The 47,092-nt window shown below is 65.1% G+C and carries 43 protein-coding genes; 27 read left to right on the plus strand and 16 right to left on the minus strand.

Features of this window, described 5'->3' with window-relative positions; genetic code table 11:
• Window positions 1-223: 223 nt before the first annotated feature.
• The 4 genes from ACIPY3_RS21740 to acs all read right to left on the minus strand — a co-directional run bounded on the left by ACIPY3_RS21740 (window position 224) and on the right by acs (window position 5,444).
• Complete coding sequence (locus ACIPY3_RS21740; RefSeq protein ID WP_400337430.1) at window positions 224-1,576, minus strand: FtsX-like permease family protein; 1,353 nt, start codon at window positions 1,574-1,576, stop codon at window positions 224-226.
• Between the two features lie 7 nt (window positions 1,577-1,583).
• A complete protein-coding gene (locus ACIPY3_RS21745) occupies window positions 1,584-2,327 on the minus strand; it encodes an ABC transporter ATP-binding protein (protein WP_400337360.1) in 744 nt (247 codons plus the stop codon).
• A gap of 142 nt (window positions 2,328-2,469) precedes the next feature.
• Window positions 2,470-3,267 (minus strand): DeoR/GlpR family DNA-binding transcription regulator, encoded by a 798-nt coding sequence (locus ACIPY3_RS21750; protein WP_400337361.1) that lies wholly within the window; start codon window positions 3,265-3,267, stop codon window positions 2,470-2,472.
• A gap of 143 nt (window positions 3,268-3,410) precedes the next feature.
• A complete protein-coding gene (gene acs / locus ACIPY3_RS21755) occupies window positions 3,411-5,444 on the minus strand; it encodes an acetate--CoA ligase (RefSeq protein WP_400337432.1) in 2,034 nt (677 codons plus the stop codon).
• A 471-nt stretch (window positions 5,445-5,915) separates the two neighbouring features.
• On the opposite strand from acs, the gene ACIPY3_RS21760 reads away from it, so the two are divergent.
• Genes ACIPY3_RS21760 through ACIPY3_RS21770 form a run of 3 tightly spaced genes read left to right on the plus strand, consistent with a single transcriptional unit; the run spans window position 5,916 to window position 8,945 of the window.
• Window positions 5,916-7,466: a hypothetical protein gene (locus ACIPY3_RS21760; RefSeq protein WP_400337363.1), complete on the plus strand. Its 1,551-nt coding sequence runs from the start codon at window positions 5,916-5,918 to the stop codon at window positions 7,464-7,466.
• 11 nt (window positions 7,467-7,477) lie between these two features.
• On the plus strand, window positions 7,478-8,281 hold the full coding sequence (nth, locus tag ACIPY3_RS21765; protein ID WP_400337365.1) for an endonuclease III: 804 nt from the start codon (window positions 7,478-7,480) through the stop codon (window positions 8,279-8,281).
• Window positions 8,268-8,945, plus strand: a complete 678-nt coding sequence (locus ACIPY3_RS21770) for an NUDIX hydrolase (protein ID WP_400337367.1) — start codon at window positions 8,268-8,270, stop codon at window positions 8,943-8,945. Before nth ends, ACIPY3_RS21770 begins: the two co-directional genes overlap by 14 nt.
• A gap of 29 nt (window positions 8,946-8,974) precedes the next feature.
• Here the strand turns inward: ACIPY3_RS21770 and ACIPY3_RS21775 are convergent, their stop codons facing one another.
• The 3 genes from ACIPY3_RS21775 to ACIPY3_RS21785 all read right to left on the minus strand — a co-directional run bounded on the left by ACIPY3_RS21775 (window position 8,975) and on the right by ACIPY3_RS21785 (window position 11,961).
• Window positions 8,975-9,175 carry a YegP family protein gene (locus tag ACIPY3_RS21775; protein ID WP_397325648.1) on the minus strand — a complete coding sequence of 67 codons (201 nt, stop codon included), beginning with the start codon at window positions 9,173-9,175 and terminating at the stop codon, window positions 8,975-8,977.
• A gap of 138 nt (window positions 9,176-9,313) precedes the next feature.
• Window positions 9,314-10,237, minus strand: coding sequence for a CHAD domain-containing protein (locus tag ACIPY3_RS21780; protein ID WP_400337369.1), 924 nt, complete (start codon window positions 10,235-10,237; stop codon window positions 9,314-9,316).
• 44 nt (window positions 10,238-10,281) lie between these two features.
• Window positions 10,282-11,961: a bifunctional 3'-5' exonuclease/DNA polymerase gene (locus ACIPY3_RS21785; protein WP_400337371.1), complete on the minus strand. Its 1,680-nt coding sequence runs from the start codon at window positions 11,959-11,961 to the stop codon at window positions 10,282-10,284.
• A gap of 123 nt (window positions 11,962-12,084) precedes the next feature.
• Between ACIPY3_RS21785 and ssd the strand changes: the two genes are divergently transcribed.
• From ssd to ACIPY3_RS21820, 7 genes are all read left to right on the plus strand, one after another.
• Window positions 12,085-13,188 carry a septum site-determining protein Ssd gene (gene ssd, locus ACIPY3_RS21790; protein WP_400337372.1) on the plus strand — a complete coding sequence of 368 codons (1,104 nt, stop codon included), beginning with the start codon at window positions 12,085-12,087 and terminating at the stop codon, window positions 13,186-13,188.
• Window positions 13,185-14,381 carry a TadA family conjugal transfer-associated ATPase gene (locus ACIPY3_RS21795; RefSeq protein WP_400337374.1) on the plus strand — a complete coding sequence of 399 codons (1,197 nt, stop codon included), beginning with the start codon at window positions 13,185-13,187 and terminating at the stop codon, window positions 14,379-14,381. The genes ssd and ACIPY3_RS21795 overlap by 4 nt, the downstream gene beginning before the upstream one ends.
• Window positions 14,378-15,169 carry a type II secretion system F family protein gene (locus ACIPY3_RS21800; RefSeq protein ID WP_400337376.1) on the plus strand — a complete coding sequence of 264 codons (792 nt, stop codon included), beginning with the start codon at window positions 14,378-14,380 and terminating at the stop codon, window positions 15,167-15,169. The genes ACIPY3_RS21795 and ACIPY3_RS21800 overlap by 4 nt, the downstream gene beginning before the upstream one ends.
• A complete protein-coding gene (locus ACIPY3_RS21805) occupies window positions 15,169-15,771 on the plus strand; it encodes a type II secretion system F family protein (RefSeq protein WP_400337378.1) in 603 nt (200 codons plus the stop codon). Before ACIPY3_RS21800 ends, ACIPY3_RS21805 begins: the two co-directional genes overlap by 1 nt.
• 139 nt (window positions 15,772-15,910) lie before the next feature.
• Window positions 15,911-16,345: a DUF4244 domain-containing protein gene (locus ACIPY3_RS21810; RefSeq protein ID WP_400337380.1), complete on the plus strand. Its 435-nt coding sequence runs from the start codon at window positions 15,911-15,913 to the stop codon at window positions 16,343-16,345.
• A gap of 89 nt (window positions 16,346-16,434) precedes the next feature.
• Entirely contained in the window at window positions 16,435-16,818 is a 384-nt protein-coding gene (locus ACIPY3_RS21815) for a TadE family type IV pilus minor pilin (protein ID WP_400337382.1), read from the plus strand.
• Window positions 16,811-17,182 carry an Rv3654c family TadE-like protein gene (locus ACIPY3_RS21820; RefSeq protein ID WP_400337384.1) on the plus strand — a complete coding sequence of 124 codons (372 nt, stop codon included), beginning with the start codon at window positions 16,811-16,813 and terminating at the stop codon, window positions 17,180-17,182. Before ACIPY3_RS21815 ends, ACIPY3_RS21820 begins: the two co-directional genes overlap by 8 nt.
• A 16-nt stretch (window positions 17,183-17,198) precedes the next feature.
• On the opposite strand, the gene ACIPY3_RS21825 is transcribed toward ACIPY3_RS21820, so the two are convergent.
• Together ACIPY3_RS21825 and ACIPY3_RS21830 are read right to left on the minus strand one after the other, a co-directional pair.
• Window positions 17,199-19,523 (minus strand): DEAD/DEAH box helicase, encoded by a 2,325-nt coding sequence (locus tag ACIPY3_RS21825; protein ID WP_400337434.1) that lies wholly within the window; start codon window positions 19,521-19,523, stop codon window positions 17,199-17,201.
• A 104-nt stretch (window positions 19,524-19,627) separates the two neighbouring features.
• A complete protein-coding gene (locus ACIPY3_RS21830) occupies window positions 19,628-20,323 on the minus strand; it encodes a GNAT family N-acetyltransferase (protein WP_397325638.1) in 696 nt (231 codons plus the stop codon).
• Window positions 20,324-20,439: 116 nt separating this feature from the next.
• On the opposite strand from ACIPY3_RS21830, the gene ACIPY3_RS21835 reads away from it, so the two are divergent.
• The gene (locus ACIPY3_RS21835; protein ID WP_400337387.1) at window positions 20,440-21,336 is read left to right on the plus strand and encodes a rhodanese-related sulfurtransferase; all 897 of its coding nucleotides are present in this window, start codon (window positions 20,440-20,442) and stop codon (window positions 21,334-21,336) included.
• 9 nt (window positions 21,337-21,345) lie between these two features.
• On the opposite strand, the gene ACIPY3_RS21840 is transcribed toward ACIPY3_RS21835, so the two are convergent.
• Together ACIPY3_RS21840 and ACIPY3_RS21845 are read right to left on the minus strand one after the other, a co-directional pair.
• Entirely contained in the window at window positions 21,346-21,879 is a 534-nt protein-coding gene (locus tag ACIPY3_RS21840; RefSeq protein WP_400337389.1) for a hypothetical protein, read from the minus strand.
• 52 nt (window positions 21,880-21,931) lie between these two features.
• Complete coding sequence (locus ACIPY3_RS21845; protein ID WP_400337391.1) at window positions 21,932-22,375, minus strand: hypothetical protein; 444 nt, start codon at window positions 22,373-22,375, stop codon at window positions 21,932-21,934.
• Window positions 22,376-22,467: 92 nt separating this feature from the next.
• Between ACIPY3_RS21845 and ACIPY3_RS21850 the strand changes: the two genes are divergently transcribed.
• The 7 genes from ACIPY3_RS21850 to proC all read left to right on the plus strand — a co-directional run bounded on the left by ACIPY3_RS21850 (window position 22,468) and on the right by proC (window position 31,435).
• Window positions 22,468-24,156 carry a methyltransferase gene (locus ACIPY3_RS21850; RefSeq protein ID WP_400337393.1) on the plus strand — a complete coding sequence of 563 codons (1,689 nt, stop codon included), beginning with the start codon at window positions 22,468-22,470 and terminating at the stop codon, window positions 24,154-24,156.
• The gene (locus ACIPY3_RS21855; RefSeq protein WP_400337395.1) at window positions 24,153-24,863 is read left to right on the plus strand and encodes an ArsR/SmtB family transcription factor; all 711 of its coding nucleotides are present in this window, start codon (window positions 24,153-24,155) and stop codon (window positions 24,861-24,863) included. Before ACIPY3_RS21850 ends, ACIPY3_RS21855 begins: the two co-directional genes overlap by 4 nt.
• 112 nt (window positions 24,864-24,975) lie before the next feature.
• Window positions 24,976-27,699 (plus strand): type I DNA topoisomerase, encoded by a 2,724-nt coding sequence (gene topA, locus ACIPY3_RS21860; protein ID WP_400337397.1) that lies wholly within the window; start codon window positions 24,976-24,978, stop codon window positions 27,697-27,699.
• Between the two features lie 70 nt (window positions 27,700-27,769).
• Window positions 27,770-28,222 (plus strand): SseB family protein, encoded by a 453-nt coding sequence (locus tag ACIPY3_RS21865; RefSeq protein ID WP_400337399.1) that lies wholly within the window; start codon window positions 27,770-27,772, stop codon window positions 28,220-28,222.
• Window positions 28,223-28,293: 71 nt separating this feature from the next.
• Window positions 28,294-29,400 carry a Ppx/GppA phosphatase family protein gene (locus ACIPY3_RS21870; protein ID WP_400337401.1) on the plus strand — a complete coding sequence of 369 codons (1,107 nt, stop codon included), beginning with the start codon at window positions 28,294-28,296 and terminating at the stop codon, window positions 29,398-29,400.
• Window position 29,401: 1 nt separating this feature from the next.
• Window positions 29,402-30,235, plus strand: a complete 834-nt coding sequence (locus ACIPY3_RS21875) for a sugar phosphate isomerase/epimerase family protein (RefSeq protein WP_400337403.1) — start codon at window positions 29,402-29,404, stop codon at window positions 30,233-30,235.
• Window positions 30,236-30,604: 369 nt separating this feature from the next.
• Window positions 30,605-31,435, plus strand: a complete 831-nt coding sequence (proC, locus tag ACIPY3_RS21880) for a pyrroline-5-carboxylate reductase (protein WP_400337404.1) — start codon at window positions 30,605-30,607, stop codon at window positions 31,433-31,435.
• A 17-nt stretch (window positions 31,436-31,452) separates the two neighbouring features.
• Here proC and ACIPY3_RS21885 read toward each other — a convergent pair whose 3' ends face one another.
• Both ACIPY3_RS21885 and ACIPY3_RS21890 read right to left on the minus strand, forming a co-directional pair.
• The gene (locus ACIPY3_RS21885; protein WP_387439446.1) at window positions 31,453-32,139 is read right to left on the minus strand and encodes a potassium channel family protein; all 687 of its coding nucleotides are present in this window, start codon (window positions 32,137-32,139) and stop codon (window positions 31,453-31,455) included.
• Entirely contained in the window at window positions 32,132-33,565 is a 1,434-nt protein-coding gene (locus tag ACIPY3_RS21890; RefSeq protein ID WP_400337406.1) for a TrkH family potassium uptake protein, read from the minus strand. Before ACIPY3_RS21890 ends, ACIPY3_RS21885 begins: the two co-directional genes overlap by 8 nt.
• 102 nt (window positions 33,566-33,667) lie before the next feature.
• On the opposite strand from ACIPY3_RS21890, the gene ACIPY3_RS21895 reads away from it, so the two are divergent.
• Window positions 33,668-34,894 (plus strand): acetoin utilization protein AcuC, encoded by a 1,227-nt coding sequence (locus tag ACIPY3_RS21895; protein ID WP_400337408.1) that lies wholly within the window; start codon window positions 33,668-33,670, stop codon window positions 34,892-34,894.
• Window positions 34,895-34,909: 15 nt separating this feature from the next.
• Here the strand turns inward: ACIPY3_RS21895 and ACIPY3_RS21900 are convergent, their stop codons facing one another.
• Window positions 34,910-35,386, minus strand: a complete 477-nt coding sequence (locus ACIPY3_RS21900; RefSeq protein ID WP_400337410.1) for a hypothetical protein — start codon at window positions 35,384-35,386, stop codon at window positions 34,910-34,912.
• Between the two features lie 158 nt (window positions 35,387-35,544).
• Between ACIPY3_RS21900 and ACIPY3_RS21905 the strand changes: the two genes are divergently transcribed.
• Both ACIPY3_RS21905 and gdhA read left to right on the plus strand, forming a co-directional pair.
• Window positions 35,545-36,072: an ArsR/SmtB family transcription factor gene (locus tag ACIPY3_RS21905; protein ID WP_400337412.1), complete on the plus strand. Its 528-nt coding sequence runs from the start codon at window positions 35,545-35,547 to the stop codon at window positions 36,070-36,072.
• Between the two features lie 203 nt (window positions 36,073-36,275).
• Window positions 36,276-37,613, plus strand: coding sequence for an NADP-specific glutamate dehydrogenase (gene gdhA / locus ACIPY3_RS21910; RefSeq protein WP_400337414.1), 1,338 nt, complete (start codon window positions 36,276-36,278; stop codon window positions 37,611-37,613).
• 74 nt (window positions 37,614-37,687) lie between these two features.
• Here gdhA and ACIPY3_RS21915 read toward each other — a convergent pair whose 3' ends face one another.
• Window positions 37,688-39,019 carry an alpha-hydroxy-acid oxidizing protein gene (locus ACIPY3_RS21915; RefSeq protein ID WP_400337416.1) on the minus strand — a complete coding sequence of 444 codons (1,332 nt, stop codon included), beginning with the start codon at window positions 39,017-39,019 and terminating at the stop codon, window positions 37,688-37,690.
• Between the two features lie 76 nt (window positions 39,020-39,095).
• Between ACIPY3_RS21915 and ACIPY3_RS21920 the strand changes: the two genes are divergently transcribed.
• Window positions 39,096-39,794, plus strand: a complete 699-nt coding sequence (locus ACIPY3_RS21920) for a FadR/GntR family transcriptional regulator (RefSeq protein ID WP_400337418.1) — start codon at window positions 39,096-39,098, stop codon at window positions 39,792-39,794.
• A 71-nt stretch (window positions 39,795-39,865) separates the two neighbouring features.
• On the opposite strand, the gene ACIPY3_RS21925 is transcribed toward ACIPY3_RS21920, so the two are convergent.
• Window positions 39,866-40,894 carry a LacI family DNA-binding transcriptional regulator gene (locus tag ACIPY3_RS21925; protein WP_400337420.1) on the minus strand — a complete coding sequence of 343 codons (1,029 nt, stop codon included), beginning with the start codon at window positions 40,892-40,894 and terminating at the stop codon, window positions 39,866-39,868.
• 180 nt (window positions 40,895-41,074) lie between these two features.
• Here ACIPY3_RS21925 and ACIPY3_RS21930 point away from each other — a divergent pair, with 180 nt between their 5' ends.
• Genes ACIPY3_RS21930 through ACIPY3_RS21950 form a run of 5 tightly spaced genes read left to right on the plus strand, consistent with a single transcriptional unit; the run spans window position 41,075 to window position 46,958 of the window.
• Window positions 41,075-42,484 (plus strand): Gfo/Idh/MocA family protein, encoded by a 1,410-nt coding sequence (locus ACIPY3_RS21930; protein WP_400337422.1) that lies wholly within the window; start codon window positions 41,075-41,077, stop codon window positions 42,482-42,484.
• Between the two features lie 26 nt (window positions 42,485-42,510).
• On the plus strand, window positions 42,511-43,497 hold the full coding sequence (locus ACIPY3_RS21935; RefSeq protein ID WP_400337424.1) for an NAD-dependent epimerase/dehydratase family protein: 987 nt from the start codon (window positions 42,511-42,513) through the stop codon (window positions 43,495-43,497).
• A complete protein-coding gene (locus ACIPY3_RS21940) occupies window positions 43,494-44,399 on the plus strand; it encodes a 5-dehydro-4-deoxyglucarate dehydratase (protein ID WP_400337426.1) in 906 nt (301 codons plus the stop codon). The genes ACIPY3_RS21935 and ACIPY3_RS21940 overlap by 4 nt, the downstream gene beginning before the upstream one ends.
• On the plus strand, window positions 44,399-45,526 hold the full coding sequence (locus tag ACIPY3_RS21945; protein ID WP_400337427.1) for a mandelate racemase/muconate lactonizing enzyme family protein: 1,128 nt from the start codon (window positions 44,399-44,401) through the stop codon (window positions 45,524-45,526). Before ACIPY3_RS21940 ends, ACIPY3_RS21945 begins: the two co-directional genes overlap by 1 nt.
• Window positions 45,507-46,958 (plus strand): aldehyde dehydrogenase (NADP(+)), encoded by a 1,452-nt coding sequence (locus ACIPY3_RS21950; RefSeq protein WP_400337428.1) that lies wholly within the window; start codon window positions 45,507-45,509, stop codon window positions 46,956-46,958. Before ACIPY3_RS21945 ends, ACIPY3_RS21950 begins: the two co-directional genes overlap by 20 nt.
• Window positions 46,959-47,092: the final 134 nt, after the last annotated feature.

Below are 47,092 nucleotides of genomic sequence, written 5' to 3' on the forward strand. Positions count from 1 at the left end.
AAAGCACACACCAACTACCAAACCCGCGCCCGGCAACCCCTGGCCGCCTAACCAAAACAAACAACGAACCTGTCTCAGAAACTTGACGACCGCAGGCGGCCGGGAAGAGGCCACAGGTGAGAGAGCGATTGGAAAAAGGGGTGGTTTGGTGAGAGAGCGATTGGAAAAAGGGGTGGTTTGGTGAGAGAGCGTTCCCCGGGGAGGGGGGTTTGGTGAGAGAGCGTCAGGAGTCCGTGTTCGCGTAGCGTTCCGGGCGGGCGAGGACCTGGCTGATCTGGGCCGTGCCCGCGGCGACAGCCAGGCGGACCAGCAGGAACCCGGCAGCGAACACCGCACCAATGGTCAGGAACACCACAGGCTGCGTCAACAGCACCATCCCGGTCAAAGGAAGCACCAACGCCGCCGCAGCAGCAGCGGAAATCCCGGCAACCAGGAACAAGGGCGACATCACTGCCCTGACCCGCGCAGCGACCATGAGTTTCCGGGGCATTCCCACGCGGTCCAAGGCAACGAGCGTTGACGCCCGGTCCAGTACTGCGGCTGCCTGGTTCACACCGGCCGAGCACGCAACCATGAGGAACGAACCCAGCAGTGTGATCATGATTCCGGTGTTGATATCGCGTACCAGCAGCGCGGTTTCATCACCCGCACTTCCACCCATCGTGTCCGCTACCGCCATGCCCACTCCCACGAATACACCGACAAAACTGGTCATCGCGACGCCCCCAACTTGCCGCCACGACTCCTTCGGGCTTTCCAGGACGGTCCGGGCGGCCAACAGTTGCTCCGGTCGGCGAGCTCGTTTCAGTTGGGCGGATGCCCGTAAGCGCAGGACCCAGGGCCCCATCAGGTTCAGTGCCAGCAACGCCAGACCAAAGCAGCCACCCATCACCGCAATGATCACGATGAAAGCGCCAAAGCTGCTGAGCATCCCCATCGCCACGACCCCGACGACCACCACCAAAGCCGCCACCAGGCCGCGGACCCAGTGCGCGCCGTCGGCCGTTTGCCTGGTCCGGACGCCAAGCGGCGTTACCACCACCTTCCTCAGTCCCAAGGCGGCACTGACCGCCGCGAGGAGGCAGACGGCGGCGATGCACATCAGAATCGCGGGTAGCGGCAACCAGGCGTAGGAGCCGATGGCATGTCCACGGAACTGGATCAGCCCAAGGAACGGCGCCATGCACGCGTAGAGCCCCGCACCCGCCACGGCGCCGATTGCCGCTAGGACCGTGGACTCGATGACGGTCATCCACACGACGGTTGCGCTGTTGGCGCCCAGCAGGCGCAGGGAGGCCAAGCGGTCATCACGACGGCGGGCGGCGAGTCGGGCTGCCGAGGCGCCGAGCGTCAGCAACGGAACTATCAGGAGGACCATCGCGACGACGGCCAACGCTTGGTAGGTGCCGGCGATCGAGTCATTCCAGGACCAGAAAACCTGCGAACCGCCGGCCACTGTGAGCAGCAACGCGGTGACCGTACCGAAAGCCAGGACGGGAAGCCCTGCGTCGCGAAGGCCCGACTCCCGCAAGCCTCCGCTGCTGCGGGCTACGTAGGGAGTCAGCCGGATGGCCATGCCGAGGCTAGACATTGAAAGCTCCCTTGAAGTTGATGGGAGCCGCAGCAGGAGAGGGTGCCACTGGCCCGGCGCTGTCCGCTACGATCCTGCCGTCGCGAAGCTCAACGATCCTGCCACAGCGGGCAGCCACGTTGGGGTCGTGGGTGACCACCAGCAGCGTCCTTCCGTTGGCGGCCACCGATCGCAGCAAGACCTCGAGGACCTCGCCGGAGGTGGCCGAATCCAGGGCGCCGGTCGGTTCGTCGGCGAAGACCACCCGGGCGCCCGTTACCTGTGCCCGGGCGATCGCCACCCGTTGGACCTGCCCTCCCGAGAGCTCGCCGAGGCGCCGCTGTTCCATGCCGGCCAGTCCCAAAGCCCCAAGCCATTCGGCAGCGCGTGCTTCGGAAGTCCTACGGTCCGTTCCATTGAGCATGAGAGCCAGCGCAACGTTCTCCACGGCTGTCAATTCCGGCAGCAGCATGCCCTGCTGGAACACGAAACCGAATTCCTCGCGGCGCAGTTTCGACAACGCGCCGTCGCTGAGGGAATCCAAGCGCAGCGGCGCCGACGGGGTCTGCAAGGTGACCGAACCGGCGTCGGGCCTCAAAATCCCGGCGAGGCAGTGCAGAAGGGTGGTCTTGCCGGAACCCGACGGACCGATGATGGCAATGGATTCGCCTGCCTGCGCCGTGAAGTCGACGTGATCCAGGGCAATGCTGCCGGGGTAATGCTTGGTGAGTTGCTGGGCGTGGAGGATGGCGTTCATACATCCAGCATCCCCAAAGCGCGGGGGCGCAGGCGTCAACCCGGTGGCTGAACTACGCGGGATGCCCTCCACCCGCGGTATGAGACCCAACTGTGTCGCAGTTGTGCGCGTTTTGACCGCTCAAAACGCGCACAATTGCGACCTAGTTGGGTTCGGCAGACGCGATCCGCAACTTCGCCACGTTGTCCTCCAGCAAACGCCGGGCGTCGTCACCCAACAACGAATCCGTAATGAGTTCGTCCGCCTCATCCAAGCCAGCGATCGAGGCGATGCCCACTACGCCCCACTTGCTGTGATCGGCAAGGACCACGGTGCTGCGGGCCGAGGCCATGAAAGCCCGGTTGGTTTCGGCTTCCAGCAGGTTGGGGGTGGTGAATCCCGCGTGGGCATCCATGCCGTGGACGCCGAGGAACAGGGCATCCAGGTGCAGTTGCTTGAGCGATGACGTGGCGATCGGACCCACCAAGGCGTCCGATGGCGTGCGCTCGCCGCCGATCAGGATCACGGTGGAGCCAAAACGTCCCGGTCCCGAGGACGAGCCGTGATGGAACAGATCCGCAATGCGCACGGAGTTGGTCACTACGGTAATCCGAGGCCCATGCACCAGCTCCTGCGCAAGCGCCCACGTGGTGGTTCCGGCGCTCAGCCCAATCGCCATGCCTTCCTGGACCAGCGAGGCAGCCTCAACGGCAATGGCGTGCTTCTCCACGGTCAGCTGGGTGGACTTGAGCTCGAACCCGGGCTCGTGGGTGCTGGCATCTCCGGGTAGCTTGGCACCGCCGTGGATGCGCTCAACACGGCCGATTTCCTCCAGTGCCTCGATGTCCCGCCGCACGGTCATGGGGGAGACCCCCAGCAATTGGGCGAGGTCCGAGACGCGCACCACGCGCTCACGCTGGACGGCGTCGATGATGGCGGAATGGCGTGCTGCCTGGAGCATCAGGACCTTTCTGGGGAGCCTCGTCTGGTAGGTCTGGCTACAGTCTAGGGCGCGCGGGCGTCCGGCAACGGAATAAACGACGACGGCGTCGCTCACCACCGGGGGTGGGCGACGCCGTCGGGCGCTGCGTGGAAGTCGGGACGCTACTTACGGAGCGATTCGGCGATCTGGGTCATGATCGAGGGGTCGGCCAGGGTGGTGGCGTCGCCGGTGTCGCGGCCTTCTGCGATGTCCTTCAGGAGGCGGCGGACGATCTTGCCGGAGCGGGTTTTGGGCAGTTCCGGGACGATCAGGAGTTGCTTCGGTTTGGCGATCGGGCCGATTTCCTTGCCGACGTGGTTGCGCAGTTCCAGGACGGTTTCGTCGCCGTTGTTCACTGCGTCCCCGCGGAGGATGACGAACGCGACCACGGCCTGGCCGGTGGTTTCGTCCGCGGCGCCGACCACGGCTGCCTCGGCCACGGACGGGTGGGAGACCAGGGCGGATTCGATTTCGGTGGTGGAGAGGCGGTGGCCGGAGACGTTCATGACGTCATCCACCCGGCCCAGGAGCCAGACGTCGCCGTCTTCGTCTTTCTTGGCGCCGTCGCCGGCGAAGTACATGCCCTCGAACCGGGACCAGTAGGTGTCCTTGAACCGTTCCGGGTCGCCCCAGATACCGCGGAGCATGGAGGGCCACGGTTCGCGGACCACGAGGTAGCCGCCTTCGCTGTTGGCCACGGAGGCGCCGTTTTCGTCCACGACGTCCACGGCGATGCCGGGCAGGGGGACCTGTGCGGAGCCGGGCTTGGTGGCCGTGACTCCGGGCAGGGGCGCGATCATCTGCGCGCCGGTTTCGGTCTGCCACCACGTGTCAACGATCGGGGCGGGGTTGGCTTTGGTGCCGCCGTTGCCGCCGATCACTTCGCGGTACCACATCCACGCTTCGGGGTTGATGGGTTCGCCCACGGAGCCCAGGACGCGGATGGAGGAGAGATCGTACTTGCCGGGGATGTCCCGTCCCCACTTCATGAAGGTCCGGATGGCGGTGGGGGCGGTGTAGAGGATGGAGACTTTGTACTTCTCCACGATTTCCCACCAGCGGCCCTGGTGCGGGGAGTCCGGGGTGCCCTCGTACATGACCTGGGTGGCGCCGTTGATCAGTGGTGCGTAGGTGACGTAGGAGTGGCCGGTGACCCAGCCGACGTCGGCGGTGCACCAGTACACGTCGGTGTCCGGGTGGAGGTCGAACACTGCCTTGTGGGTGTAGGCGGCCTGGGTGAGGTACCCGCCGGTGGTGTGCAGGATGCCCTTGGGCTTACCCGTGGTGCCGGAGGTGTACAGGATGAACAAAGGGTGCTCGGAATCATGCCCGACGGCGGTGTGCTCGGTCCCAGCGGCGCCCACGGTCTCGTCCCACCACAGGTCCCGGCCGTCGACCCAGTTGACGTCCTCGCAGTTGCGCTTGACCACCACGACGTTTTCGACGGTGTGTCCTTCTTTGGAGAGCGCTTCGTCCACGGCGGGCTTGAGCGGGGAGGGCTTACCGCGGCGGTAGGTGCCGTCGGCGGTGACGACGAGCTTGGCTTCGGCATCCTCGATGCGGGACCGCAATGCGTCCGCGGAGAACCCGCCGAACACCACCGAGTGCACGGCGCCGATCCGGGCGCACGCCAGTAGCGTGATGACGGCTTCGGGGATCATGGGCAGGTACACGGCCACGCGGTCGCCCTTGGCCACGCCGAGCGCTTCGAACGCGTTGGCTGCCTTCTTCACTTCTTCGGTGAGTTCGGCGTAGGTATACGTGCGGGTGTCTCCGGGTTCGCCCTCGAAGTAGATCGCAACCCGGTCCCCGAGCCCGTTCTCCACGTGCCGGTCCAACGCGTTGTACGCGGCGTTGACCTCGCCGCCCACGAACCACTTGGCAAACGGCGGGTTGGACCAATCCAACGCCTCCGTGAAGTCCTTGTCCCAACTCAGCAACTCACGCGCCTGCTTCGCCCAAAACGCGGGACGGTCCGCGTCGGCCAAGGCGTACTCGTCAGCCGCTACCACTGCATCCGCCGCGAACTCAGCCGACGGCGCAAACTTCCGGTTCTCATGAAGAAGGTTTTCAATGGCCTCGACATGGGGTGCCTGTCCGCTTCCAGCAGTCGTCGCTGCAGCGGTGGCCGTGGATCCGTTGGTGTCCTGGGACATGGTGAACCTCATCATTCATCGATCTTTGCTGCGCAGACACGGCCTCAAGGTCCGCGCCCGGGCCGGGGTCCGGCGTCGTGCTTGGGTCCCGCGAGCCGCGCCGCAGTGCTGTCCGCCCCCAACACTATCGCTTTGGGAGGTCCTACGTGTGCGTGGTCACAAACCCGCCAGTAAGCGGTACAGATTCGGCGCCGAACGGCGCCTCTGCTGCCGGGGAACCGCTTACATGACGACGACGGCGGTAGGTGCTTTCGTCGTCGGGCGTCACAGTCTCCCTTGACTGTCTGTAAGGCACCTTGGAGTTAGCTGAGGGCGAAGCCGAACGGCCGGTTTCAGCTAGAAGACTGTCTGTGGGGTGGCATAGGCTGAATAAGTCTTGGGGACGCCCAGAGGCGTGTCAGGTTGTGCCGCCAGATGCTGCGGATGACCGGTCCGGACTGTCCAAGACGACGCCGCACGAAGGAGATAGAGATGAACCAGCTGAGACCAGGCCCAAACGAATCGCAGACTGCGGGACCGGACACCAAGGCTGGAACTGCCACCCCATCAGGCAGCCAGGATGCTCCCGGCGCAGCCGCCAAGTACGACGCCGTCGTGGGTCCTTTTACTGTTCGCGACCTCACCGTTTTCGGTTCCGTGCTTTTGATGTTCGTTGCTTCCCTGCTGCCGATGTTCGGCGGGATCTTCAACCTCTGGAACATCGGGAGTCTCTTCTTCCTTTTGCTGGGGATCATCCTCCCGGCCGTCGTCGTGGCGCTGTTCGTCGCCCGACGCTTGCGGCCGGACATCAAGGTCCGTGCCGGATCCTTGTCCATTGACCAGTTCGCATCCGTGACAGCTGCCTTCGCCACTACGCTGTTCTTCCTTACTGTCGCTATGTCCTTTAACGGCAGTGCGTTGTTGGGATTGATCGGATCCCTCGGACTCCTTGCCGCAACGGTTTTGGGGCCGCACCTGCCATTCCTGTCGGCAGACTTCAAGGGCCGCGCCGACGTTCCAGCCCATCTCGTGGCCCGCCCCGCTGCCGTGCCCACCCGCAAGCCGTCGGCTCCCAAGGAACCGAAGCCGGCCAAGGAAGGAAAGTCTTCCCCCGGATTCTCCATTCCCGGATTGCGTGGTTCCACGCCGAAGCAGTCAGGTGAGGCTTCCGGCGTCGTACATTCGGCGGACTCGCGTGGGCAGGCGTCAGCCCCCGCTTCTTACGGCGTCACTGCTCCGTACAACGGTCAGATGCCTTATAACGGTCAGGCGCCGCACGGTGTCGGTACGCCGGTGACCCCTGGCGCGGCCGCTGCGGGTGCCGCCACGCATGCAGCGGCACAGCAGGGTCAGGTACCGCAGCCGGGCCCCGCGACAACAGGTTCGCCGGCAACCCAGGCTTCGCCCGCCGTACCCCGGAGTGGCGCAGGGCAGCCAGCCCAGCCGGGAACCGGCGCGCAGCAGGCTGGCGCTGAGCAAGCCGTGGCCCAGCAGGGTTCGGCAGCCCAGCCCGGCACCGGCGTGCAGCAGACTGGCGCTGAGCAAGCCGTGGCCCAGCAAGGTGCGGCAACCCCTCCCGCGACCGGCGCCCAGCAGGGTGCCGGAGCCCAGCCCGAAAAGTCCGAGTCTGCACAGGAAGCTGCAACCACGCAGCACGCCCAGCAGGCCCCGTCCCAGCAGGCGCAACCGGCTGAGACCCAGCCCGCCGCCCAGCAGCCTTCCGGTGAGCGTTCCTGGGCTGCCACCATGGCAACACCGATTGTCTCGCAGGACACCCGGGCGGTGACCGACTCCATCGGCGCTACGGTTGACCCCGCAAGCCGTCCCGAGGAATCGCACGACGCTCCGCATTACGAGGCTTTCTGGTTTGCCGTAGGCCAGCCCCGGACAGCTTTCGATGAACGGACAGGCGCCCCCGCGTTCGTGATCGAGCCCGGTGGGTGGGTCCTGGCGCTGGAAGACCGCGGCCACGAATTCCTGGTACAGGACACCGACGGCAAGGTCGGGGTGCTGCGGGAACTCAGCAACATCGAACGCGGCTAGGACAGTACACCGTGGCCATCACCGCAGCTGGTTCACCGCTCGCCGTCAAACGCCGGGCCCGCAGGATCAACAAGGTCCTCGCGGAGAAGTATCCGTACGCCCACGCCGAATTGGATTTCCGCAATCCGTTCGAGCTGGTGGTGGCCACGGTCCTGTCCGCCCAAACCACCGATGTCTTGGTCAACCAGGTCACCAAGATCCTCTTTGCCCGGTACCCGGACGCCCGGGCACTGTCCGAGGCAGACCCCACGGAGCTGGAAGCCATCCTGCAACCCACGGGATTCTTCCGGGCCAAGGCGCGCAACGTCCTTGCCCTCAGCACGCGGCTGGTGGATGAGTTCGACGGCCAGGTGCCGGGCCGCCTCGAGGACCTGGTGACCTTGCCCGGCGTCGGACGCAAGACGGCCAATGTGGTCCTGGGCAATGCCTTCGGCGTCCCGGGCATCACCGTGGACACCCACTTCGGCAGGCTGGCGCGCCGCTTCGGATGGACGGAATCGGACGATCCCGTCAAGATCGAATTCGACGTAGCCGACCTTTTCGAACCACGGGATTGGACCATGTTGTCCCACCGGGTGGTCTTTCATGGCCGCAGGATCTGCCACGCCAAGAAACCCGCATGCGGAGCGTGCCCGGTCGCCAGCCTCTGCCCAAGCTATGGCGATGGCGAGACGGACCCGGTCAAGGCCGCCAAGCTCCTGAAGTACGAGCTCGCACCCGGCAACGAAGCGTTGCTGGAGCGATTGCTCGCCGAGACCCACCGTGCGGCCGAGATCCGCATGGAATCACAAAGGAGGCCTGTTGACGGCGTTTGAGGACCTGTCCGCCCTGGTGGCCCGCTATGAATCGGGTGACGGAGGGACCTCCGAGCATTGGACCAAGCTGCCAGTCAGCGAGGAGACCAACAGGGCTGCGGCCGTGCTGATGCTCTTCGGCAAGCTGGACAACATCCCGGCCGAGTCCGATCGCCCCATTGCGCCTGCGGACCTGGACGTGCTCCTCCTTGAACGTGCCCACACCCTGGATGACCACCCCGGCCAGGTGGCCTTCCCCGGTGGCAGCGTCGATCCCGAGGACGAATCAGTGGTAGCCGCGGCGTTGCGCGAAGCTGTCGAAGAGACGGGCCTGGATGTCGACGGCGTCCGCGTCCTGGGCGTGATCCGGGAGTTGGGACTTATCCGCAGCAACTTCCGGGTGACACCCGTGGTGGCCTGGTGGGATGCTCCGTCGCCGATCCGCGTGGTGGACTATGCCGAATCCGCCCAGGTTTTCCGTGTGCCGGTGCGGGACCTCCTGGATCCGGTCAACCGCGTTACGGCCACCATCAGCCGCTTCGGACGAACGTACACCAGCCCGGGCTTCACCGTGAACGGACTCCTGGTCTGGGGATTCACGGGAATGGTGCTCAGCGGCCTCTTCGATGAGCTCGGCTGGACTGTCCCGTGGGACGAAGGCAAGTTCCACGACGTCGATCTTTAACGCCCTGTCCCGCCGCAGCGGGTGGGCTGTCAGGCTGCCTGCCGTGCCGCCGTCGAACGGTCAACAATCAGGCCGGTGGCCGCGTTCTCACGGACCGCATTGATGCCGTCCACCACGCCTTTGAGATGCTTGAACGTAGGCGATTCGGCTACCACCGTTCCGTCGGCCGCGGTGAGGCGGAACCGGTAGGCGTCGTCGCCGTCCTTGAGAATTTCAAACCTGCCAGCCATCGTTGCTGCCCCCTCGTCAATGCGTCATTGCATGCGTCGCGTGTGCGCTTGTGTTGCGCGCCACACAGAGACCGTATCCAGAAGGAGGAGCGAATTAAAGTTACTTCCGGGTACCCGTCACGGAACGGTCATTCTCCATCACAAAGCGCTATGTGACTGGTCGGAAGGCCGGTCGGAGGCTAGTGTGCCCGGGGCGATTCCGGCCCGGAGTACGCGGCGCGGTTCAGGGATCGGCGAGGCGCGGAGTGCTTCCCGAACGGTCGTTTCGGCCTGGTCCAGGCGCCGCTGTTCCATGGATCTCAGCTCGTGGATGTCCGCCGGATCCAATCCCGGCTGTCCGGTCAATCCCGACAACCAAGCCAGGCTGGCCACACTGTCGTGCTGCTCTCCGAGGGCCCGCTGCAGGGTCATCGCGGCCTGGATGATGGTGGAAGCCTCGCTGCCCACGGCCCCGGCGATCGCCTCCACCGCATAGCGGAGTCCCTTGATGTCCTTCCGGGCCTGATGGAGTTGTTCGTTGCGCCTTGTTCCGGCCGCCGATGCCCGCCAGAGGCTTCCCTGCGCCGTTTCCCAAGCCACCTGCAGCAGGGCGACGGCGGCGTCAAAGTGGGGAGCGCTGCTTTTGTCCTGCTGGGTGGGCCCAGTGAATATGGCCCGCGCTGCGGCGTCCAGGGTTTCCTTCGCCCGCGGATCCGCAGCGACGCGCCGGGCAATGTTGTTGCTGCTACCGACCAGGCCTGAAACGGCAGCCCGGAGGGCATCCGCTGAGACCCACGCGACAGGCGCATCCAGCCACAACGTCATCCGTTGGGACAACACGTAGTCGTCGCGGGCCTCTCCGAGGGACCGGGCCAGCCAACGGATGTCCTTCCGGGTGCTTTCCGGAACCCGCGGAAGGTGCACTCCGTAGCAGGACAGGACGGAGCGCAGGCGGCGCAGGGCGAGTCGTGCTTCATGGAGGGCTTCCTGGTCCGCAGCGGCAATGAGCGGCAGGCAACCGTCCAACTCCGCGAGTTGGAGGGCCAGATACGCATCCAGGGAATCCCGGACCTCCGAGTCCATGGAGACAGTTTCCCGCCGTGCGGCACGGGTGGACAAGCGTTCGGCTACTTCGTCTTGTCGTAGGAATCGACGACGGCAATGCTCACCGGAAACTCCACGGGTATGCGCCCGAACATGAGTTCTTTAGCGGCGTTCGCGGACTCCTGGATCGCCAGGACGCAGGCGTCCACGGCCTCATCCGGGGCATGGACCATGACTTCGTCGTGCAGGAAGAAGACGAGTTCCCCGGACGGCAATCCCTCGGCACGCAAGGCACGCAGCCGGCGTCGTAGTTCCGCCAGCCAGCAGGCCGCCCATTCCGCTGCCGATCCCTGGACCACGAAGTTCCGGGTGAAGCGGCCCCGCGAGCGTGCCAGGTTGTCCGCACGCCGCTGCTCCTCGGCGGTGGTGGATTGCTGGCTCCGCAGCCAGCCAACTGACGGCGCCGGGCTGCTCCTTCCCAGCCTGGTGGTGACCGTGCGTCCGGCCTCGCCCTCGCGGGCTGCCTGCTCCACATAGCCCACGGCACGGGGATAGGTACGCGCCAACTGCGGCATCAGCCGCCCGGACTCTCCTGTAGTGGCGCCGTAAATTGCGCCGAGCAGCGCCACCTTTGCCTTTTGGCGGTCGCCACCGAAACCCTGGGCGGCGATACCGGCATACAGGTCCTTGTCGCGGGCCGCCTCAGCCATCTTCGTGTCCTGGGCCAAGGCCACCAGGACCCGCGGCTCAAGTTGGGATGCGTCGGCGACAATCAGTTTGTGCCCTGGGTCCGCATGGACCGCTGCCCGGATGTTCCTGGGGATCTGGAGGGCACCGCCACCCCGCGAGGCCCATCGCCCGGACACCACACCGCCCACCACGTATTCGGGGTGGAACCGGCCCCCGCGAACCCAGGCATCCAACCATGCCCAGCCATTTGCCGTGTGCAGGCGGGAGAGCTTCTTGTAGGCGAGCAGCGGCGGGATGGCTGGATGGTTTGACTGCTGGAGCTCCCACTGTCGGGTGCTTTTGACCTCGATGCCGTTGCGGTGCAAGGCGCGCATGAGGTCCTGCGGCGAATCTGGATTGAGTGTGGGGGACTTCAGAATCTGGCGTAAGTCGTTGCACAGCGACTCAAGCGCAGGTGGCCGGTGCCCAAGGGGTGGGCGGGGGCCCAGGACGTCACGGAGAATCTGTTCGTGCAGCTCTTCGCGCCAAGGGACACCTGCGAACTGCATCTCCACGGCGATGATTCCGCATGCCGATTCGGCGGCCAGCAGGAGCTGCAACCGCTGCTTCTCCGGACCCTCTACTTCCGCGACGGCTGCCTGCTGCGCCGCGAACTCCGTCCGGAGCTCCGTCAGCCCGGCGCCGGCCGGAGCAACATCGTCGAAGAGAGCGTCCTGCTCCACGGGCGGGGGCTGCGGGAGCAACGTCCGGGGCGGCACCGTGTCATCATCCTGGATGAGTTTCTCCGCGTTCCTGGCAAATTCGGTGTGGGCCGTGATCGCTGAGTTCGCCAGGATGGCACCGCACAGGGACAGGTCATGGCAGCGGTCCATCTCCACGCCCTCGGCCAACAGCCCGGGGTACCAGTCCTGCGCGCGGTTCCAGACCCAGCGGGGCCGCTGGCTTTCGAGTTCACGCACGACGCCGGGCAACTCACCACGGCTGACCAGGCGCGGGTCGGCCGTGGGCTTCCCGGAAGGGGAGATTCTTTGTATGGCTGCGCCGTCCTGGTGGGCGGCGAGCAGCAAATACATGCTCTCCATTCTGCCGTGTCCTGCGGTTCCACTGTTCCTCCACAGACCCGGCCCTCCTGGTGTTGTCCACATGGGGGTGTCTATGGCTTACGCGCCGCTGCCGCCGGCCACCAGAGTGGCTTCATGGGCAAGCGACAACGAGCGCAGGGGCAAACAGACAGGCAGGGGCCACAAGCCTGGACCCCGGAGAACAGTGCGGACATCCTGCTGGTCACGGCCGACGGGTACCTGCAGGACGAAGCCCGCCGCATCGTCGCGGCCTCAGGTGGAACGCTGCATCTCGCCGAGGGCATGGAAGAGGCAATGCACGGGTGGGACACGGCCGATGTTGTCCTGGTGGGGAGCGACGTCAGGGAGCTTCCACCACGGCGGCGGGCACCGGCGGTGCTCCTGGGCCGGGCCGCCGAGGGCGACGCGCTGTGGCAACTCGCAGCTGCCCTCGGCGCCGAACGCGTCGCGGTGCTGCCGGGAGCGGCTTCGTGGCTGGCTGAACACCTGAGCCTCTCCTTCGCGCCGGATCCCGGTGGTACGGTCCTTGGCATCGTGGGCGGCCATGGAGGTGCGGGGGCCACCACCACCGCCATTTGGTTGGCCCAGGCCGCTGCCGGACTCGGAACCAGCACGCTCCTGATCGATGGCGATCCGTGGGGTGGTGGCTTGGAACTGGCGATCACGGATCAGGATCTTCCCGGGCTGCGGTGGCCCGACTTCACCGCGACCCGGGGGAGCATCGATCCGAACCAGTTCCGTGAGTCGCTTCCGGTCGCCGGCGGTTTGACTTTCCTGTCCTGGCCCGGCGTCCGGGATGCGGTTCCGCCGCCGGACACTGCCTCGGTCGCGGCAGTCATGGATGCCGCACGCCGGGGTTTTGAACTGGTGGTGGTGGACGTCGGGCGGAGTCTGGAGGCCCTCAGGTCGTTTGCCTGGGACTGCGACAAGATGTTCCTGCTCGCCATGCCGCACCTTAAGGCCGCCGTGGCCGCCTCACGGACCCTCAATGAGTTGCCGCCGGGGGATACTGCACTGCTGGTCAGGGAAGGTACGGCTCCCTCGGTTGACGCCCACGTGATTGCCGATTCCTTGGGCCTGCCGCTTGCCGGGACCGTCCCTGCCCTCCGTGGCGTCGCGGGCGCTACGGAGCTTGGCCGCTTGCTGGACATGGGGCACCGGCGGCCGGTAACCCGGTTCGCGGAGGCTCTCCTGGACGTGGACGGAGCGCACCCGTGAACGGCCAGTCCTTCAACGGAGGCCGAAGGAGACAATCGCGACGACTCGACTCCGTGCTCCTTGAAACCGTCAGGGAATCCGTTTTGGCAGGCAACGGCCCCGTAACGCCCTCCACCGTCGCCGCGGCGGTCCAAGCCAGCGGCAAACTGCTCGGAGCGGCTGGCGCGCTCGAGGCCGCAGAGTCCATCAATGCAGAACTCAACGGGCTGGGGCCACTGCAGCACCTGGCCCACGATCCAGATGTCACGGACATCTTCGTCAACGCTCCCGGAGAGGTGTGGCTGGACAGGGGAAACGGGTTGGAACGCTCAACCGTCCGGTTCGAGGATGAACAGCAGGTCAGGTCCTTGGCCGCCAGGCTGGTAGCCGCAGGGGGACGCCGCCTGGATGACGGTTCCCCGTGCGTCGACGTCCGGCTGAAAGGTGGTTACCGGGTTCATGCCGTGCTCCCACCCATCTCCACAGCCGGGACGCTCCTGTCCATACGCATCCGACGGGAGGAAACCTTCGGCCTCCAAGAACTGCGGCACAGCGGAATGTTCTGTGAACAGATGGAAGGAGTGCTGCGGGCCATCGTGGCGCGGCGGTTGAGCTTCCTGGTCAGCGGGGCCACCGGATCCGGCAAGACGACTCTCCTGTCCACGCTGTTGGGCCTGAGCCACGCCTCCGAACGCCTCGTACTGATAGAAGACGCGGCAGAGCTGAACCCCGTCCACCCCCACGTAGTCACCCTCGAGTCCCGTCACGGGAACCTCGAAGGCGGAGGCGCGCTGGATCTCGGTGAACTGGTACGCCAAGCACTGCGCATGCGGCCCGACCGCCTGATTGTCGGAGAATGCCGGGGCGCCGAAGTCCGGGAATTGCTGACGGCATTGAACACCGGGCACACGGGCGGTGGGGGAACCATCCACGCCAACACGGCCGAGGCAGTACCTGCTCGGCTGGTTGCCCTGGGCGCGCTCGCCGGCCTGAATCCTGATGCCGTTCGGTTACAGGTTGCCAGCGCGCTTGACGTGGTGATTCACGTTGAACGGACCAGCGCCGGCCGCAGGGTCGCTTCGATCGGGGTGCTCGTGGACACTGCTGGGCTACAGAGAGTCCTCCCGGCTCTGACATCGCATCCCGACGGGCTGGAACGGGGGCCTGGGTGGCCGTCGCTGGCCATCAAACTGGGTTTCAGCGGGAACGAATGACCATGGTGCTGTTCCTGGTTCTCGCGGTGGCCGCATGGCTGCAGCTGCGTCGGCCGCGGCCTGCCCTCCGAAGGATCTTTGGGCCTGTTTCCGCACCAGGTGGGCCCGCCCGCCGTTTTCGGGACATCCGCTCTGCACTGGTGGCCAGGCGCCCACCCGCGGCCCGGCCGGTATCCATGGTGGTCCTGGTCCAGCAGCTTGCCTCACTGTTGCGCGGCGGCCGGGGACCGTCGCAGTTGTGGGAGGAGTTGTGGCAGGTGCACCATTCCGCACGACGGGTGGACAACCATGGACAGGTGGCTCGTTCCCTGCGGCCAGCGGCCATTTCCGAAGAAGCTTTAAGGGTCCTTGGGGCAGCCAGGGCAGCATCGGCAGTGGGAAGCTCGACGGCGGACGCCATCCGAAGGACGGTTGCCACGGCCTATGCGCCCCGCGGCAACGTTGAGCGCCGCATATGGGTGGAGTTGGCCGCCTGCCTGGATGTGGCGGAGATCAGCGGGTGCCCCCTGGCCGACCTTCTCACACGCTTTGCGGCGCAACTGGAGGCCGAAGAGGATGCCGAAGCAGCCCGTCAGACGGCGCTGGCCGGGCCCAAGGCCACGGTCCGGCTGCTGTCCTGGCTACCGGTTTTTGGCCTGGTACTTGGTATGGCCCTGGGCGTTGATCCACTCGGCATCCTGCTGGGCAACATCGTGGGCATGGGAACCCTGGCTGCTGGCCTGCTACTGACGGTGGCCGGCAGGGTGTGGTCGTCCCGGCTCGTGGCGTCCGCCGCGGGAGGCCCGTAATGGTCGGCTTCCTTATGGTGGGAATCCTCGTTGTGGCGGCACTGGTTGCGTTCCACGGCCGTGGCCGAAGCCGGGCAGAGGCGACCTCCCGGCTCGTGCTTCGTGCGGATCCCGACGGCTCGCTTTCACCAGGGGACATTCGGACCAGCGCTTCGGGGACCATGGACGAAGGACTCACCGACGTTGCCATGATGCTGGAGTTGGTCGCCTCCATGCTGGACGCAGGTGCAGGCATCGGGCGGGCACTTGAACTCATCGCGGCCAGCTCCACGCCCACCATCAGGGCGCCGTTGAAACCGGTGGTGGCAGCGTTGTCCATTGGCGCGGACTGGGAGACAGCGTGGCAGTTGCCGGTCCAGCCACCCCCGGATGTCGAACGGCTTCGCGACGCGCTGGCATTTGCTGCACTGACCGGCGCACCATCAGCGTCCATTCTCTATGCGCAGGCCGCCAGGGAACGGCGGGAACAATTCCGCGCCGCCGAGAAACGTGCTGCCGCCTTGGGGGTGAAACTGGTCGTCCCTTTGGGCCTGTGCTCCCTCCCGGCCTTTATTTGCTTGGGAATCGTTCCCGTACTCATCGCCATGCTCCCTTCGGGCTGACTTCAAGCACTTGTCCTCCACACCGTTCGTCGGCCCCGGGGTTATCCACTTGCGGCGATCGGATACTTCAATCGCGGTGGCGCAGCCGGAAGAGTCGAAGCCACCGGAGAAACCTCCGGCCCTCGTGAAAGGAAACATCGTGAACTCGCCAACCACAGCACTCACCGAGCACCGGGTCCAGCAGGATAACTCCCAGTCCCTGAGCGAACGGCCCGTCACAGGCGGTCCTGCCCTGGAACCTATGGGGGCCGGACCCGATCTGGCCCCCGGAGGCTTCCACGAAGACTTGCCGCGCCCCGTGTCCGCCCGGGTTAAGGCCGGCCCGGATGCGCTGCCTGGTGTCACCTCGCCATCGCGGGGGACCTCCACTGCCAGGATAACGACGGACCGCCAAGGCAAGCTGCGCCTGCGAAACCACCTGACCGGAGGCGAAACGGGCATGGCCACCGCAGAGTATGCCATTGCCACCCTCGCAGCCGTGGGACTGGCTGGCCTGCTGGTGGTCCTCCTTCGGAGCGACGAGGTCCGCGGCTTCCTCCTCAACCTGATCCGGACGGCGCTCTCCCTGCCATGAGTGATGAGCCACCCCAGGGAGCTGTAAGTGCCGGGCCGCCTCGCAGGAGGCAGGCCTGGGCGAATGGGGCGTCGGCCACGGGTGGCGCGGTGGGAGCTCGCGCCGGTTTCGGGAGGCAAGCCGGGGCGGTCACCGCCGAGTTCGCTGTGGCACTCCCTGCGGTGGTCCTGCTCTTGGCGTTCCTGCTGGCGGGCGGGGCAGCGGGGCTGACGCAGTTGCGCTTGGAGGAGGCAGCACGGGCCGGGGCCCGTGCCTTGGCCCGGGGCGAGTCCAACAGCACCGTGACAGGAATCGTGCAGCGCAGCGCGGGGGAGGGCGCCGCCACCGGGATCGCCAGCGATGGTGGTTGGGTACGCGTCGAAGCCTCGGCGCGGGTAGGCGGCGCCTTGGGGATACTGATCCCTTGGACCTTGAGCGCCAAGGCGGACACCCCGCAGGAGTCCTCGGGTACGGAGGTACCAGCGGATGGTTAAGCGCACCATAAGATGCAACGCACGCGATCCCGAAAGGGGTTCCGGGACGGTGCTGGCCCTCGGACTGGTAACCGTTGCGGTGGCACTGTTCGCGGGAATCCTGGCACTGTCCCAGGCTGCTGTCATGGCATCGAAAGCGGCAACAGCGGCGGATCTGGCCGCGCTCGCAGCAGCGGATGCCGCCCGGGGTCTGGTAGCCGGTGAGCCGTGCAGCGTCGCTGAAGGAGTAGCAGCCCGGAACGATGCGCGGATCACGTCGTGCCGGGTGCTTGCGGGCGACACGGTTGAGGTAGCCACGGAATTCTCGCAGCCCTTTGCCTTGGGGGTCGCCGCGGGCAGGGCCAGGGCGGGCCCTCCACCCTAAGTCCGGCCCAGCAGCGTCAGACGGCGTTTTTCAGCAGGACATCAAGGAGCGTGATGGCGGCTGCCTTGTCCAAGGGGTTGTTCTTGTTTCCGCATTTGGGTGACTGGACACAGGACGGGCAGCCGGCATCGCATTCGCAGGCATCAATGGCTTGTCGCGTGGCGGTGAGCCACACCTTGGCTTTCTCGAAACCTCGTTCCGCGAAGCCGGCGCCACCAGGGTGCCCGTCGTAGACAAAGATCGTTGGAACGCCCGTATCTGCGTGAAGCGCGGTGGACACCCCGCCAATGTCCCAGCGGTCGCTGGAGGCCACCAACGGCAGGAGCCCGATCGCGGCGTGCTCGGCAGCATGCAGTGCGCCCGGGAACTGTGCCTCTACCAATCCGGCACCATGCAGCGAACGGTTGTCCACCACAAACCACACCGCCTTGGTGAAGAGGTCCCTGGCTCCGAGGTCCAGGGGTTCTTCACCGAGGATTTCATTGGAAATCAAGGCCTTGCGCTGGAAGGAGACCACTTGGGTTGTTACTCTGACATCGCCAAAATGCACCGTGATGTCGCCCCATTGGACCGAGCGGGAGGTTTCCAGTACCTCGATCTGGGTGACGTCGCGCGCGGTGGTGTAGAAGTCCGGGTTCACGCGCCGGACCATAACGCAGTGGTCGCGCTCGTTGAGCTCCTCCACCAGGTAACTTTCACCCTGATGCACGTAGATGGCCCCCGTATGCGCTTGGTAATGCGTTTGGGGGGAGTCCATGGTGCCCAGGAGGGATCCCGTGTCCGCATCCACGATGCTGACGGGGCCACCGCCGTCTGCCCTGAGATTCACCATGCCGGCGGCACTTTCCGAATGGGTCCAGAACCATCCCGCCGGCCGTTTGCGGAGGTATCCCTGCGCCACGAGCCGGTCAAGGAGGCCTTCCGCGGTGCTGCCAAAGAGCTCAAGTTCGGCGGGGCCGATGGGCAACTCGGCGGCTGCGGCGCACAAATGCGGTCCCAGGACGTACGGGTTGCCGGGGTCGAAGACCGTCGCCTCGACAGATACGTCGAAGATCGCCTGTGGGTGGTTCACCAGATAGGTGTCCAACGGATCGTCGCTGGCCACGAAGGCAGCGATGGCGTCCTGCCCGGCACGGCCCGCCCGGCCGATCTGTTGGAACAGCGATGCCCGCGTTCCGGGCCAGCCGGCAACCAAAACGGCGTCCAGCCCGGAGATGTCGATGCCCAGTTCCAAAGCGGACGTACTCGAGACGCCCAGCAACTGTCCGGAGCGCAAGGCCTGTTCCAGGGCCCGCCGCTCCTCGGGCAGGTAACCCGAGCGGTAGGCGGCAACGCGGCCGGGCAGGGAGGGATCAACGTCGTCCAGCAACCGTTTGGTGATGGACGCGATGGATTCCGCGCCGCGCCGGGACTTGATGAAAGCGATGGTCCGGACCCTCGAGGACACCAGGTTGGCCAGGATGTCGGCGGTCTCGGCCACGGCCGTCCTGCGCTGCTTGGCACCGTTCTCGCCCTTGAGGTCGGTGAGGGCCGGTTCCCAGAACGCTACAGTCGTGGACCCGTGGGGCGAACAGTCTTCGGAAATCTCCCTGGCCGGAGCACCGATCAGCCGGCCGAACGATACTCCCGGATCGGAGGCCGTGGCGGACGCCGCGATGAAGACAGGCTCGGGGAAGGAGGAGCCGGCGCCGTAGTAGGCGCAGATCCGGCGCAGCCTGCGCATCAGGTTGGCAACATGGGAACCGAACACGCCGCGGTAGCTGTGGGCTTCGTCGACGATCACGTAGCGGAGCCGCCGGAAGAATTTGGCCCACCAAGCATGGTTGGGCAGGATCCCGAAGTGGAGCATGTCCGGGTTCGCCAGGATGAAATTGGCGTGGTCACGGATCCAGCGCCTGGCCGATATATCGGTGTCGCCGTCGTAGGTTTCGGCCCTAACGGTGGGCAGTTTCAGTGCGCGGATGGCGGCGAGCTGATCCGCGGCCAGGGCCTTGGTGGGGGACAGGTACAGGGTCACCGCGCCGTCGTCGTGGATCTTTCCGGGCTCGGACAGCACACGCAGTTCCGAGCGATGGATGGCGTCCAGGGCAGGCAACTGGTAAGCAAGGGATTTGCCGGAGGCCGTTCCCGTGGCGATCACCACGTGCTGGCCGTCATGGGCGAGGCCGGCCGCCTGGACCTGGTGCCGGTAGGGCTCCTGGATGCCCAGCCCCTGGTACGCCGCCACGATGTCCGGGTGCACCCAGTGAGGCCAAGGCTCGTTGACGGCTTTGCGCGCAGGAATGGTGTGGACGTGGCGCAGTTGTTCGGGGTCCGGGGTCCGGCCCAGCAAGGAAATCATCGAGTTTGGTGCAGCCACCAAATCATTCTGTCATTCCGGTGCAAACCGGACGTGGCGGCCCCCGGGAGGGGACCGCCGTCGTTCGCGCTACGGAAGGCGCGCTGTCAGGCTGCGGACAAGTCGGAACCGCCTGTGCTGCCGACGGACATCATGAGGACATGGCACACCACGTCCCAACCCAGGTGGGAGTACAGCTTTTGCCCGTCCAGTGAGGCGAGCAAGAGTCCGTTTTGGACGTCGTGGGCGAAGGCCTGGGCGGCCAGGGCCTTCATGATGAAGCTGCCGAGGCCCCTGCGCTGGAAAGCAGGCTCGGTAACGATCTTGTCGAATACCGCGGTTCCGTTGACCACGTAGACCCGGCCGCTGGCGGCAACCTGCTCACCGGAATGGACCACGGCGTAGTGCACGCCGTTGGACTCGGAGGTTGCCAATTCCAGATCGTCGTCAGGAAGCCAGGGATCCTCGGCATCCTGGGTTTCCATGTCCACGATCATCATGGTTTGGGAGGCCGAATTGACGGTGAGGCCGTGCTGTTCGGCGAGGTACTTGTACCGTTGGACGTCGTTGGTGAGGACCGTCAGGATACGGGTGTCGGCCTCGGACGTCTTGGCGGCAAGGGTGGCGAATTCTTCGTCGGAAGGATCGTGGGCGAAATACTCCCAGTCACCGGTCTTGTCGGCGCGGAGTGCGGCGGGGAAACGTCCCTCTTGACGCGATTCATAGCCCCGGCAACCGGACCAGCCGGCTACCCAGACTTCCAAGAGGTGCGCGATGTCTTCAACCAAGGCGTCTGGACTCATGTAGAGAGACTATGCCAGGGCTCCTGGAAGCAACAGAGCACGCAGGCCCCAGCATTCCGTGCTTATGAAATTGTGACGTCAGCGCGCGATTCTAGTGCACCAAGTACCCTTTAACGGTGGCTTTGAACCGAATTGTGCTTTTCTATGGCTTTACTCCGATCGCCGATCCTGACGCGGTGCGTCTCTGGCAGCGTGCCCTGTGCGAGAAGCTGGGCCTCACGGGCAGGATCCTCATCTCCAAGGATGGCATCAATGCCACGGTGGGCGGCGAGCTGAACAACATGAAGCAGTACGTCAAGACCACCCGGGAGTACAAGGGCTTCCACGGCATCGACGTCAAATGGTCGGAGGGCGGCGCCGACGATTTCCCGCGCCTCAGCGTCAAGGTCCGCGATGAGATTGTGTCCTTCGGTGCGCCCGGCGAGCTGAAGGTGGACGAGCACGGCGTGGTGGGCGGCGGCAAGCACCTGCAGCCCGAGGAACTGCACACCTTGCTGGACGCCAAGAAGGCCGACGGCGAGGACGTTGTGTTCTTCGACGGGCGCAACGCCTTCGAGGCCCAGATCGGAAAGTTCAAGGACGCAATCGTGCCGGACGTCGCCACCACGCACGACTTCATCAAGGAGTTGGACTCCGGCAAGTACGACGCCCTCAAAGACAAGCCGGTAGTCACGTACTGCACCGGTGGTATCCGCTGCGAAGTCCTTTCCAGCCTCATGGTCAACCGGGGCTTCAAGGAGGTCTACCAGTTGGATGGCGGCATTGTCCGCTACGGCGAGACGTTCAAGGACCAGGGCCTCTGGGAAGGCTCGCTGTATGTGTTCGACAAACGCATGCACGTGGAGTTCAGCGACGACGCCAAGACCATCGGGGAGTGCGTCCGGTGTGCCTCCCCAACCAACAAATTCGAGAACTGCTCCAACCCGAGTTGCCGGACGCTCACGCTTTACTGCGCGGAATGCGCCTCGGACCCGGCAACGCTGCGGTGCCCCGGGGGTTGCGAGGCGGCCTGAGCGCCGGAGTCAGAGCCGGCTGACCCGGTAGGCGAAGTTCGCATCGGACCTGGCGCCTACCGTGATGTCCAGGATGGCGTCCTTGTCCAGTTGGACCACGCTGACGCGGGCGTTGGTGCACCCCAGTGTCAGGTCCACCAGATCGGATTCGCCCATCCGGACGGTGAAGGTGACCCGCCTCGTGCCCCGGCATGCCAAGGTGACGGCATACGTGCCGCCGGGCAATTGGACGGTCTGTTCGGTCTTGGATTCGCCGGGACTCAGGTAGCCGCTGCTTGAGTAGAAGGACCTCCCTTGCGATTCCGGCAGCGCCGACTTGGCCCATTCCTCCAAGGCGTCACCGGTGACAGTCTGCTGCAGGGACGGATCGGGAGGGAGCACCACGTTGCTGCCCGCCGGCGCCGTGGGTGTGGCCTGCGGAGTACCTCGGTCGTCATAGGTGTACTCGCAGCCCGTCAGGGTGCCGCCCAGGCCAAACAACAGTACGACGGCGGCACTCGCCAGCCGTCGCGACGTCACCGAGCCAGCCAACGCGCCGCCCATGTTCTGACTTTACGCTTGCGGGCTAGGCCGCCATAGAGGGCGGATGCGGGATTTAGCCCGCTGCCGGAACCACTTGGTAAGCAAAGATCAAGGGTGCATCGACGCTGCTGGCCGAGATGCTGAGGTCCGCTGCGGCCGGGACCTTGATCTTGGCCACTTCGCGGCTTCCGTTGCAGGCGGCGCCCGCGTCTGCAATCTGCTTTCCGCCGGTGCTGACGGCGAAGAAAGCCTTGCCACCGCCATCGCACGCCATGGTGAGCGTATAGGTTCCGGCGGGCACGCTGGGCGAGTCCTTGACAATCGGATCACGGTTCAGGATCTTTCCGGAGTCCTCCAGGACCACGCCGGCAGCAGCAGGCAGCGCATCCTTCTTCCAGGCGGGAACGTCTGCGTGGGCGATGTCCACTGGCTGCTGGCATGCCGTGGGAGCCAACAGCGTTGCCGCAGCGACGGCAACAAGACCGGCAGGGCGCCGTGCGGAGGAGAAAATGAGCATGATTCAACGCTACCGGGTTCCGGGGCCCGGCTTTTCCACATAGGCCATCCTGTCCGGAGACCAGGCTGAAACAGCGCCAATAGACTTGCTGGGTGAACCAAACCCCAACAGCTTTTACTTCCGGTGCCACTGCCGACGCTCCCCGCAGCGACCGTCCCGGCCTTCTCGCGGCGTTGGCAGCCAACCTTCGCGCCATCCGGTACACAGTGGATGGCGTCGCGGATTTCCTTGGCGAATCCGCTTATGAGGCACTCGGCAGGGACCAACTCATTCCGGCACTCCTGGTCACTGAACGGCACACGGGGGCAGGGCAACCAGGAGCGTCGGCCTTGTCGGTGATCGTCCGGCTGTGGCTCCTCGCGGTTCCGCAGACGGCCAGAGACGTGGACGCTGCGCTGCCGGATGTGGGGGCGGCTGGTCTCGCCGAGCTCGGGCTGGTGACTCTTGAAGGTGAAGTCGTGTCTGCGAAGGCGGATCTGCGGCCTTATGGCTGGGACGCCAACGCGGATGGAACCGGGGGAGCGGAACTGTGGGTGGCCAGCGACCTCGCTGCCCACCAGCAGCCGGGTGTCCTGAGGCATGATCACGTTCTCGGGATAGGCCAGGCGTCCACCACGCTCGTTCAAACCACCATCCGCCACCACACCGCGCGGGCCCTGGATGTGGGCACCGGGTGTGGAATCCAGACTTTCCACCTGTTGCATCATTGTGAGCACGTGACTGCCACGGACATCTCCGAACGTGCCCTTGCTTTCACCAGGTTCAATCTTCTTCTCAATGCTTCCGAACTCGGGTTGGATCCAGGAAACCTGGAAGCCCGCGTGAGCCTCAGGCTGGGCTCTTTGCTGGAGCCGGTTGCAGGGGAAAAGTTTGGACTGGTGGTGTCGAACCCCCCGTTCGTGATCACTCCGCGGAGCAGCGGAGAGTCTGCTGCCGATCAGTTCACGTATCGAGACGGCGGACTCCCGGGCGACGACATAGTCTCCTCGCTGGTGACCTCATTGGCCACGGTTCTGGAACCGGGTGGAACGGCGCAGATGCTGGGAAACTGGGAGATTCCCTCGGGTTCGGAGTGGCAGGACCGGCCAACGTCCTGGCTCCAAGGCTCAGGCCTGGACGTGTGGTTCATCCAGCGTGAGCAGGTGGGTCCGGAGCAGTATGCCGAGACGTGGCTCCAGGACGCTTCGGAGGGCAGGGACCGCGCCCATTACCAGGATGCATATGCCGCCTACCTTGACGACTTCGCTTCCAGGGACGTTGAAGGCATTGGCTTCGGCATGATCTGGCTGCGGCGTCCTTCAGACGGCGCGGAAGTCCTCAGGAGGTTCGAGGAAATCACCTACCCCATCGAGCAGCCGATCGGTCCGCACCTCGGAGCTGCCGTGGATCGCGCCGACTGGGTTGCCGGCAACAACCTCGCGGAGGCCCACTTGCTTGTCGCCGACGATGTCACGGAGGAACGGCACCAGCGCCCGGGAGCCGAGCACCCTGGCGTGATCCTGCTCAGGCAGGGCGCAGGACTTCGCCGGACCAACTTGCTCAGTTCGGAACTGGCCGGCTTCGTGTCCACGTGCGATGGTGAACTGTCCGTGGGCCAGATCATCACCGCACTTGAGGTGCTCCTGGGCGGGGGAGCGGACTTTGATGCGGATGCGTTCCGTGAAGGGCTGTTCAACGACGTCCGGAACCTGGTCCGGGACGGATTCCTGCTCCCGGACGACCAGCTGCCCGGCCATGAGGTGCCTGGCCGCCAGCTGCCCGGCCATGAGGTGTCAGCATGACGGCGGCTTACACGCCGCGCGCCACCAGCACCAGCCCTCCAGCAAGTGACCCTGATTACACTGATGAAGTGAGTGTAAACAACGAGGCATCCGAGGCAGAAGGCGGAGTTCCGCGTCGCAAGAGGGCCGAAAAGACGGTGGAGATCACCGATCCCAAGGCCATCCGCGCCCTGGCCCACGCGGCCAGGCTTGAAGTCATCTCGGAACTCTACGCCACGCAGGTGAGCCACACCGCCACCGAGCTGGCCGCCAGGACGGGACTGACGCCCAGCGCCATGAGCTACCACCTCCGTGCCCTCCAGAAGTGGGGAATCGTGGCTCCCGCGGAGAATGCCGGCGACGCCAGGGAGCGTCGCTGGAAGGCCGCCGGTACGGACTTCACCATCTCGGGAGGCAGCGTGGCAAGCCCCGAGATCGCCGTCGTCGACCTGGAGCTGGATGCCTTCCGGCGCAGGGCTTCCGCGTTCGCCAAAGCACGGGGTGAACGGAGGCAGCGGGGAGACACCGCGGAGGAACCGGCGGCGGTGGTCCTGGCAAGCAACCTTCTGTACCTGACCAATCCGCAGCGCAAGGAGCTCTCCGACAGGATCCGGGAGGTCATCAGGGAGTACGAACTGGACGATCCCACCCGGATTCCGGACGGCGCGGAGCGCGTGGCCACGCTGTGGTCGATGATCCCGGACGACCGTCTGGCGCCCGGCCAGTAACCGTCCCAAACCGGCCGGGGTTCCCGGCCAAAAACGCAGAATTCTGCAATTTATGGTGAACTAGGCCAATATGGGCACCAGCCCAATGACACATTTTTTCTGTAGGAGCACCGTGCCCAGCAAGGCAAAAACCGGCAAGAAACTCGTGATCGTGGAGTCTCCGGCCAAGAGTAAGACCATCGCCAAATACCTGGGCGAGGGCTTCATCGTCGAGGCTTCGATCGGCCATATCCGGGACCTCCCGCAACCGTCGGACCTCCCTGCAGAACTGAAGAAGACGTCCCTCGGCAAGTTCGCCGTCGATGTCGAGAACGACTTCAAGCCTTACTACGTTGTCTCGCCGGACAAGAAGAAAAAGGTTGCCGAGCTCAAGGCCCAGCTGAAAGACGCTGACGCGCTGTACCTCGCAACCGATGGGGACCGCGAAGGCGAAGCCATCGCGTGGCACCTCCTTGAGGTCCTGAAGCCCAAAGTCCCCGTGTACCGCATGACCTTCGGTGAAATCACCAAGGAAGCCATCCACCGTGCCATGGACAACCTCCGCGACGTGGACACCGCCTTGGTGGATGCCCAGGAAACGCGCCGTATCCTGGACCGCCTGTACGGCTACGAAATTTCTCCGGTCCTGTGGCGGAAGGTGGCCCGCGGGCTTTCTGCGGGCCGCGTGCAGTCCGTGGTCACCCGCATGGTGGTTGATCGTGAACGGGAGCGCATGGCTTTCCGTGCAGCCTCCTACTGGGATCTGACGGGCCAGTTCGGCGCGGACTCGGGTTCCTTCAAAGCCAAGCTCGCCGCCGTGGACGGTTCCAAGGTGGCCACGGGGCGCGACTTCAATGACAACGGTGAGCTCACGTCGTCCAGCGTGGTGCACCTCAATGAGGAACTTGCCACGTCCTTGGCTGCCGGGCTGGAGAACGCCGATTTCCGCGTCCGCTCGGTGGACACCAAGCCGTACACCCGGCGTCCGGCCGCGCCGTTCACCACGTCCACGCTGCAGCAGGAAGCCGGCCGTAAGCTCCGGTTCTCCTCCAAGAGCACCATGCAGGTGGCACAGCGCTTGTACGAGAACGGTTACATCACCTATATGCGTACCGACTCGTCCGCATTGAGCGATGAGGCTGTTACGGCTGCCCGCCGCCAGGCCGCCGAACTTTACGGCCCCGAGTATGTTCCGCAGGGTCCGCGCGTCTACGCCAACAAGGCCGCCAACGCCCAGGAAGCCCACGAGGCCATTCGTCCCGCAGGAGACTCTTTCCGGACCCCTGCCCAGGTAGCGCAGCAGCTGAGCGGCGACGAGTTCCGCTTGTACGAGCTCATTTGGAAGCGCACGGTCGCCTCGCAGATGGCCGATGCCAAGGGTTCCACTGCCACTATCCGCCTGGGTGCCGTGGCAGCCGATGGCCGGGACGCTGAGTTCTCGGCATCCGGTACGGTCATCACCTTCCCCGGCTTCCTGGCTGCGTACGAGGAAGGCAAAGACGCCAGCCGCGAAGATGACGACTCGGACGAGGCCCGCCGCCTCCCCAACGTCGCCAAGGACGACTCCCTGACGGCTTCAGACATTGTTGCTGTTGGCCACGAAACTTCTCCGCCGCCGCGCTACACGGAAGCCTCGCTCACGGCTGAACTGGAAAAGAAGGGCATCGGCCGCCCGTCCACGTACGCGTCCACCATTTCCACCATCCAGGACCGTGGCTATGTGCGGAAGCAAGGCTCGGCCCTGGTCCCCAGCTGGATTGCATTTTCCGTGATCCGCCTGTTGGAGCAGCACTTCACGGACTACGTCGACTACGAGTTCACTGCTGACATGGAAGGCGACCTGGACAAGATCGCCAACGGCCAAGCCATTGGCGCCGCGTGGCTCAAGCACTTCTATTACGGTGAAGACGCTGATCCCGGGTTGTTGAGCATCGTGAACAACCTGGGTGAGATCGACGCCCGCGAGATCAACTCCGTGCCGATCGCCGACGGCATCATGCTGCGCGTGGGCAAGTTCGGTCCGTACCTGGAGAGCACCATTCCAACGGTGGACCAGAAAACCGGCGAGGTTGTTGAGTCTGCCCGCGCCAACGTTCCGGAGGAACTTGCTCCCGACGAGCTGACGGCTGCCAAGGCCATCGAGCTCATGGAAACTGCCGCGCCGGAGGAACGCGTCCTTGGCGCCGACCCGCACACCGGTCACACGGTGGTGGCCAAGAACGGCCGCTACGGAGCATACGTCACCGAGATCATCCCTGAGCTGACCGAGGAACAACTGGCCAACCTGCCGGTGGAGTACTACAAGAACGGCAAGCCCAAGCCACCGAAGAAGCCCGTGAAGGCAAAACCGCGCACGGGTTCGCTTTTCAAGTCCATGACGGTTGACACTGTCACCCTGGACGAGGCCCTGCAGCTCATGAGCCTTCCCCGTGTCCTGGGCGAGGACGCCGAGGGGAACCCCATCACGGTGCAGAACGGCCGCTTCGGTCCGTACTTGAAGAAGGGCACGGATTCGCGTTCCATCGGCTCCGAAGAGGAAATCTTCACCATCACGCTGGAACAGGCCTTGGAAATCTACTCCCAGCCCAAGCAGCGGGGCGCGCGTGCTGCCGTGCCGCCGCTGGCTGAGTTCGGTCCGGACCCGGTCTCCGAGAAGAACATCGTGGTGAAGGAAGGCCGCTTTGGCCCCTACATCACCGATGGCGTCACCAACATTACGGTGCCGCGGTCCACGTCCCTCGAAGAGCTCACCAGGGAACGGGCCATTGAGCTCCTGGCTGAAAAGCGCGCCAAGGGACCGGTTAAGCGGACCGCCACCCGGAAAGCTCCCGCGCGAAAGGCTGCGGCAAAGAAGTAACCCGGCTACATCTGCCTGCCGTGACGTACCGCGAATTGCGTCCCGGCAGGCATCATGGTCGAGTAGAAGCATGACTGAACAGACAGTTTCACCCGACAACGCCCCCTTGAACGACCTGGAAGCCAAGCTTGCCCTGGCCGAAAAGCCGGACGCGAACCCGGTGGACGTCATCCTGGCTTTCCTGAACAACGAGGTGTACCTCGTCAGCTCGGAATCCGTGGACGGCCCTGACTCGTCGGTGGAGCCGCTGGTCCTCTCCAACGCGGACGGACAGCCCGTCCTGGCGGTCTTCAGCCACCCCAGCCGCGTCGACGCACGCTTCCTGGAAGCGGCACCGCATGTCCTGGGCACCTTGGGTTCGGCCATCCTTGGCAACATCGGCGATGAGCTCGGCCTGGTCATCAACCCGGGAAGCGAGCACGGCTTCGAAATCGATCCCGAGGGAATCGCCAACATCCGCAGGGACTTCAAGCGCGCTGACGAAGTGGACGGTTCCGCGGACCAGCAGGCAACGGCACCATAGGACACCGCCGCGTCAGCGAAACGTCGCCGCGAAGTTGCTTCACGGGGTTCGAATCGGTGAATAATGGCAGAATGCGTCTTGGCGTTCTCGACATCGGTTCCAATACCGTCCACCTGCTGCTCGTGGATGCCCACCCTGGCGCGCGTCCGGTAGCTTTCGCGTCCCACAAGCGCCCGTTGAGCCTGGTCCAGTACCTCGACGAAGACGGCAACATCAATGATGCCGGACAGCATGAACTGGTGGAGTTCGTCCTTGAAGCGTGGGAGTTCGCCGCGCGCCACAAAGCGGAAGACCTGCTGGCGTTCTGTACGTCGGCCATCCGTGAGGCCACCAACGGGGCCGAGGTCCTGGCCAGGGTGAAGCACGAAACCACCGTTACCCTGCAGGAACTGACCGGCAGCGAAGAAGCATCCATGACGTTCTTCGCGGTCCGCCGTTGGTATGGGTGGGGCGCAGGTCCCATCCTGGACTTGGACATCGGCGGTGGCTCCTTCGAAATGGCCTACGGAACCGATGAATTGCCGGAATTCGCCACCTCGGTTCCTTTGGGAGCCAGCCGCCTCACCCGGGACTGGCTCCACGAGGATCCGCCGACGGCCAAGAGCGTCAAGGAACTGCGCCGCTACATCCGATCCACGCTCAAGCCGGTGGTCCGCGAATTCCATCAACTGGGCCGGGCCAACCTGGTGGCCGGCACGTCCAAGACCTTCAGGTCGCTGGCCCGCATTGCCGGCGCCGCTCCGAGCGCTGCGGGGCCCTACGTGAAGCGCGAGCTCCATGCCGCGGATCTTGGTTTGTGGGCCCAGCGGATTTCCGCGATGACCGTTGCTGACCGCCTCTACCTGCCTGGCGTTTCGGACGCGAGGGCACGCCAGCTCCTGGCCGGCGCCTTGGTGGCGGAGGCGGCCCTGGAACTGTTTGAGTTCCCCAAGATGGAGATTTGTCCTTGGGCCCTCCGTGAAGGCCTGATCCTGCGCCGCCTCGACCAACTGGTCTTTGAGGAGGCCTTGGACCCGGCGCCGCACGTTGGCAAGCGCAAGAAGGACAAGTCCAAGAAAAAGGCCAAGGAAGACGGGAAAGACCAACAGGACCACCCCATCAAGGATTTCCCGGTCCCGGTGAACGATCCCGCCCCAGCACCCATCCCAGCCCCCGCAGCAGCCGGGCTGGCCTCCTGAGATGAGTACCGACGTCGAACCTGTTGCCAACAACCGCCAGATACCGGTGGCGCTGTCCAGCGCATCGGTCTATCCACTGAGCGTCCATGACGCGTTCGCCGTCGCGCAGGACCTGGGCTACGAAGGCGTGGAGGTCATGGTGACCAATAACGCCGTCAGCCAGAACCCGGATGCCCTTGTCCAGTTGAGCCACCGGTACAAGCAGCCGATTGTCTCGATCCACGCGCCTACCTTGCTCCTGACGCAGCAGGTGTGGGGATCCGCGTGGAACAAGATCGAGCGGTCCTGCCAGATGGCCAAGGAGGTGGGCTGCGACACGGTGGTGGTCCACCCGCCGTTCCGTTGGCAGTCGAATTATGCAGAGAATTTCGCTGAGGGTGTCCGCGAGATCGCGGCCATGTACCAAGTACACATTGCCGTGGAGAACATGTATCCGTGGCGTGTGCGTGGACGTGAGGCCGTTGCTTACCTGCCGCATTGGGACCCGTTGGGACAGGATTACGACGACGTCACGTGGGATTTCTCGCATGCGGCAACTGCCGGGGCCAACAGTCTGGAAGCGGTCCAGGCCTTGGGCAGCAAGCTCCGGCACGTGCACCTGACGGATGGTTCGGGTTCGGGGAAGGACGAGCACCTGGTACCCGGAACCGGTACCCAGCAGTGCGCCGACGTCCTCCAGCACTTGGCATCCAACGGATTCGACGGCGTGGTGGTGGCCGAGATCTCCACCCGCAAGGCAAAAGTTGCCGGGGAGCGCGAGGAAATGCTTGCCGAAACATTGCGCTTCGCGCGGCAGCATCTGAGTGTTCCCCTGGTCCGGAGCCTGGACAGCTAGCTGAGCAAGAGCACGGAAAGCCCGGACCCGTTGGCCCGGGCTTTCCCACGCGCGCGTGCCGTGGCCTCCTGGCCCGGCCCCAAGGCCCGGCCGCCTGCCTTAAACTCGGCCCACCTGCCTTAAAAGCGAAAGCACCGGCGGCCGAATCGGGAAATGGGGGAAAACCCGCCCCGGCCACCGGTGCTGCTGGCGGACATCCCCATGCCCGCCTCATCACTCGCACCCTCAATGAGGTAACTACTAAGTTACGGACCAACCATGGGCGCCGCCTGCAATAACCTTGTGAACTAGCTGGGAATCCTGGACTGGTGCGGCCTGGACCCGCGCCGGCGTTCGACCCGCCCAAGGGCCAACTGCCATGATGGAGCCATGAGCAACCGAATCGCATTCCTTGGCTGTGGATCCATGAACGAGGCAATTCTTGGCGGTCTTCTCGCCGCGGGTGCCGACCCGTCCGATGTTGTCGCCACGGTGCGTCGCGCCGAGCGGGCGGAGGAGCTGGCCCAGCGCCACGGCGTCATGGCGATCGCCGGCGAAGAGGACCCGGACAACAACAAGCTGGCCACCAAGGGCGCCGGAATGGTGATCCTTGGCGTCAAGCCGGTTGGCATTACGGACCTGGCCCGGGAGATCAGTCCCGCACTGGGCAAGGACACCATCGTGGTCAGTGTGGCTGCCGCCGTTTCCCTTGCCCAACTCGAAGCAGCGCTGCCGGAAGGGCAGCCGGTGATCCGCACCATGCCCAACACGCCCGCCAAGCTGGGCCGCGGCGTGGTTTCCGTATCGCCCGGAACGCACTGCAGCCCTGAGCAGCTCCAGCGTGCCAAGACGGCGCTGGCAGGTGCCGGCACTGTTGTGGAGGTGCCCGAGGACCAAGTGGACGCCTTGTCCGCGATCAGCGGCTCCGGACCCGCCTATGCGTTCTACCTTGCGGAGGCCATGGCCGCTGCCGGCGTCGAACTCGGGTTGGATGAGGAGCTGTCGCTCATGCTGGCGCGCGAAACGGTGGCCGGTGCGGGCTTCATGCTCGCCGAGCCCGGCGCGAACCCCACAGACCTGCGCGTGGCGGTGACCAGCCCCAACGGCACCACCGAGCGCGCCATCGCGGCGTTCAACGACGGCGGGATCCCCAGGATCATCGCGGACGGCGCCCGCGCAGCGGCTGCGAGGGCGGCGGAGATCACCAAGCAACTGGGCTAGGCGCCAAGCAAGCCAAGCTACGGGCGGGCCGCGAAGCGTTCCAGCAGGTCCACGTGTCCGGACACGATCAGCATGTCGTGTCCGGACACTTTGGTTTCCGGACGCGCGTAGGTGAAGTCCTCACCCGGCGTCTTCACGCCCACAATGGTGACGCCGTACTTCGAACGGACCTTGGATTCCTCCAAGGTGAAGCCCACGGTTTCCTTGGGCGGGTACATCTTGACGATCGCGTAGTCGTCGTCGAATTCGATGAAGTCAAGCATGCGCCCGGACACGAGGTGCGCGGCACGGACACCGGCGTCGGCTTCGGGGTAGATGACGTGGTTGGCGCCGATCCTGCTGAGGATCTTGCCGTGGGACGGCGTGATCGCCTTGACCCAGAGGTGCTGGATGCCCAGGTCAACCAGGTTCACGGTAATCAGCACGGACGATTCGATCGAGGTGCCCACGCCCACGACGGCCGAGCTGAACTCCTGCGCACCGAGCTGGCGCAGGGCGTCGATGTTGGTGGCATCCGCTTCCACGACGTGGGTGAGCACCGGAGCCCATTTCTGGACCAGGCTGCGGTCGCGTTCGATCGCCAGGACCTCTCGGCCCTGCTTCACCAATTGCTCAGCCGTGGCCGAACCAAAGCGGCCAAGGCCGATCACCAGGACCGGTGCGTTGTGGGCGGGACGGTTGGCCGCCCCCTGGGTGCTAGCCAATGATTGGCCTCTCTTCCGGGTAGTGGAACAGCTGGCTGCGTTGGCGCAGGGCCAGGCCCGCAGCGAGGGTAACGGTGCCGACGCGGCCGGCGAACATGAGGGCCGTCAGGACATAAACGCCCGACGGCGGCAGCTCGGCACTGAGGTTGGTGCTCAGTCCTACAGTGGCGAAGGCGGAAATGGTTTCGAAGAGCACCCGGTCCAGCGAGGCTCCGCTGATGGACAGCAGCAGGAAGGCCGCGACGGACACCAGGGTGGCGCCGGCAACGATCACGGAAATGGCAACGCGCATGGTGCCTTGCGGGATGGTCCGGCCGTACACCTTGACGTCAGCGTCGCCGCGGGCTTCGGCGATGATTGCCAGGAACATGACGGCGATGGTGGTCACCTTGATGCCGCCGGCCGTTGATGCCGAGCCGCCACCGGCGAACATGAGCGCGTCGGTGAGCAGCATGGTGGTGGATTCCATGTGGTTCTGGTCCACCAGGTTGAAGCCGCCGGACCGGGTCATGACAGAGGCGAAGAGCGAATGGATGATCTTGTCGCCCAGGTCCATGTGCGCGATGGTGCGCACATTGTCCCACTCCATCAGTGCCCACAGCACGGTTCCGGCCAGCAGGAGGATGAAGGAGACCTGGATGGTGAGCTTGGTGTGGAGGTTCCACTTCTTCCAGTTCAGGCCATTCTGTTGGAGCACCATCACCACGGGGAAGCCGAGGCTGCCCAGGAACACCCCGAGCATCAGGGGGATGAGGATCCACAGATCGGTTTCGTACGGGACGATCCCGTCCGAGTGGGGCGTGAAGCCGGCGTTGTTGAAGGACGAGATCGAGTAGAACACGCCATGCCACACGGATTGCCAGAACGGCTCACCCAGAAGCATGAAGCGCGGAATCAAGGCCAGGGCCAAGGCGGCTTCGATCACCACGGAGGTGGTGATGACGATCCGGAGCAGCGTGCCCACTTCGCCGAGCCGGCCTGCGTTGTTCATGGCTTCCTGGGCAATGAGCTTTCCACGGACGCCAAGCCTCTTACTGACCATGAGCGCCAGCAAGGATGCCAGTGTCAACGTGCCCAAGCCACCGACGAAGATGCCCACCAGGATCACCAATTGTCCGAAGAAGGACCAGTGGGTTGCCGTGGAGACCACCGTCAGCCCGGTGACGCAGACGCTGGACACTGCCGTGAACATCGCTTGGTGGAGCGGAGTGGCTTCGCCCGAAGCCGAGGAGGCAGGCAGGGACAGGAGCCCGGTAAAGAGCAGGATGACCAGGCCGAACGCCACGAGTGCCAGACGGGCCGGGGAAGTATTGGCTATGTTGTCGATGAAGTCGCGGGCACGTGTGAAGATCCACAAGCCTTCACGTTCCGGCTGGCCTGGTTGCCAGTTGGCCGAGGCGGTGGACCGCGACTGGCTTTGAGACATGGCGCTCTTCCTCAAGTGAACATACTTTCCTGAGTAGTAAACCACTATTCGGCTGCCGTAACCGGGCGGGGAGGCGCTACGGCCTCAGGTAGCCTGTTCTGGATGAACTCCACGCTTGGAACGGCGGCTTCCAGCATCACGCGTTCCGCACTGCCAACGACGGTGGTGTGGGATCCTGCCATGACCGCCTACAACTTCGGGCCCGGCCATCCCATGGCACCCCAGCGCCTGGAACTGACGGCAAGACTGGCCGAATCCCTGGGTCTTTTCAACCACAACCATGTGGCCGTCGAGGCACCCACGGTGGCTACCGACGTCGAACTTTGCTCGGTCCACAGCCCCGACTACGTGGCGGCGGTCCGCCGGGTCAGTGCGGACCCCTACTGGCCTGACGAAGAGCGGGGGCTGGGCACCGAGGACGATCCCGCGTTTGCGGGCATGCACGAAGCCAGTGCCCGGCTGGCCGGGGGGTCATTGCTGGCGGCGGATTCGATCCTGGACGGCAAGGCCATCCGGGCGGTCAACTTCAGCGGTGGCATGCACCATGCTTCGCGCGAGCGCGCGAGCGGTTTTTGCGTGTACAACGATGTTGCCATGGCTATCCAGCGGTTGCTCGACGGCGGTGTGCAGCGGATCGTCTGCATCGACGTTGACGCCCATCATGGCGATGGGACGCAAGGCATCTTCTGGAACGATCCCCGGGTGATGACCATTTCCCTGCACGAATCCGGGCTGACGTTGTTTCCCGGTACGGGTTTCGCCAATGAAACGGGCGGTCCGGACGCTCCCGGCACGGCGGTGAACGTCGCGCTGCCGGCGTTCACGGGCGACGCCGCGTGGCTGCGGGCGTTCCATGCTGTTGTGCCGCAACTCGTCGGGGCTTTCCAGCCCGAGGTGATCGTCAGCCAGCACGGCTGTGACTCCCATCGCCTGGATCCGCTCACGCACCTCAACCTGAGCGTCGATGCCCAGCGTGAGGCCGCCAGCGCCGTCGGGAGCCTCGCAGCCCGCTACTGCGGCAACCGGTGGATTGCCACGGGCGGTGGCGGCTATGACGTCACGGGTGTGGTCCCGCGGGCCTGGAGCCACCTGATCGGGATGGTGACGCAGCGCGCGGTCCCCCTCGTAACCCCAGTGCCCGAAGAGTGGCGCACGTACGTCAAGGAGAAGTACGGAGTGTGGGCTCCTGAGTCCATGGGTGACGATGTGGACATCTGGTGGCGTTCCTGGGAGGTGGGTTACGACCCCGCGGACCAAGTGGACCGGACGGTCATCGCCACGCGCAAGGAGATCTTCCCCTTGTACGGCTTGGATCCCTGGTTCGACTGAGCGCTTGCCAGCAAGCTAAGCGTCCGTCTTCTCCGTTTGGAACACCACCCCCGCCGCTCCGACAAGCCAGCCCAGCAGCGACAACGCGAACGCGCCAATAAGGTCGGTGGATGCCTGTCCCTTGAACAACCACAGCACCAGGACCAGCATCCCCATGGTCATGTAGACCATGATGGCGAAGATCACCCGGCCCGAGAGCCGGGTGGCCACCTGGGCGGGATTGATCAGCGGGCCCTGCTCTCCGGCCGCGGCGTTGTCCCGCTTGACCTCGGAAATGGTGAAACCCAAGGCCGAGGCCGTGAGGGAACTCAGCGAAGTGGCCAGGACGCCGGCCGCGGTGACCAGGGCTCCGTTCAACTCGGGTGCTTGGGCTTCGCCGGTGGGAACCCACGTGCCAACGCGGAGCAGGACGGCGGCCCACACCAGGACGAACAGGGCCAGGAACACTGCGGCGATGATGTTGAACATGTGCCGCCTGAAGAAGTCAGTCATTGCCCTGCACCCCGTGGTGTTGGCGGCCGGGGCCTGGGAGCCCGGATGGACCGTGACAAAAGTTGTAGCACCGGCCCACCCGGCGGTCAACGATCCGCCGCTGCGGCGGACGGAAACGAGGGATGCCATTTGGCGTATATGTCGCTAGGGTGGGTGTCATGGTGACTGACGACGTATTTGCCGTCATTGCTGAGGCAACCAGGCGCGACATCCTGGTTTCCCTCCGCTCTGGGGATAAAGCAGTAGGGGAACTGGTAGAAGAGTTGGCCGCAAGCCAGCCCACCATCTCCAAGCATTTGAAGGTTTTACGCGAAGCTGACCTCGTCAGCATGCGTGCTCAGGGTCAGAAGCGCTTCTATACCCTGAATCCCAAGCCGCTCGCGGGCGTCGCCTCGTGGCTGGAAACGTTCGACGTCGGACCGGCGGCTGCCGCCGTCGTACCTTCCGCGGGGGAGCCCGCCGCGGAAGCCGCCACGGCCACCGTTGCGGAGGATGTTGCGCCGCGCACGGAGACCCTCAGCCAGGCCGTCACAGCGCACGCAACGGACGCGCCTGTGTCTGTAGACCTGCAGACGGACGATACTGTGCCGCAGCAGATCGGACGCACCGTGGGCCGGGCGGCCACCAAGGCCGCGGACCTCCTGGCGAACCTTCCCAACCTGCCGAAGTTCGGGCGCAAACGCTAGACCTAACGTGATACTCCTCACATTGTGAGGTTTTGTTAACCTTCGGTTTCCCGTCTTTCCGAGGCTTTTCTGCCCTTGTGTTAAGTCGCGCCCCGGCGGTCACATCCGGCTCGGATGGAGATCCTACCTTCTGTGATGCAACCATGAGCGGGACTTTGATTGTCTCGCCGCGGGCTCGTGGCAACTGAGGGATAGGAAGACGCATGGACTCAAGGCTCGAAGCCGTCCGGGACACCGTGTTGGCGCGGAACCCTGGAGAGAAGGAATTCCACCAGGCCGTAACCGAGGTTTTCGAAAGCCTGGGCCCGGTCCACGACCGTCATCCGGAGTTCCTCGAAGGCGCCGTCCTGGAACGCCTCTGCGAGCCGGAGCGCCAGATCATCTTCCGCGTCCCGTGGACCGACGACGCCGGACGCGTGCATGTGAACCGCGGCTTCCGTGTGGAGTTCAACTCGGCGCTGGGCCCCTACAAGGGGGGACTGCGTTTCCATCCCTCGGTTTACCTGGGCATCGTGAAGTTCCTCGGCTTCGAGCAGATCTTCAAGAACGCGCTGACGGGCATGCCCATTGGCGGCGGCAAGGGTGGCTCGGACTTCGATCCGCGCGGCCGTTCCGATGCGGAGATCATGCGCTTCTGCCAGTCCTTCATGACCGAGCTCTACCGCCACATTGGTGAATACACGGACGTTCCGGCCGGCGACATTGGAGTGGGCGGACGGGAGATCGGCTACCTGTTCGGCCAGTACAAGCGCATCACCAACCGCTACGAATCCGGCGTGCTGACCGGCAAGGGAATCTCCTGGGGTGGCTCGCTGGTGCGGCCCGAGGCAACCGGCTATGGAACGGTCATCTTCGCCCAGGAGATGCTGAAGACGCGTGGAACGTCCTTCGACGGCCAGCGCGTCGTCGTCTCGGGTTCCGGCAACGTGGCCATCCACGCGATCGCCAAGGCACAGGCGCTTGGCGCCACCGTGGTGGCGTGTTCCGACTCCGCCGGCTACATCGTGGATGAGGCGGGCATCGATGTTGCCCTGCTCAGCCAGGTCAAGGAAGTAGAACGCGCCCGCCTGACCGAATACGCTGCCCGCCGCCCGGGCGCCAGCCACGTCGAGGGCGGTTCGGTGTGGGATGTCAACGGTACCGTTGCGCTGCCTTGCGCCACCCAGAACGAGCTCGACGGCGACGCTGCCGCCAAGTTGGTCAGCAACGGCCTGATCGCCGTTGCCGAGGGGGCCAACATGCCCTCTACCCGGAAAGCCGTGTCCGTGTTCCAGGAGGCGGGCATCCTCTTCGGGCCGGGCAAGGCCGCCAATGCAGGTGGCGTTGCTACCTCTGCCTTGGAAATGCAGCAGAACGCCAGCCGCGACTCGTGGACGTTCGAGCACACTGAGGCCCGGCTTACGGAAATCATGGTGGGTATCCACGACCGCTGCGCCGAGACCGCCGAAGAGTATGGCGCGCCGGGCAACTACGTGGTGGGTGCCAACATCGGTGGCTTCGTGAAGGTAGCCGACGCCATGCTGGCCCAGGGCCTCATCTAGCCTCCTCGCCCAACTGGGTAGCAGTAGAGCGCGTTTTGAAGCTTCAAAACGCGCTCTACTGCTACCTACATGGGTTAGTGCTGCAGCAGGTGGACGTGGTCCGGGTTGAGGTCCGCCACCTTGCTGACTCCGAGCAGTGCCATGGTCCGGGTCATGTCCTTTTCCAGGATCTGGATGGTCCGGTCCACGCCGTCGCGGCCACCGGCCATGAGCCCGTACAGGTAGGCGCGGCCGATCAGGGCGAAGTCTGCGCCGAGGGCGAGGGCGGCAACGATGTCGGCGCCGCTCATGATGCCGGTATCCAGCATCACCGCGGCCTTGCTGTTGTCAGCCTTCAGCGCAGCTGAGACCTCAGGCAGCAGGTGGAACGGGATGGGTGCACGGTCCAGCTGGCGTCCGCCGTGGTTGGACAGGACAATGCCGTCAGCCCCATGGTCGACAACGCGCCGGGCATCCTCGACGGTCTGGATGCCCTTGACCACGAGCTTGCCCTTCCACGTCTCGCGCAGCCAGTCCAGGTCCTCGTAGGTCAAGGTGGGATCGAACATTGAGTTGATCAGGTCTGCCACCGTGCCCGTGTACCTGGACAGCGAGGCGAAGGTCAGGGGCTCGTGGGTCAGGAAGTTGAACCACCAAGCGGGCCGGTACGAGGCATCAAGGACGGTCTTCAGTGTCAACGCCGGGGGAATGGTCATGCCGTTCCGGACGTCGCGCAACCGGGCGCCGGCCACTGCCGTGTCCACGGTGACCATGAGGGTGTCGTTGCCAGCCTTCGCAGCCCGCTCGATCAACTCCAGCGAGCGGTCGCGGTCCGTCCACAGGTAGAGCTGGAACCAGTTGCGGCCATTCGGCGCTGCCGTGGCAACGTCCTCAATGGAGGCGGTACCCATGGTGGAGAGCGTGTAGGGGATGCCGGCGGCCTCGGCGGCCTGCGAGCCTGCGTATTCACCCTCGGACTGCATCATGCGGGTGAAGCCGGTGGGTGCGATGCCGAACGGAAGCTTGGATTCCTGGCCGAGGATATCCGTGCGGAGATCGATCTTCGAGACGTCGCGCAGGATGCCGGGACGGAATTCGATGTCCTGGAACGCCTGGCGGGCACGGCGCAGGGTGATTTCGGCTTCCGCGGCGCCGTCGGTGTAGTCGAAGGGCGCTTGCGGGGTGCGCCGCTTGGCGATGTCCCGCAGGTCCCAGATGGTGCTGGCCCGCTTGAGCCGCGCGGTTTTGCTGAACTCGGGCTTCTTGAACTGCATGAGCGGCGCCAGGTCGGAGACCTTGGGCACGCGCCGCTTCAGTGCTGCGGGGAGTATGACGGCGGGCCGCGGCTGAGGCGGGCGGCTCACGTTTTGGTCGCTGCCGGCATCGGCGGGCGCGGCAGTGAGCTTGGGATCGAGGGTGTCGGTCATGCGGTTCTCCCTTGAAGTGTGTGGTCTAACCACACTGTAAGGCATGTGGTTGGACCACATCAACTAGTATTCCGGTATGCGAACGCACGAACTTGTCCTGGGGTGGATCGAACAGCAGTTGTCCAGCGGCGAACTGGTCCTGGGGGGACGCCTGCCCGGTGAACGGACCATGGCCGAACAATTGCAGGTCTCCCGCACTTCGGTGCGCGAGGCCGTCCGGATCCTGGAAGCCATGGGCGTTGTCCGTGCTGGGGTAGGTTCCGGTAAGGATGCGGGGACCATCGTCATCGCCGAGCCGGGATCCGCCTTGGGGTCGACGCTCCGCCTCCATGTGGCAACGCGGCACCTGCCCGTGGCGGACATTGTGGAGACCCGCGTGCTCCTTGAGTCCTGGGCGGCGGCGCGCGCACAGCCAGGCGTGCCCGAGCTCTACGAAGCTGCGGAGCTGCTGGACCAAATGGACGCTGCCCCGGACGTTGACACGTTCCTGGGCCTCGACGCCCGCTTCCATGTCGCCTTGGCGCAAGCTGCGGGCAACGCCGTGGTGAGCGCCATGATGGCCTCGCTCCGTGGGGCGATCGAGAATTACGCCAGCGAACTCACCGGAAACCTGCCCGACTGGAACGCCACGTCGGGGCGGCTTCGGGCCGAACACCGCGCCATCCTTGCCGCCGTCAACGCGAACGACGGCGGCAAGGCGGCAGATCTCGTGGCGGCGCACATCCGTGGCTTCTACACGGAGGCCGGAGTGGGCTCGGCTTCCACCCAGGATTAAAAGCAACGCGGAGTCGCTTACGGCCCATGTTGGCCCCCGGAAGGGGCCGTGAGTGACTCCGCGTTGCGTTCCTAGGCGGGCTTGAAGGCTGGGGCAGCGGTGCTCTTGCGGATCTCCATGCGGGGAGCGAACTCGTCCTGCTGATGGACGGGTGGTTCGTCCGCCTGCTGGATCTGTTCCCGCATCCTGCGCCACGCCAGGCTGCCGAGCTCATTGATGGGCACGGCGGCGGTGGTGAGCGGGGGAGTGGTGTATTTGGCGAACGGAATATCGTCGAAACCGGTCACGGAGATGTCTTCCGGAACCTTGATGCCGCGCTCGTGCAGGCCGCTCAAGAGGCCCATGGCAACGAGGTCGTTGAAGGCCAGGATGCCCGTTGCTCCGCTGGCAATGATGGCCTCGGTGGAGTCGTGGCCCGAGTCGAAGTTGGAGCCGCCGTGCAGCATCTGGAGTTCGATGTCCGGGTGCTCCTTGCGGAATTCCGCCAAGCCGACCAGGCGCTGGCGGTTTGAGGCGCTGTGTTCCGGGCCGGAGAGGTAAACGAGCCGCTGGTGGCCCAGGGAAACCAAGTGCCGGGCGAGTTCCTGGATGCCCTGCCCGTAATCGACGCTGAGGCTCGGTGTGTTGGTGGTGATGGTGGTCCGGTTGATCAGGACCAGCGGGTGCAGGGTGGGGGCCAGTTCCTCCAGCTCTGCATCGGGCATGCGGGGTGCACAGAGCACCACGCCGTCGCAGCGTCGCCGCGCTTCACCTGCCAGGATGGCTTCCTCGCTGGTCACTTCGGAGGAATCCGCGATCAGTACGCGGTAGCCGTCCTGGGCGGCAGCAATGCTCAGGCCGCGGAGGATGGCCTGGAACGTGGGGTTGGCCAGGTCCGGGACCACGATCCCAATGGTGTCCGTCTTGCCCAAGGCCAAACTCCGGCCCACGGGGTTGGGCTGGTACTTCAGTTCAGCTGCGGCGGCACGTACGCGTGCGGCAATGCCGGGGTCCACTGCCGCGTTGCCGTTCATGACGCGCGACACTGTGGCGTGGGAAACGCCTGCCTTCTCCGCGACGTCGGCAATGCCAACGCGCCTGTTGGTATTCCTGCGTGCCATCTTGCCCCTTCCGATTGGCTTGCCCCGTGCTGCCCCGTCGTTGGGGCGATGGTTGACGCGACCGCCAGAGTCTTGATACAAAGCTTATAACGCTCTGAGAAAACGCTTTCTCATGATTCTTCCCAGAACAAGCCGGGCCGTCAAGCGGTTCACTCCTGCCTTTGGAAAGGGGCATTCTCCATGGTCAACGTCGACACCGCCGAGACCCATCCAGCCACCACCCCGTCCACATCGGGCACCGCCGGCCACCGCACAAGAATCGCCCTCATTGGCACTGGCGGCCGCTCCGAGATGTACATCCGCGCCATCTTCGGCCAGCACGCCGATGTTGCCGAGCTCGTGGCCCTGTCCGACGTCAACCCTGGCCGTGTGGAGTTCTACCAGGAGCTCATCAAGGAACTCGGCGGATCCGGACCGGTCGGGTCCTTCGAACCGGGCGAGCTCACCAGTTTCATCCAGGCACATGGCATCGAACGCGTCATCGTGACCACCCCGGACTACACGCATGCCGACTACATCGTCGAAGCGCTTGAGGCGGGCGCCGACGTCGTGGTTGAAAAGCCGCTGACCATCGATGTGGAGGGCTGCCGCCGAATCACCACTGCCGTGGCAGAAACGGGCCGCAACGTGGTGGTCACGTTCAACTACCGCTACTCGCCGCGCAACTCCGCCCTCAAGGAAGTCATCCAGAACGGCGTCATCGGCAAGGTGACCTCGATCGACTTCAGCTGGGTCCTGGACACCGTCCACGGAGCCGACTACTTCCGCCGCTGGCACCGCGACAAGAAGAACTCCGGCGGCCTGCTGATCCATAAGGCTTCCCACCATTTCGACCTCGTCAACTGGTGGATCAATGACGTTCCCGAGCGCGTCTTCGCTTCCGGCGGATTGCGCTTCTACGGTGACAAGAACGCCAGCGACCGCGGCCTGGGCGTCCGTCCGGAGCGCGGTACCGTGGACGGCCTCGAGCGCGATCCGTTCCGCTTGGACCTGCGCGACGACGAGCGGCTCAAGGCCCTGTACTACGACAACGAGAAGTTCGATGGCTACCGCCGTGACCAGGACGTCTTCACCGATGGGATCACCATCGAGGACAACTTGGCCCTCGTGGTGGACTACCAGGGCGGACCCACTCTGAGCTACTCCTTGAACGCGCACAGCCCGTGGGAGGGTTACCGCGTCACCGTCAACGGCACGGAAGGCCGAGCAGAACTCGAGGTGGTGGAACGTGCCGCCGTCGAGTTCAGCACGGACAAGAAGACCGTCGTGGACCCGAGTGCCACACCCATTGAGGAAGAGGACGCCGTCCGCCGCAACGGTGAGCGCCTGATCGTCCAGCGCCACTGGGAGGCAGCCTACGAGGTGCCGATCATCAATGGCGAAGGTGGCCATGGCGGTGGCGACAACCTGCTGCTTTCGGACCTCTTCAACGGCCCCGGAGTTGACCCGCTGGGACGTCCGTCCGGCTACATCGACGGGCTCCGGTCCGTCTCGGTGGGCATCGCCGGAAACCAGTCCCTCGACACCAACCTGCCTGTCCACATCAGCGAACTTGGCCTCGGCGCCGACCTCAGCCGCGACCAGGCCTGACCCCCAAGAGACGCAAGGAACTTCAGATGAGCAGGATTTTCGTCACCGGCGGCTCGGGCCGGCTCGGCCGCAGCGTGGTGGCCGGACTCGCAGGGGCGGGCCACGACGTGGTTTCCGTGGACCGCGACGCCATCCCCGCCGGGCAGTTGCCGGCAGGCGCCACGCAACTAACCGCAGACCTCCTGGCGCCCGGTGAGGCGGAGCGCCTCATCAGGGAAACACAACCCGACGCCGTCATTCACCTCGCTGCTATTGCGGTACCTTTCAGCGCACCCGAGGACGTCATTTTCAGCACGAACACCCGGCTCGCCTACGCGGTGGTGAGTGCCGCCACCGACGCAGGCGTTCCGAAGATCGTCACGGCAAGCAGCCCCACTGCCCTCGGTTACGGTTCGCCGGCAGGCTGGCTGCCGCCGTCGTTCCCTTTGAACGAAAAGACCCCACCCAAGCCGTGGAACGCCTATGCGTTGTCCAAGCTGATCGCCGAGCAGACGGTCCAAATGTTCGCTGCAGCGCAAGGGGAAAAGATCCGGTACGCGGCCTTCCGCCCCTGCTACGTCATCTCACCCGAGGAATGGGAGGGAGCGTTGACGCAGCAGGGCCATACGGTCAGGGAGCGGTTGGATGATCCCGCCTTGTCCGCCCCCGCCCTGTTCAACTACGTGGATGCGCGGGACGTCGCGGATTTCCTGGACGTGCTCTTGGCCAAGATGGACACCATCCCCAACGGGCAGGTCTTCTTTGTTGGTGCCAAGGATGCCCTGGCCACGGCCCCGCTGGCCGGGCTTTTCCCGCGGTTCCTGCCCGGCAGCGGTCCACTGACGGAGCACCTCACCGGTACCAGTCCCGCCTTCTCGGTGGATAAGGCCCGCGAGCTCCTCGGCTGGGAGCCGCGGCGCAGCTGGCGAACCGAACTCACCCCTGCCTACGAAGGCGCAGATACAGCACTACTCAATGACGAGAACCACCGCGGCCTGGTGCCTGCGGGAGCAACCAGCAAGGAGACAGCATGAAATTCGACGGCGTCCTTTTCTTCCCCGTCACGCCCTTCACCGAGGACGGAGCAGTGGATGTGGCCCTCCTGAAGGAACACATCGCCTCGCGCCTTCCGTTCGGTCCCGGCGGCGTGTTCCCGGCCTGCGGTACAGGTGAATTCCACGCCCTGTCCCTCGACGAAATCCGCACCGTGGTGACGGCCGCCGTCGAGGTTGTAGCCGGAGCTGTTCCGGTGGTGGCAGGTGCCGGTGGGCCGCTGGGCCACGCGATTGCCGCCGCCAAGGCAGCCGAAGAAGCCGGCGCCGACGCGCTGCTGGTTCTTCCCCCGTACCTGGTCACGGGTCCCACGGACGGTGTGGTTGCCTACGTCGAGGCCGTGGCGGACGCCAGCAGCCTCCCCGTCATTGTCTACCACCGTGGAACGGCAAAGTTCACCGCCGCCGCGATGACCCGTTTGACGGCGAACCCCAAGGTGGTGGGCTTCAAGGACGGGATTGGCGATGTTGGCCTCGCGCAGGAAATCGTCTCCGCCATCAACGCCAGCGGCCGTGAAGACTTCGCGCTGTTCAATGGCCTCCTGACGGCCGAACTCACGCAGGGCGCCTACCGCGGGCTCGGTATTCCGTTGTACTCCTCGGCAGCCTTCGCCATGGCCCCGGAGATCGCCAAGGCCTACTACGACGCCTACGTCTCCGGCGACGAAGAGCGCCGAAACGCGTTGCTGGAAGGCTTCTACGGACCGCTCGTCCGGCTTCGTGACCAGACACCGGGCTTCGGCGTCTCCCTGATCAAGGCAGGCCTGCGTTTGGCCGGCCTGCCCGTTGGTTCGGTCCGTCCGCCACTGGTGGATCCCACCGAGGAGCAGCTGTTGGAGCTCAAGGCAATCCTCGCCAAGGGCCACGAGCTGGCCGGCAACTGATGCCGGCCCGCATTACCGGGCTCTCCACCCGCCTGATCACTGTTCCGCTGCTGCGCAGCTGGGGCGTGGAGGCACCGGAGAACCACGTGATTGTCACCGAAGTGGCAACGGACGACGGCGGAACGGGCCACGGTTTCTCGTGGACGCCTACCATCGGCCCCCAGGCAGTGAAGGCCCTCCTGGACCACGACATCGCACCATTCATCGTTGGACTCGAAGCCAACGCGGAGATCGTGTGGGACGCGTTGTGGAAGCGGCTGCACGAAGCGGGCGGTGGAGGGCTCACCACCATTGCCATGGCCGGCGTGGACCTCGCGCTCTGGGACCTCGCAGCGCGGAATGCCGGCCAGTCCGTCACCGGACTCCTGGGGCAGCGGCAGGAATCCGTGGAAGTCTACGGTTCCGGCGTCAACCTGCACTACTCCCTGGACGAACTCGTGGAACAGGCCAAGCGCTGGGTGGCCGCTGGACACAACGCCGTCAAGATCAAGGTGGGCAAACCGGAGCTGCGCGAGGACGCCGAACGGGTGGCCGCTGTCCGGGAGGTCCTCGGACCGGACCGCTTGCTGATGATCGACGCCAACCAGCGCTGGGACCTGGCACATACCTTCCGTGCGTTGGATGTCCTGGCCGGCTATGGCCTGGAATGGCTGGAAGAACCGATCCGTGCGGACGATCTGTGGGCCTACCGGAGGTTGCGCAAGCACTCGCCGGTGCCCATTGCATTGGGGGAGAACGTCCACACCATCTACCGGTTCCGCGACTTCATCGAAGCGGAAGCGGTGGACATCATCCAGCCCAACATTGTTCGGGTTGGCGGTATCACCCCGTTCAGGCGGATCGTCGAGTTGGCGCGGGCCAACAGCATCCGGGTTGCCCCGCACCTGCTGCCCGAACTGTCCGGTCAGCTGGCCCTGACCCTGGCCGAGGCCGTCAGCGTGGAAGACGTGGAGGACGCCTCCTTCCAACAGTTGGGCATCCTCGACGGCCCGTCCCCTATCAGCATCCGCAACAGCAGGCTCAGTTCCGCAGGCCGGCCCGGACTCGGATTCGATTTCTCCCCACAGGCCTCCGCTACCGACGCTATCGAGAGCAAAGGAAACCACATTGAGTACAGCAACTCTTGACCTGACAGCAGTGACGGCCGCAGCGGCTGCCGCGGCGAAGGTGACCGCAGCAGCGTCCGACGCCGAGCGCGCGAAGTGGCTGACCGCCGTCGCCGACGCGTTGGACGCCAACGTGACGGAGCTCGTGGCCATCGCCGACTCCGAGACCAGCCTTGGTACGGTCAGGCTCACCGGAGAAGTGGCCCGGACCAGCGGCCAGCTGCGGTTGTTCGCGCAAGTCATCACCGAGGGTTCGTACCTCGAAGCCGTGATCGACCACGCCGACCCCGGATCAACTCCGCCCAAGCCCGACCTGCGCCGCATCCTCAGGCCGGTTGGCCCGGTAGCTGTGTTCTCGGCGTCGAACTTTCCGTTCGCGTTCTCCGTGGCCGGCGGCGATACTGCGTCTGCGCTCGCTGTTGGCTGCCCGGTGATCGTCAAGGCCCATTCAGGCCACCTGCGGCTGTCTGAGCGCACGGCGGAGATCGTCACGGAAGCCCTGGCCAACGCCGGCGCGCCCGAGGGCATCTTCGCGTTGGTGAGTGGCCGCGAAGCCGGAACCGCGTTGGTCCAGGATCCTGCCATCAAGGCTGTTGGTTTCACCGGTTCCATTCCGGGTGGCCGCGCCCTGTTCGATCTTGCGGTTTCACGTCCGGAGCCCATTCCGTTCTACGGCGAGCTGGGCAGCCTGAACCCGGTGGTCATCACGGCGGCTGCCCTTGTGGAACGGGGAGAGGAACTCGCCGCTGGCCTGGCAGCCTCGTTCACCATGGGCGCGGGCCAGTTCTGCACCAAGCCCGGCCTCATCTTCATCCCCGCAGGGACGGACTTTGCAGCGCACGTGGCTGAAGCCAGCAAGGACAAGCCAGCAGCGGCCATGCTCACTGAACGCATCGCCGAGGCGTACCCGTACGGCCTGCGCAGCGTCGCAGAGCAGCCTGGGGTGACGTTGGTCAGCGGCACCGCAGACCAGGACGCCTTGGCCGATGGCGCTGCACCGGTGGTCTTCTCCACCACGGCAGCCAACGTCCTGGCACGGCCCGGGGAACTTCTGGAGGAATGCTTCGGGCCCACCACGCTTTTGATCGAGTACGCCAATCAGGATGAGTTGTCCGAGGCCCTGGCCAAGGTTCCCGGCAGCCTCACGGCAACCCTCCACGCCCAGCCTGGCGAGGACATCGATGCGCTCGTGGAACAGCTCAGCGGGCTGGCCGGGCGCGTCCTGTTCGCCGGCTGGCCCACGGGCGTGGCAGTGAACTGGGCCCAGCAACACGGAGGTCCCTACCCGGCCACCACGTCCCTGTTCACGTCCGTGGGGGCAACGGCGGTCCGCAGGTTCCAGCGTCCGGTGGCGTACCAGGACGCGCCGGAGAGCATCCTGCACCCGGCCCTGCACGAGTCCAACCCGTTGGGCATCCCGCGCCGCGTGGACGGCGCACTGAACCTCAGCTAGCGCACCCAACTGGGTCGCAGTTAAGCGCGTTTTGAGCGGGGCGGAGTCAAGGGGTGGGAGCAACGCTGGGGGGTTAGGCCGCTTGTAGCAGCTGGTTAAGCCGGTTGGCTGGGGTTTCGAGGTTGAGGGTGGGT

Origin of the sequence: Paenarthrobacter sp. NPDC089714 (assembly GCF_044748905.1) — a bacterium.
GTDB lineage: Bacteria > Actinomycetota > Actinomycetes > Actinomycetales > Micrococcaceae > Arthrobacter.

What these genes read in the sequence shown, in the direction of transcription:
- ACIPY3_RS21900 (WP_400337410.1), bottom strand. Translation starts at nt 35,386, where the DNA reads ATGACTGACTTCTTCAGGCGGCACATGTTCAACATCATCGCCGCAGTG.
- ACIPY3_RS21800 (WP_400337376.1), top strand. Translation starts at nt 14,378, where the DNA reads ATGACCATGGTGCTGTTCCTGGTTCTCGCGGTGGCCGCATGGCTGCAG.
- acs (WP_400337432.1), bottom strand. Translation starts at nt 5,444, where the DNA reads ATGTCCCAGGACACCAACGGATCCACGGCCACCGCTGCAGCGACGACT.
- ACIPY3_RS21935 (WP_400337424.1), top strand. Translation starts at nt 42,511, where the DNA reads ATGAGCAGGATTTTCGTCACCGGCGGCTCGGGCCGGCTCGGCCGCAGC.
- ACIPY3_RS21890 (WP_400337406.1), bottom strand. Translation starts at nt 33,565, where the DNA reads ATGTCTCAAAGCCAGTCGCGGTCCACCGCCTCGGCCAACTGGCAACCA.
- ACIPY3_RS21845 (WP_400337391.1), bottom strand. Translation starts at nt 22,375, where the DNA reads ATGCTCATTTTCTCCTCCGCACGGCGCCCTGCCGGTCTTGTTGCCGTC.
- ACIPY3_RS21875 (WP_400337403.1), top strand. Translation starts at nt 29,402, where the DNA reads ATGAGTACCGACGTCGAACCTGTTGCCAACAACCGCCAGATACCGGTG.
- ACIPY3_RS21760 (WP_400337363.1), top strand. Translation starts at nt 5,916, where the DNA reads ATGAACCAGCTGAGACCAGGCCCAAACGAATCGCAGACTGCGGGACCG.
- ACIPY3_RS21820 (WP_400337384.1), top strand. Translation starts at nt 16,811, where the DNA reads ATGGTTAAGCGCACCATAAGATGCAACGCACGCGATCCCGAAAGGGGT.
- ACIPY3_RS21785 (WP_400337371.1), bottom strand. Translation starts at nt 11,961, where the DNA reads ATGTATTTGCTGCTCGCCGCCCACCAGGACGGCGCAGCCATACAAAGA.
- ACIPY3_RS21920 (WP_400337418.1), top strand. Translation starts at nt 39,096, where the DNA reads ATGCGAACGCACGAACTTGTCCTGGGGTGGATCGAACAGCAGTTGTCC.
- ACIPY3_RS21805 (WP_400337378.1), top strand. Translation starts at nt 15,169, where the DNA reads ATGGTCGGCTTCCTTATGGTGGGAATCCTCGTTGTGGCGGCACTGGTT.
- ACIPY3_RS21870 (WP_400337401.1), top strand. Translation starts at nt 28,294, where the DNA reads ATGCGTCTTGGCGTTCTCGACATCGGTTCCAATACCGTCCACCTGCTG.
- ACIPY3_RS21945 (WP_400337427.1), top strand. Translation starts at nt 44,399, where the DNA reads ATGCCGGCCCGCATTACCGGGCTCTCCACCCGCCTGATCACTGTTCCG.
- ACIPY3_RS21930 (WP_400337422.1), top strand. Translation starts at nt 41,075, where the DNA reads ATGGTCAACGTCGACACCGCCGAGACCCATCCAGCCACCACCCCGTCC.
- ACIPY3_RS21825 (WP_400337434.1), bottom strand. Translation starts at nt 19,523, where the DNA reads ATGATTTCCTTGCTGGGCCGGACCCCGGACCCCGAACAACTGCGCCAC.
- ACIPY3_RS21840 (WP_400337389.1), bottom strand. Translation starts at nt 21,879, where the DNA reads ATGGGCGGCGCGTTGGCTGGCTCGGTGACGTCGCGACGGCTGGCGAGT.
- ACIPY3_RS21895 (WP_400337408.1), top strand. Translation starts at nt 33,668, where the DNA reads ATGAACTCCACGCTTGGAACGGCGGCTTCCAGCATCACGCGTTCCGCA.
- ACIPY3_RS21865 (WP_400337399.1), top strand. Translation starts at nt 27,770, where the DNA reads ATGACTGAACAGACAGTTTCACCCGACAACGCCCCCTTGAACGACCTG.
- ACIPY3_RS21905 (WP_400337412.1), top strand. Translation starts at nt 35,545, where the DNA reads ATGGTGACTGACGACGTATTTGCCGTCATTGCTGAGGCAACCAGGCGC.
- ACIPY3_RS21780 (WP_400337369.1), bottom strand. Translation starts at nt 10,237, where the DNA reads ATGGACTCGGAGGTCCGGGATTCCCTGGATGCGTATCTGGCCCTCCAA.
- ACIPY3_RS21855 (WP_400337395.1), top strand. Translation starts at nt 24,153, where the DNA reads ATGACGGCGGCTTACACGCCGCGCGCCACCAGCACCAGCCCTCCAGCA.
- ACIPY3_RS21750 (WP_400337361.1), bottom strand. Translation starts at nt 3,267, where the DNA reads ATGCTCCAGGCAGCACGCCATTCCGCCATCATCGACGCCGTCCAGCGT.
- ssd (WP_400337372.1), top strand. Translation starts at nt 12,085, where the DNA reads ATGGGCAAGCGACAACGAGCGCAGGGGCAAACAGACAGGCAGGGGCCA.
- gdhA (WP_400337414.1), top strand. Translation starts at nt 36,276, where the DNA reads ATGGACTCAAGGCTCGAAGCCGTCCGGGACACCGTGTTGGCGCGGAAC.
- ACIPY3_RS21925 (WP_400337420.1), bottom strand. Translation starts at nt 40,894, where the DNA reads ATGGCACGCAGGAATACCAACAGGCGCGTTGGCATTGCCGACGTCGCG.
- proC (WP_400337404.1), top strand. Translation starts at nt 30,605, where the DNA reads ATGAGCAACCGAATCGCATTCCTTGGCTGTGGATCCATGAACGAGGCA.
- ACIPY3_RS21745 (WP_400337360.1), bottom strand. Translation starts at nt 2,327, where the DNA reads ATGAACGCCATCCTCCACGCCCAGCAACTCACCAAGCATTACCCCGGC.
- ACIPY3_RS21830 (WP_397325638.1), bottom strand. Translation starts at nt 20,323, where the DNA reads ATGAGTCCAGACGCCTTGGTTGAAGACATCGCGCACCTCTTGGAAGTC.
- ACIPY3_RS21775 (WP_397325648.1), bottom strand. Translation starts at nt 9,175, where the DNA reads ATGGCTGGCAGGTTTGAAATTCTCAAGGACGGCGACGACGCCTACCGG.
- ACIPY3_RS21740 (WP_400337430.1), bottom strand. Translation starts at nt 1,576, where the DNA reads ATGGCCATCCGGCTGACTCCCTACGTAGCCCGCAGCAGCGGAGGCTTG.
- ACIPY3_RS21915 (WP_400337416.1), bottom strand. Translation starts at nt 39,019, where the DNA reads ATGACCGACACCCTCGATCCCAAGCTCACTGCCGCGCCCGCCGATGCC.
- ACIPY3_RS21940 (WP_400337426.1), top strand. Translation starts at nt 43,494, where the DNA reads ATGAAATTCGACGGCGTCCTTTTCTTCCCCGTCACGCCCTTCACCGAG.